This window comes from Acidimicrobiia bacterium (genome assembly GCA_035948415.1).
Classification (GTDB): Bacteria; Actinomycetota; Acidimicrobiia; order IMCC26256; family PALSA-555; genus PALSA-555.
This window is the reverse complement of record DASZJD010000063.1, coordinates 1-46,914: the sequence shown is the minus strand read 5'-3', so window position 1 is coordinate 46,914 and position 46,914 is coordinate 1. Positions and strand designations below refer to the sequence as shown.

Here is a 46,914-nt window from a genome sequence, read left to right as displayed (position 1 = left end):
ACTGCCGGTCGGGGGCCATCCGCCTCGGGTAAGGCGAGACGCCCGATCATCGTGGACCCCCCGACCTGGCAGTCGATGTCTGCGGTTCTCACCATCGTCCCAGTCCGTCTGTGTTCCGTGAGCCCTGATCTTCTCGCCGGGACCTACCTGGCCCGGCGAGCTGACCTACCAGGGAGGTGACCTGGGAGGTACCAGGTTCACACTGCCCAGGACCGCTGACAGGCTCCAGAGAGGCCAGGGAGGAACGAAATGACGACCGTGCCAGTCGTCTCGATCGCGACCCGATACCAGATCCGTGGCTCCTTCTGCGCCCGGACCGACTCGACCTGGGCCCAGAGCTGCTCCAACGCGGCGTCGCTCACCTCCCAGATTCTGACAGCACAACGCCAACGCGGTGAATTACGGCGGGATCCAAGAGGCCGAACCGAAGCCGCCCGCCCCGCGGGTGCTCAGGGGCTCCGGGGCATACGAGGGGGGCCGGTCATCTGCTTGATCAGGTCTTGCTGGTCTTTGCGCCGCTGCTCGGAGGTGGCCTGAAACTCCTTCCACGCCACGAGCTCGTCGGCGCGGTGTTCCATGACCAGCTCGAAGGCCTGGGCCGCCTTGAGCACCGACGACACGGTCAACACGAAGGCTTGACGGGTCAGGCCATCATCGAAGACCGGGGCTCGGAACCGGACCATCAGGTCGCCACCGTCGTCGCGGGTGCCGGACTCGACAAGCGGGGACCCGAACGCGACCTGGCGCGCCGCTCGGCCCACGACCGCCGCCGCCGGTTCGCTATCCCACGGCGCCTGCCAGTCCGAACTCAGCACCGACGCCGTGACCCGCCGTTCATGCACGACGTCCCAGGTCTGCGGGTCCTGGCGCCGCACCACCAGCACCGGCTCGTCGGCGTGGGGGGGCCTGACCGACAGGTCTGTCTCCGAAGCGCCCGGCGCCACCCTCAATGCCAGGGCCTCGATCCAGGTCCGCAGCGTCGCTCCGCTCGTCATCACTCACACTCACAGTCCGGGAAGAAACCTTCGGGTTTCGAGGCGCGCAAGTTGATGAGCTTCCACCTCAACTGCTGCCTGGCTGCGGAAGCCTGCGTCCCCCAATTCACGGCGCCGAAGAACTCGGCTTGCAGCTGAGCGAACTTGGCTTGGTAGATGCCACGGATCAGGGGATACGCCGAGCTCTTTTCCGCCGCGATCTCCGCGTTCCACGCCCCGTAGTCAAGCGTGTAGAACGAAGGTTGGCCCTGGAAGGGAAAAAGATTCCCGATCGCAAAGCTCCAGGCAATGGGACCTCCGATGGCGGTAGCGGCCCTGGTGGCATAAACCCGGTTCCGCATGCGGCTGAGGTAGTCATCCCTGAGCTGGGTGGCCAGGTAGTCGTTCGCCCGCTGATAGGCCTGACCGAGCTCGACCGCCTGCGCGTGGGCGGCGTCAGCGTCCTTCTGCGCCTGCTCCTCGTCTTGCTTGAACCCGCACGCTTCGGCGCACGTCTGGTTGTACTGCGCCAGCAGATCCGTCTTGCTGGTCAGCGACGAGCCCATCAGCCCGCCGCCGGCGACCGTGAGACCTACGCCAGCGCCGACCTCCACCCAGTCGGGGCCGCCCGAGGAACCCGACGACGAGCTCGATGACGAGCTCGACCCTGGGGACGGTGCGACCGTGGTCGGCGGCGGCGCGGGCGTCGTGGTCGGCACCGATCCGGCGCCGGCACCCGGCGGGATGAACGGCTGGCCCCCGCCCCCCGAGCTGGGCTGGCCCTGGTTCGGGGATGTGGCGCCTCCCCGGGGGGCTGGATTCCGACCCGAACTGACCGGAGGCGACTGCGTGGTCGGGGTCGTGTCGCAACCCACACCCGTGACCGGGTCGCAAGCGCTCGCGACGTCGCCGGCCGACCACAAGGCAACACCAAAGCCAAGAGCCACCACGGCACCGAGGGCGTACAAAACGACCCTCCGTGCTCCCATGCGCCCACCCCCATCCCCCGCGGCGGCGCGCCCGCACCCCGAGTCTCACAGCCGCCGGATGCCGTAACAAGACCTGGCCTCCGACCGCCGCTCTGGCCGCTCCTGCAGCAACACCTGGGGTCAGACTCCCGAGTGATACTGCGTCCATGAACGCCAGCAAACTGCGCGCTCGGGCGCGAGAAGAGGCCGACGAGCTCGGCCCCGAACCCGCCGACCCGCGCGAACGGTGGCAGTGGGACGAGGAATGGCAAGGCGCCGTCCAACTCCTCGCCGGCCTGGCCGACTACGACCCCGCAGCCCTGCGACAAGCCGCCCTCGAGATCGCCGAAGACCTGGACAACCGGATCGCCCACCCTGAGGTTGTACGCGCAGGGCAATCAAGGCCTCGGCAGCCGCGAGCTCCTCGTTGAGCGCGGCGCCCCATTGGGCATGGGCGTCTTCCCGGGTCATGCCCATCGCAACCTCGTTTCAGTTGCAGGGTGAGCCACCGCCGCAGAGTTTGGCTCACCTTTGGCTCACCCCAGCCCGATCACGGTGCCGGAGCTGGTGGGCGGTAGAGGATTTGAACCTCTGACCCCTTCCGCGTCAAGGAAGTGCTCTTCCCCTGAGCTAACCGCCCTCGAAGATTTCCCGTTTCACCTGTTCTGCGCTCGGAACCTCCAGGTCCGGCGACGCCCGACCGGTCACATCCCGTTCCCCTCGACACGCTGGGCCCAGACAGGCGTCGCCGTGCGGGAGCTCGTGGCAACCGCCATGCCTCGGGTCTTGAATTGTACGGTGCCCGCGGCGATCCACTTCCAAGCACGTCGGCCGAACCCGGGTCGTCAGAACGCGCCCAGGTTCGGCCCGATGCCGTTGAAGACGATGTGCGCGAGGGCCACCGGTCGCCTCGTGGGTTCTCTACCTTCGACAGCCAGAGGGCCATACACGATCCAGAGCCCGTTGCCGTCGGTGAACAGGGAAGACTCGCCGGGCCCCCGCCCCTGGGCGTTCGATCCGATGAAGGGCCGCGAGCGGGGCGGCTTGGTGCACGGGCCCGCGGGACCCTGGCATCGGGCCACGCCGATGGCGTACTTCGGCTGGTTGTACCAGTTCCCGGAGTAGAACATCCAGTAGTGGCCGTTGGCCAGCACCATCTGAGGAGCCTCGACGATCCGCCCTTCCCAGGCCTGGTCGGCCCTGAGAATGACCCTCCGGGAGCCGGTCAGCCTGAGTCCGTCGCTCGTCAAGCGCTGGGCGTAGATCGCGGTGTGGCTGTCCCCATGGGCGTTGGCGTTGTCGTCGGACTTGAAGTGCAGCCAGAGCGTGCCGTCGGTATCCACGAAGGTGCGTGGGTCGATCGTTCCCCGATGCAGCACCTGGCAGACGAGCATGCGCTGGACGGGCTTGAACGGCCCGGTCGGACTGGACGCAGTTGCGTTCCCAATGCATCGGGTCGCCGGTGACCGACCCTTCACGAGGGCTGTGAAGTACATGACGTACCGGCCGTTCACCCGTCGGACGTCGGGAGCCCAGGTCGAGCCCCAGGTCGCCCAGTTCGGCAGCTTCGGCAGCGTCTCCTTGACCGAGGTCCAGTGCGTGAAGTCGGTCGAGACCCAGACCGGAACGTTGGGTGACTTGAACGTTCCCGACTGGCTCGAGTACAGGTAGTACTTCCCGCCGGTCACCAGCACGAACGGGTTGGGCCTGTCCTGGCTCGGGTCGACGATCCGGGCCGGGGCCTTCGGGTTCGCCTTCGGCGACCGCCCCCCGGGCAGCTTCACGATCCGGGTTGGGAACTTCGTGCGCGCTGCCGGTGGCGCCGCGGCCGTCGACCCCGAGCTGACCACGATCGCGGTGCCGATGGCGATGGCGGTGCCGACCGCGACGACGAGGAGGAACACGCGACCGGACCGGCTCCGGAGCCGCTTCCACTGCGGCGAGCTCGTCAGCGTCGACCAGGCCCGCGACCTCGAGACGTCGCCAGTGAGTCGGCCCCAGAACGCCGACGCCGATTCCCGCCACGCCCCGGCCGTGCGCCCGACCGTCGCTTTGAGCGTCGCCGTCGGTCGCTTCGCCCCGTTCCCGTCGCCCGTACCCATGGTTCGCCCGACGGCGGCGCCCGGGGTCGCGCTCGGCGCGTCTGGTACGAGGGGCAGCTGCTCCTCGGCGATCCGGGCACGCGCCTTGGGAACGCGCGCGCGGAGCTCACGCCACGTCGCCTGGAGCGTCGTCCGCGGGGGCCGGTCCGCTCCGTACCCGCTGCTCGTCGCCGTGGTGGTTGGTCCAACGGCGGCGCCTGCGGTCGGGCTCGGCGCGTCCGGTACGAGGGGCAGCTGCTCCTCGACGACCCTGGCCCCCGCCACCCGCAGGCGCGCGCGGAGATCGAGCCAGGCGAACTCGAGCGCCACCGCCGCCAGCAGGACCAGCGAGATCTCGGCTGGCGCCCGGAGACGGGTCTCACCGACCGTGATCGCGACCGCGATGGTGACGGTCAGCGCTGGCGCGAGGAGCGGCAGCACCGGCACCCGCCGCCGGCGCAGCAAGACGACACCGCCGATCGACGCGACGAGCAGCAGGTAGTAGATGCCCAGCCCAGTCTGGGCGGCCCAGAGTTCGCGCCACTCGAGGAAGGCGTCGAGCCGGACCTGCTGGGTTGGTCGGAAGAGGGCCCAGGTGCGACCGAGCCGAGCGAGGACGACGGCGGGCACGGAGCTCACGTGCGAGTTGATGTAATCGACGGCGGCGTGCCGGTAGACGATCTCCTGGGAGGAGAGATCGCCGTGCCCAGGGTTCGTCTGGTGCAGGCACTGGAACGCCCAGTAGCCGATTTTGGGGCCGCTGTAGGTCTGGTCGCAGTTCCCCACCCGCAGCGTCATGCCGAGGTTCGTGGACACCGTGACTGGGTGGTCGAAGCGGGTGAGGTTGTAACCGACCCAGGGGGCGAGCACGACCGCGGTGGCCGCAATGCTGATCCCTGCGAGCTGCAGGCGTCGGCGCCACCCGAAGCGGCGGAGCAGGCAGGCCAGCGGGATCGCGAGGAGCGGGACGAGCAGGATCGACTCGGCACGGGTCAGCGCGGCGGCGCCAATCGCCGCGCCGAGGCCAGCCGCGATGGCGGGACGGGGGCGCTGCCAGAGCTTGTAGGCCGCCAGCACGACGACGGCGGTGGTGAGCAGGATCAGCGTCTCGGACATCACCAGCGAGTCGTTGAGCCACAGGTTGGGGTAGATCGCGGCGAGCAACGCCGCGATCAGGCCCACCCGCCGATTGGCGATCGTCTTGCCGACGAGCCCGACCACGCCGACCGTGGCGGTGCCCAGCACGCAGGACCAGAGCTGATGCTCGAGCACGGTCCGAAGGCCGAAGGCCGACGGCACGGCGAGCGCGAGCAGGTAGCCGGGCGGGTGCTGGGCGGCGGCGAGGGTGTGCTGGTGCTTGATGAACGGGTCGGGCGCGATGAACCCGTGTCCGTCGACGAGCAGGTTCGCCCCGTGGTGGTAGTAGAACGCGTCACCGGAGACGACGAAGTGACGCTTGAAGATCAGGATGTAGGCGACTCGGATGGCGAGGCCGAGCAGCATCGTGAGGCCGAGCAGGACGTACCACCGGCGCTGAGCCGCGAGCGAGGGTGGCTTCGGCCCCGTCGTCGACGGGGGTCGGGTGTCGGTCGGCCGCGCCGCGGTGACGGGCGCGAGGCGCCACCCGTCGTTGAACAACCGAGAGTCGCGCATTCGGAGGAGCGCGTCGCGCACCAGCTCTCACCCCCAGCCTGATTGCCCGGGACAGTATCGCGCCGACCTGCCGGATCGTGCGTCGGGCAGTGGCGACAAGCGGCGCCGGCCGCCGCGGAGCGGGGGTGCCGCTCGTCGACTGGCTCACGGGCTCGATGGCCGGTGCCGTGCGTCGCGACGTCGGTGATCGCCGCCGGCAACTCGTGCACGCCCGGTCGATCCGCGACGGTTCGCCCGACGGGGCGCGTCACTCGGCGGCGATGGCCTCGAGGGTGTCGAGGTGCGCGGCCCGCCACGCCGGGGTCAGCGCGGCGACCACGCCCGCGAGCATCGAGATCGCGACGAACACGACGAGCTGGACGACGGGGAAGCTGATCACGGTGACGCCTTGGGGTCGGAGGGCGAACGCGAAGATCCAGCCCCAGAACAGCCCGAGGCCGGTGCCGACGAGCCCGCCGATCGTCGCCACGATCACCGATTCGTCGCGAATCATGCGACGCAGCTGGCGTCGCGACATGCCGACGACGCGGAGCAGGCCGAGCTCGTGCGTTCGCTCGAAGACCGAGAGCGCCAGCGTGTTCACGATGCCCAGCACGGCGATGATCTCGGAGAGCATGAGCAGGGCGACCGTCACCGCGAGGAAGCGGTTGATCGCCCGCTCCTGGTCGGCCTGGTACTGGTGGCGGGTGAACACGTTGATGTTCGGGAAGCTGGAGGCGAGGGTCCGGCGCACCGTGGTCGCGGCGACGCCGGCCTCGCCCGGCTTCGCTCGCACGTACACGAGCGTGTCGAGGACCTTCGTGCCGAATCCCTGCTCGAACGCGCGTTGCGTGACGATGAACCCGACGGGGAACCCGCCGGTGAAGTCCCGCTGGTCGTAGACGCCGGCGACGCGAAGTGACGCCGTCCCCTGCTGAAACTGCATGTCAACGCGGTCACCGACGGCGAGCCCGTACTGACGGCTCGAATCGGCGGCGACGAGGACCCCGTCGTCGCCCATGGCGCCGATCCCGCCGTGGCGCAGGCGCAGGTTGACGACCTGCGCCAGGTGCGCGGGATCGGCGCCGGCGACGGCCTCCGCGTTGCCACCGACCGGCACGCGCCCGTAGCCGAACCGGAACGCGGTGACGGCCGCCACCGCGGAGAGTCGGGCCACCCGCTGACCCACCTCGGGCGAGAACGTCGCGAACTGCTGCGCCTTGAGCACGACGTCGGCGCGGATCCCTTGGGCGACGGCCCGACGGACCGAGGTCTTGGCCGAATCGCCGAAGGTCGCGACGAGCCCGACGAGGGCCAGGCCGATCACGAGCGCCGAGGCCGTCGCGGCGGTGCGTCGAGGGTTGCGCGCCGCGTTGGCGCGTGCCAGCACGCCGGGGATCCGTGGCGCTCGCAGCGGCCGCGCCAGCGTCGCGACCAGCGGCCTCACCACCGCGGCCAGGACGAGGAGCACGCCGACCATGACGAGCAGGGCGCCGAGCGCGACCCACCCGATCTCGCGCAGCACGTCCGACTGGTACTGGGTGCGGTCCAGCCCGATCAGCAGCAGCGGGACGCTGGCCGCGAGCGCAGCGGCGCCGAGCAGCACGCGCCGGCGCAGCGGGCGAGCGCGGGTCGGCCCGACGTCGGTCGTCGCCGCGATCGGCGGCGTGCGCGCGGCCCGGAGCGCCGGCCAGAGCGAGGACACCACCGTGGCGCCGACGCCGACGAGGAGCGCGGCGGCGACGGTCCGTCCTTCCAGCGTCACCGGCTGGCTCGGGACCTCGAGACCGAACCGGCTCGCCAGCGACAACAGGAGGGCGGCGAGGCCGTAGCCGGCCCCGAGCCCTGCGGCCGCGCCCGCGAGGCCGATGGCGGCCGCCTCGGCCAGGACTGAGATCACGACCTGGGTCCCGCTCGCGCCCATGGCGCGCAGGAGCCCGAGCTCTCGCGTGCGCTGTGTGACGAGGATCGTGAAGGTGTTGAAGATGATGAACGCCGCCACGACCATCCCGATGGCCGCGAACCCCAAGAGGAGCCGGGTGAGCAGGTCGAGGAAGTTCAGGACCACCTGGCCGCGGTCTCGGGCGACCTGGGCCGCCGGGGACACCTCGAACCCGGGCCCGAGCGCCACCTGGAGACGAGTCCGGAGCGCGTCGAGGCCGGCGTTCGGCGCCGCCGTCACGTTGATGGCGTCGAGCTGGCCGGGCGCGGCGAAGACCTGCTGGGCGGTTCCGAGGTCGAACGCCGCGAACGTCACCGCGCCGAGGTCGCGCCGGTCGCCGACGCCGAAGAGGCCCACGATCACGAACCGCTGCTTCGGGCCTTGGAGCAGGACGTCGACGTGGTCGCCGACCCGGAAGCCGTGGCGGCGGGCGGTCCCGACGTCCATCGCCACCTCGCCCGCTCGGCTGGGGGCGCGGCTCCGCCGAGGCCCGTCGCTGACGAGCCGCAGCGGCCCGTGGGACCCCGTCTGGGCCCAGGCGATTCCGATCGTGGGGGCACCGGTGTTCTGGATCGCGTGGCCGGCCCGGTCGACAAACTGGGCGTACCCGTCCACGAACCCGTCGGCGGCGCCGACGCCCGGGACGGCGCGCGCCGGCGCGACCTCGGTGGCGGGGAACCGCTGCCGGTCCGGGGTTCCGCCGCCGCCGAAGGGCACCGTTCGGCGGACCACGAGGTCGACGCCGGCGAGCGTCTGGCTGAAGACCCCCCGGAACGAGTGGTTGAGCGTGTCGGTCAACGTGAACGTCCCGCTCACGAAGGCGACCCCGAGCACCACCGCCAGCGTGGTGAGGGCCAGGCGCACGCGGCGCCCGACGATGCCCTTCACGGTGGCGTTCCACATGGCGCCGGTCAGCTCCCGACCTCAGCCGAACGACCATGATGGTCGGCGCCGGGGACGAGGGAACGGCACCGATTCGGGGCGGTGCGGCGACGCCGCCGTCTTCTGGGTGCCGGGAGCGGGAGTCCGAGGTCGCGGCGCCCGGTCAGATGACGCCGGTCAGGACCAGGGCACCCACGACGACGAGGACCGCCGCCGTGCCCGCGTTGCCCCACCGGTCGAGCCACCCCGCCTGGATCTGGCGTCCGCCGAGGCTCGCCGAGATCGTCAGGGCCACGATCGTCACGACCGTCACGAGCGCGAAGACCAGCAGCGTGCCGATGGAGGCCGCGACGCCGGCGGTCGTCGCGGCCAGGAAGACGGGCAGGATCGTCAGGTCGGGTGACGCGGCGGCGCCGAACGGGACCATCACCGCGGCGGCCCCGCGCAGGCGGCGCTCGGGTCGGCCCGGCGTCCGCTCGCGCCGGGGTGGTTGGACAGCGTGCCCGCCCGGGGTGCCCGGGTCATCGCGGGGCTCGTGCGCCGCCGGCGCGCGGGGAACGTCGTGCCCTATCCCGTGGCCGTGGCCGTGGTGGCGCGAGGCCACGACCTCGACCGCGCCGAGCGCCAGGCCGGTGATGACGAGCGCGGCGCCAACCACGAGATTCTGCGCGCCCTCGACGACGGACCGGAACTGCAGCCCGACCGCGATGACCAGCGCGCCGACGACGAGCGACGTGAGGACGTGGGCGACGCCGGCGAGGCTGGCGAGGCGTGTCACCCGGCCGAGCGAGTACCGCTGCGTGCGGCCGACGACGGCGAGCGGGACCCAGTGGTCGGGAAGCACCGCGTGACCGACGGCCACGCCGGCGGCGGCGAGCAGCGCCGGGGTGGCGCTCACGCCGACTCGGCGACTTCCGGCCGCGCCAGCTCGGGGCGGAGGTGCTGGGCGTGCGAGACCGCTTGGGCCAGCAGGACGCCGACGTGGTCGTCGTGGAGCTCGTACACGACGTGACGGCCCCGCCGTTCCCCGACCACGAGGTTGAGGTGCCGCAGCAGCCGGAGCTGCTGCGAGACCGCCGACTGCTCCATGCCGAGGGCGTCGGCGAGGTCGCCGACCGAGCACGCGCCGGCGGCCAGACGGCTGAGGATTCGGACCCGGCTCGGGGTCGCGAGCGCCTGCATCGTCGACGCCACCGCGTGCGCGGTCGCGGGCGCCATCAGTGCGAGATCGACGTCGTGCCCTTCACCCATGTTGATATGTTAGCATGAAGAACTGAGTAGATATTTGGGCCGGGCCGTCGTGGCCGGCGACGGGGCGAGCGCGCGACGAGGGACGTCGGTGGTGGCGCCGGTCCGCGGTCGGGGTCGCGCGCCCGGCGCGGCACCTCGACCGACGCGACCCGATCCCTCGACGCGCGGTGCGGAGCCAGCGGACCGTGCCGGGCGCGCGGAGACCGATTCTCTATCCTGGGCCCGATGCGTCGACGCAGCGCGGTGCGCGCGTTCGGCGGCAGGCTCCTCATCGCACTCGTTGTCGCGTCGCTGGCGATGGTCGGGGCCGTCGTCGCCGTCAACTACGTGATCGACGTGAAGCTGGCAGCCGCCAAGCGCGTGCGCGTCCACACCGCAGTCGCGTCGAGCGGGCCCTTGAACTTCCTCGTCTTGGGCGCCGACAGTCAAGCCCTCGACAACCTCTCGGACACCATGTGGGTGGTCCGAGTCGATCCCGGCCAGCGCCACGCGCTCATCGTCTCGTTCCCGCGGGACCTCTGGGTCCGCATACCGGGCCAAGGGATGGCCAAGATCAACGCGGCCAACAACGGCGGGCCCCAGAAGGTCATCGACACCATGAAGGCCGACTTTGGGATCGACATCAACCACTACGTGCAGGTCGACTACAAGGGCTTCAAGGGCGTGGTCGACGCGATCGGGACCGTGCCCGTCTATGTCCCGTACCCGGCCCGAGACGACAAGGCCGGCTTCTACTCACCGCTCGCCGGCTGCAAGAGCTTCACCGGCTACGACGCCCTGCAGTACGTGCGCTCCCGGACGCTCACCTACTACAGCCAGCGCCGGCAGGCCTGGCTCACCGCCGACGCCGTCCCCGACATCGACCGCATCGCCCGCCAGCAGGACTTCACCCGCCGGCTCGGGAGCCTGGCCGCCTCCAAGGCCCGCGACAACCCGTTCACCGCCAACGCCATCGTCAACCGGGTGCTCGAGAACCTGACCATCGACGCCAGCCTCTCCCGCAACGACGTGCTGACGCTGGTGGACACGTTCCTCGGCGTGAACCCCAACGATTCCAAGCACGTCGAGTTCCGGACCGTGCCCTCGGCCGAGGGCCCGGACCAGCAGGGCCAGAGCGTGCTCTACCTCCAGGAGCCGGACGCCGACCCGATGATCACCCGGCTCGGCGGCACCGGGATCGGGAACAACCCCTCGGTGTCCGGCGGCAAGGTCGTGATCCCCGGCCAGTCCACCCGGTCCTCCGGGTCCGGCGGCGTCCCGGTCACCGGCGTCGGCCAGGCCACGATCGCGAACCAGAGCGCCCTCGGGCCGCCCGCGCTCCGCACCGCCCCCTGCTGAGCCCGCCGTCCCGCCGCGACGCCCGACCGCGCCGCGCCCGCGACCGCCGTCGGGTCGAGCGGCCATGATGGTCAGCGGCGGCTGACACCGGAGCGGAGCATGGGACTGCTGGACGGCCACCGGGCCGTCGTCACCGGCGGGGCGTCGGGAATCGGGCGGGCCACCTGCCGGGCGATGGCCGCCGAGGGCGCCGCGGTCGCGGTGCTGGACGTGGACGGTGACGGCGCCGCCGAGACCGCTCGCGAGCTCGACGGGCCGGCCTTCGCGGTGGACGTCACCGACCCCGCCGCGCTGGCGGGCGCGATCCGCGACGCGGCCGACGGACTCGGCGGCCTGACGCTGCTCTTCAACAACGCGGGGGGCTCGAACCTGGCGCCGATCCACGAGTGGGACGTCGACGAGTGGGATCGGGTCGTGCGGCTCAACCTCGGCGGGGTCTTCTACGGGATGCGGGTCGGCGCGCCGCTCATCGTCGAGAGCGGTGGCGGCGCGATCGTGAGCACGGCGTCGATCAGCGGCACCCGGCCGGCCGCCGGGGAGGCGCCGTACGCGGCGGCGAAGGCCGGGGTGGCCGCCCTCACCGCGACCGCGGCGCTCGAGTACGCGCCCACGGTCCGCGTGAACGCGGTCTCGCCCGGGATGATCCACACCGGCCTCACCGACGTGCTGCTCCGAGGCTTCGACTGGACCGTGCCGCACATGGAGGCCAAGACGCCGCTGGCCCGGATCGGGCGGCCCGAGGACATCGCCGACGTCGTGGTCTTCCTCTGCTCGGACCGGGCCCGCTTCGTGACCGGCCAGAACCTGGTCGTGGACGGCGGGATGACCCTGCACGGCGCCGGGGTCGACGGGCTCCTCGACCGGTTCCGCGACCTCCTCGGCCCGGGCTAGCCCCGCCCGTCCCGCGGTCCGGCGCCGGACCGCCACCCGCGCTCAAGGTGGGCCGTCGCGGCTCCGATCCTCTCGCCACAGCACGGGAGGACGTCCAGGATGGGTCAGGCGCGCAGGTGGTGCGGGGCCCTGGCCGGCGCCGCGGTCCTGGCCGTCGTCGGCGCCGCCTGCGCCCCCGCCGGGCCGCCCCCGCCGGCGGGCCAGAGCTGCGGCATGGACGCCACCAGCGGGGCGATCCTCGCCGACGTCAACCGCTCGCGGGCCCAGGCCGGGCTGCCCGGCCTGGCCGCCAACGGCCAGCTCACGTGCCTGGCCCAGGGCTGGAGCGGCTACCTCGCCGCGACCGGCGGGTTCTTCCACCGTGACCTCGCCTCGGTGCTCCAGTCCCCCGGCTACGGCGGCTACCGGACCCTCGGCGAGAACATCCTGCGGGGCCCGGCCACGATGAGCGCCGACGCCATGCACACGGCCTGGATGAACTCCCCCGACCACCGGGCGAACATCCTCTCGCCCGCGTTCAGCTCGGTCGGGGTCGGCCTCGCCTCCGCCAACGGCCAGGTCTGGGCCACCGAGGACTTCGGGGGCTGACCCGGCGCCCTAGGCCGGGGGCCGGGTCGCGTCGCGGTCGACCTCGTCGAGCAGGTGGGCCTTGGCGAGGAAGGCGGCCCACCCACCGAAGAACACGCCCGCCACGATCCCGATCCCGCCGGCCATCGGCAGCACCACGACGAAGTTGCCGCTCCCGGCGATGGCGAGCGCCAGCGCCACCAGCCCGAGCCAGATCACCACGCAGATCGGCACCGCGACGAGCGAGGCCTTCACCGTCGCGACGAGGAGCTCGTGCTCGGCCGCCTGCGCCGGCGTGACCGGGACCGGCGCGGCGGCCGGCGCGGCGACCTCGACCTCGGTGCTCACCCGTGCGCTCCTCCTCGTCCTCCGGTCCGGATCATGCCACGACGCCTCGCGCCCGCAGCGCCGCCACGATGAGGCCGGCCGCGGCCAGGGGTGACACGTCCGCGGTGGCCACGACGAGGTCGGGCTCGGTCGGCGCCTCGTACGGGTCGTCGACACCGGTGAGGCCGCGCAGCTCGCCGGCCCGGGCCCGCCGGTAGAGGCCCTTCGGGTCGCGGGCCTCGCAGACGGCGAGCGGGGCGTCGACGAACACCTCGACGAACACGAGGTCGCTCGCCTCGTGGATCGACCGGGCGTGGTCCCGCCCGGCCCGGTAGGGGCTGATGACCGGCACGCACGCCACGACGCCGGCGTCGGCGCACAGGCGCGCCACCTCGGCCACCCGACGCACGTTCTCGGCCCGGTCCTCGGCCGAGAAGCCCAGGTCCCCGTTCAGGCCGTGCCGCAGGTTGTCGCCGTCGAGCGAGTACGAGAGGACGCCCCGGGTCGTGAGCGCGGCGGTGAGCGCCGAGGCGACCGTCGACTTGCCGGATCCCGGGAGGCCGGTGAGCCACACCGTGGCGCCGTGCACGCCGGCGGCTCCCCACCGGTCGGCGCGCGGGACGCCACCCTCGTGCCAGACGACGTCGGGGCTGACGGGACGGCCGCTCACGCCGCCGACGCGCCCAGCACCATCCCGGCGCCGACGGTCTCGAACGTCGCCTCGTCGATGAGGATGAACGACCCGGTGACGCGGTTGCGCCGGTACTCGTCGACGAAGAGCGGGACCGTGCAGCGCAGGCTGACGCGACCGACGTCGTTCATGGCGAGGGCCTGGTGGTGCTCGTCCCGGTGCAGGGTGTTGACGTCGAGGCGATACTGGAGGTGCTGGACCCGGGCGCGGGCGGCTCGGGTCGTGTGCTTGATGCCGAAGACGGCGCCTTCACGCAGCGGGCGCTCGGTGAACCAGCACACCATGGCGTCGATGTCCTGGCTGACGGTCGGGGCGTTGTGGGGCCGGCACAGCAGGTCCCCGCGGCTGACGTCGAGGTCGTCGGCGAGCCGGATGCTGACCGACTGAGGCGGGATCGCCTCTTCGATCGGGCCGCCGAACTCGTCGATGCTCGCCACCGTGGTCGTGAACCCGCTCGGCAGCACCAGGACCTCGTCGCCGGGCCGGAACATGCCGCTCGCCACCTGCCCGGCGTAGCCCCGGTAGTCGTGGTGGTCGTGGCTGATGGGCCGGATCACGTACTGGACGGGGAACCGGGCGTCGATCAGGTTGCGGTCCGATCCGATGTAGACGTGCTCGAGGTGGTGGAGCAACGTCGGACCCTCGTACCAGGGGGTGTTCGGCGAGTGGGCGACGACGTTGTCGCCGTGTAGCGCCGACACGGGGACGAACGTGAGGTCGTCGATGTCGAGCTTGGCCGCGAACTCGGTGAACTCGGCGCAGATGTCGTCGAACCGGCGCTCGTCGAAGTCGACGAGGTCCAGCTTGTTGACGCAGAGCACGAGGTGCTTCACCTGGAGGAGCGAGGCGATCACCGCGTGGCGGCGCGACTGCTCGAGCACGCCCTTGCGCGCGTCGACGAGCACGAGCGCGAGGTCCGCGGTCGACGCGCCGGTCACCATGTTGCGCGTGTACTGGATGTGGCCCGGCGTGTCCGCGATGATGAACTTGCGGCGCGGCGTCGCGAAGTACCGATAGGCGACGTCGATCGTGATCCCCTGCTCCCGCTCGGCGCGCAGCCCGTCGGTGAGCAGGGCCAGGTTCGTGTAGTCGAAGCCCCGGTCGCGGCTGGTCCGCTCGACCGCCTCGAGCTGGTCCTCGAAGATCTGCTTCGTCTCGAGCAGCAGCCGCCCGATGAGGGTGCTCTTGCCGTCGTCGACGGACCCGGCGGTGGCGAAGCGCAGCAGCTCCATCGCTAGAAGTACCCCTCGCGCTTGCGGTCCTCCATGCCGGCCTCGGAGATGCGGTCGTCGGCCCGGGTGGCGCCGCGCTCGGTGATCCGGGACGCCGCCACCTCGGCGATGACCTCCTCGACGGTGGCGGCCGGGGACTCGACGGCGCCGGTGCAGGTGGCGTCGCCGACGGTGCGGAACCGCACCATCAGCTCCTCGGGGATCTCGCCGTCGAGGGCCCCCAGGTAGGGGGTCACCGCCAGGAGCATGCCGTCGCGGCGGATCACCGGCCGCCGGTGGGCGTAGTAGATGGACGGGAGCTCGACCTCGTCGGCGGCGATGTACTGCCAGACGTCGAGCTCGGTCCAGTTCGACAGCGGGAACACCCGGATGTGCTCCCCCTTGCGGTGCCGGCCGTTGTAGAGGCTCCACAGCTCCGGCCGCTGGCTCTTCGGGTCCCACTGGCCGAACTCGTCCCGGAACGAGTACACCCGCTCCTTCGCCCGGGCCTTCTCCTCGTCGCGGCGACCCCCGCCGAACACGGCGTCGAACCCGTGCTCGGTGATCGCGTCGAGCAACGTGACGGTCTGGAGCCGGTTGCGGGAGGCGCGGGGGCCGGCCTCCTCGACGACCCGGCCGGCGTCGATCGAGGCCTGGACCGACGCCACGACGAGCTGGGCGCCGAGCTCGGCGACCCGGCGGTCCCGGAACTCGAGCACCTCGTCGAAGTTGTGGCCGGTGTCGACGTGCATGACCGGGAACGGCAGCCGGGCGGGCCAGAACGCCTTCTCGGCCAGGCGGAGCATGACGGCCGAGTCCTTGCCGCCCGAGAAGAGCAGCACCGGCCGCTCGAACTCGGCCGCGACCTCCCGCAGGATGTGGATGGCCTCGGCCTCGAGCGCCTCGAGGTGGGACAGGTGGGTCCGCATCGACCGCCCAGTCTGGCCGATCGGACGCCGGGGCCGTCCCGTCCTTCCCGTCCGCTGCCCGCGCCGGCGCGCGGCCGCGGCTCAGGCGGGGTGGGTGACGACGCGGGGGCGGCGGTAGAGGGTGGCCCCCTCGCCCATCACGAGAGTGCGCCGCAGTCCACGACAGCCGCGAGTCGCGGTGCCCGATCGGGCGCAGGGCGTGGGCGAACCCGCAGCACGGGCAGGCCACGATGTGCCCCGCCAGCGGGACGGTGGCGACGCTCAGGAGCTGGACCACGGCGACCTCCCTCGGAGTCCTCGTCGGTTCCAACGTCGGCAGCCCGCCGAAAGTTCTGGAGCCCGGTCTCGACGCGGTCAGGGACGGGAGCGCGGGCCGCCGGTGGGCCCGGCGCGGTCCGCCGCGCTCAGTAGGGCCAGTCGCCGGAGCGATGCCCGAGGAGCCGGGTGAGGGGCCGGAGCCGGAGCACGAGCAGCACCTTCACGAGGACGCTCCGCGCGAAGTACGGGAGCTGGGCCAGCTGGCGAGCCGCGCTGCGCCACCGGTCGCCCGGTCGGGGCGTCGCCCGTCGGTACTCGGCGAGCGACCCGACCCGGTCCACGTACCGCAGGTCGCCGCGGGCCAGCAGCTCGGTGAGGATCGCCGCCGTCACCCCGACCGAGCAGAACGAGTCGTGGATGAGCATCGTGCCGCCGTCGGCGACCCGCGCCCCCCAGAGGCGGATGTCGTCGCGAGCGGGCCGGTAGCGGTGGGCGCCGTCGATGTAGAGGAGGTCGATCGGCCCGTCCACCGCCGCCGACGCCCGCTGGGACGCGGCGCGCACGTGCCGCACCCGGCCCCGCACGCCGCCCCGCTCGAGGTTGGCGAGGAAGGCCTGGTGGTCCCGCTCCCCCTCGTCGGCGCTGCCGTGGATCTCCTGGGGGCCGCGGTCGTTGCCGGCGTGGGGGTCGATCGCGACCACCTCGACGGTCGGGGCCGCGGCCCGGCCGAGCACGATCGCCGACCGGCCGTGGTAGCTGCCGATCTCGACGATCCGGCCCCCCGCCGGCACCGCGGCGGCTCGGTCCCAGAGCCGCCGGGCCTGCGCGTCCGTCATCCATCCCGCCACGTCGGCGACGACGCGCAGCGCGTCGTCGAAGCCGCCTGCGGCGGGCGCGGTCACGGGCTCGGACGGTCCTTCGATCCGGTCATTCTGGGGCCTGCGACGGCGCCGGGCCAAAGGCCGGGGGGCCCGACACCGGTCGCGCCGGCGTCGCCCGACCGGTCGGCGGACGACCCGGTCGCGTAGGCTGCGCCCGCCGTCCTGGGGCTGGGCTCGAACGGTCGGAGGGGCCCGGACCCGACTGCGTCGCCACCTGTGATGACCGATCACGACGCCACCATCGCCAAGATCGGCAGCGTCGCGGCCGAGGCCGGGCTCCGCCGCGTGAGCATGCTGGCCTGGCGGGACCTCGACGACCCCGAGGCGGGCGGGTCGGAGATCTCGGCGTCGAACCTCGCCAAGTACTGGGCCGAGGCCGGCCTCGAGGTGACGATGCGGGCCTCGTTCGCGGCCGGGCGGCCCCCCGTGGCCTGGCGGGACGGGTACCGGGTGATCCGCAAGGCCGGCCGCTACCTCGTGTTCCCCCGCGCCGCCGTCAGCGAGATGCTCGGCTGGCACGGCGGCCGGGACGGGCTCGTCGAGGTCTGGAACGGGATGCCGTTCTTCTCGCCGGTGTGGGCCCGCACCCCCCACATCACCTGCATCCACCATCTCCACGCCGAGATGTGGCAGATGACGCTGCCGCCGCGCCTCGCCGCGCTCGGGAGCTTCATCGAATCGCAGCTGGCGCCGCCCTTCTACCGGCACGTCCCGATCGTCACGCCGTCGGAGTCGAGCAAGCAGGAGCTGGTCCAGGCGATGGGGTTCCGGCCGAGCCGGGTGACCGTCGTCCACCCCGGCGTGCACCCGCGGTACACGCCAGGCGGCGCGAAGTCACCGACCCCGCTCGTCATCGCCGTCGGCCGCCTCGTCCCGGTCAAGCGCTTCGAGCTGCTCATCGACGCGCTCGTGGCGCTGAAGCGCCGGCACCCGGACCTCGAGGCGGTGATCGCCGGGGACGGCTACATGCGGGACGACCTCGAGGCCCAGCTCCACGCCAGCCGGGCCGAGGACTGGATCCGGCTGCCCGGCCGCATCGCCGACGAGGCCGTCGTCGACCTCTACCGGCGGGCGTGGGTGCTGGCCAGCACGTCGGCGCGTGAGGGCTGGGGCATGAGCATCACCGAGGCGGCCGCGTGCGGCACACCCGCGGTGGCGACGCGCATCGCCGGGCACCTCGACGCGGTCGAGGACGGTCGCAGCGGGATCCTGGTCCAGGGCCGCGACGAGCTCGTCGGCGCGCTCGACCAGCTGATCGGCGACCCGGACCTGCGGGCTCGCCTCGGGGCCGGCGCCGTCGCCCGCGCCTCGAACATGCAGTGGGAGGCGTCGGCACTCGGCGTGCTGGAGGTACTGGCAGCCGAGGCGATCCGCTTCCGCGCCCGGTCCGCTCGTCGATGAGCGCGCCGGCGGTCGCCGTCGCGGAACGGGCCGCGGCACCGCCGACGCCGACCAGCAGCCGCGGGCTGCGGGCGGTCGGCTACTCGCTGCTGGCGGTGCTGGCCTACGTGCCGCTGCTGCGGACGTCGCCCGGCCGCGTCGTCGCCGACACGAAGCAGTACTTCTACCTCGACCCGGGCCGGCTGCTGGCCCGCGCGCCCTACCTGTGGCAGGGCAACACCGCCTTCGGCACCGTCACCCACGAGAACATCGGCTACCTGTTCCCGGCCGGCCCGTTCTACTGGGTCCTCGAGACCGCCGGCGTGCCCGCGTGGGTGGCGCAGCGGCTGTGGCTGGGCTCGATCATCTTCGCCGCCGGGCTCGGCGTGCTGTTCCTGCTCCGCACCCTGCACGTCCGCGGCCCGGGGGTCGTCGTCGCCGCGCTCGCGTTCATGCTGAGCCCGTACCTCCTGCAGTACGCGTCGCGGCTGTCGATCCAGCTCGTGGCGTGGGCGTCGCTGCCGTGGCTGGTCGGCATCGTGATCCGGGCGCTCCGCGAGGGCGGCTGGCGCTACCCCGCCATCTTCGCCATCGTGGTCCAGCTGGCCGGCAGCGTCGTGGCCACCGTCCTGCTGTTCGTGCTGCTGGCGCCGATGCTGTGGTTCGGGTACGCGGTGTGGGTCTCCCGCGAGGTCTCGCTGTCGCGGGCGCTGCGCACCGCCGGGAAGATCACGCTGCTGACGCTGCTGGCGTCCCTCTGGTGGGTCACGGGCTTGACGCTCCAGGCCGGGTACGGGCTCAACGTCCTGAAGTACACGGAGACGATCAAGACGGTGTCGACCGCGGGCCAGGCCGGCGAGATCCAGCGCGGCCTCGGCTACTGGTTCTTCTACGGCGGCGACAAGCTGGGGCCCTGGATCGAGTCCACGATCGACTACACGCTGCGGCGCTGGCTGATCGTGGTCGGCTACGGGGTCCCGGTGCTGGCCATGGCGGCGGCGGCGTTCGTCCGCTGGCGGCACCGCATCTACTTCATCGGGCTGGTCGTCGTCGGCGTGGTCGTCGCCGTCGGCGCGCACCCGTACGACGACCCGTCGCCGGTCGGCGCGGTGCTGAAGGCGTTCGGGGAGGGCTCGACGGTCGGGCTGGCGCTGCGCAGCGTCGGGCGCGCCGGGCCCGTCGTCGTGCTCGGCTTCGCGGTGCTGCTCGGGGTCGGTGCGAACGTCGTGGCGCGGCGGCTGGCCGACCGCGGCCTCGGCGCGGTGGGGCTCCTGACCTGCGCGCTGCTCGGCGTGCTCGTGATCGTGAACCTGCCCGCGCTGTGGAACGGCACCTACTACGGCAAGAACCTCCAGCGGAACGAGACGCTGCCGGCGTACTGGACCCGCGCCATCGCGAAGCTCGACAAGGGATCGCACAACACCCGGATCCTCGAGCTGCCGGGCGCCGACTTCTCCGCCTACCGCTGGGGCGACACCATCGAGCCGATCACGCCGGGCCTGACCGACCGGCCCTACGCGGCCCGGGAGCTGATCCCGTTCGGGTCGGCGCCCTCGGCGAACCTGCTCGACGCCTTCGACGGGCGCCTGCAGGTCGGGCTGCTGGAGCCGGCGTCGGTGGCGCCGATCGCGCGGCTGCTCGGCGTCGGGGACCTGGTGCTCCGCAACGACCTCCAGGTCGACCGCTTCGACCTCGCCCGCCCGAAGGACACGTCGGTCCTCTTCACCCCGACGCCGACCGGGCTCCAGCCCCCCACCGGCTTCGGCCACGGCCTCAGCCCGCCGCTGACGCTGCCCCTCCTCGACGCGCGCGAGCTCGCGCTGCCGGCGGGGACCCCGGACCCGGCCCCGGTCGTGGACTACCCGGTCCAGTCGCCCCGCCCGATCGCGCGCGCCGACGCCGCGGGCCCGTCGGTGCTCGTCTCGGGTGACGGCGAGGGCCTCATCGACCTGGCCCAGTCCCGCCTCCTCACCGGGCAGGAGCTCGTGCAGTACTCGGCGTCGTTCGCCGGGGACCCGGCCGGCCTGCGCCGGGCCGTCGACGGCAACAGCGTCCTCGTCGTCACCGACACGAACCGCAAGCGGGCCCAGCGCTGGGACAACGTCAACTACAAGCTCGGGTACACCGAGCGCCCCGGCGAGCAGCCGCTCGTGACCGACACGAACGACAATCAGCTCAACGTGTTCCCGGGCGCGGGTGAGAACGCCGCCACCGTCATGGAGCAGCGCGGCGTCACGGTCTCGGCGACCGGGTACGGCTCGTCGGCCCGGTACCTGCCCGCGGACCGCCCGGCGCGCGCGTTCGACGGCGACCTGAGCACGGCCTGGACCGTCGGCGCCTTCGACGCCGTCGACGGGCAGCGCCTCCGGGCCGACCTCGACCGGCCGATCACGACCGGCACCGTGAACCTGGTCCAGCCGCTCACCGGCCCCCGCGACCGGTACATCACCCGCGCCACCCTGCGGTTCTCGGACCGGGGCCAGGCCGCGGGCGCGCCGGTGACCGTCGGCCTCGGCCCCGCCTCCCGGACCGCCGCCGGCCAGACGGTGACGTTCCCCCGCCGCCACTTCTCGCGGCTCGAGATCACGGTCGACGCCGACAACCTCGGCCCCCAGCCGACCTACCCGCACGCCAGCGGCGTCGGCTTCGCCGAGATCCGGCTCCACGACGACGCCGCGCCGACCCGCGACGTGCACGTCGACGAGGTCGTCCGCATGCCGACCGACCTGGTGTCGTCCCCGGCGGCGCGCTCGACCTCGCACCCCCTCGTCTACGAGATGACCCGCCTCCGCACGGTGTTGGCGCCGCCGAACACCGCCGAGGAGGAGACGTCGCTCGTGCGGTCGTTCACGGTGCCGTCGGCGCGCGACTTCGGCCTCGTCGGCACGGCCCGGCTCGACCTCGGCGCCCCCGACCCGGCCCTCGACGCCGCCCTCGGGATCCCCGGCGCGAGCGCCGGCGGGGTGACCGCGACCGCGTCGGAGCACCTGACCACGACCGCCCTGGCCCGGGCCTCCTCGGCGCTCGACGGCAACCCGGCCACGGCGTGGACGACCCAGGTGGGCGACCCGACCGGGCAGTGGATCGACGTCCGGCTCGCCCACCCGACCACCGTCGACCACCTCGACCTGCAGGTCGTCGCCGACGGCCGGCACTCGGTCCCGACCCAGCTGCAGATCGACGCCGGCGGCCAGACCCGGACCGTGAGCGTGCCCCCGGTCCCCGACCAGCCGGCCGAGAACGCGACCGTCAGCGCGCCGGTGCGGTTCCCGGCGCTGACCGGCGCCGACGTGCGCGTCACCATCACCGCGGTGCGGCCCGTCGACACGACCGAGTACTACACGAACCTCCCGACGCCGCTGCCGGTCGGCATCGCCGAGCTCGGGATCCCGGGCGTGCAGCGGCCGCCGCTGCCGGCGACGCTGCCCGGCGACTGCCGCGCCGACCTGCTGACCGTCGACGGCCGGCCGTACCCGGTCCGGGTGGTCGGTTCCGCCGCCACCGCCGCCTCCGGGGGCACCGCCACCGTCGAGTCGTGCAACCCGTCGGGCGGCGCCGCGGCGCCGCTCCGCCTCGGCGCCGGCGCTCACGAGCTGCGGGCGACGCCCGGGGCGAGCACCGGGATCAACCTCGACGGGCTCGTCCTGGCCTCCGGCATCGGCGGGGCCGGGGTGGCGCTCGACGCGCCGGCCGGCAGCACCGCGGCGCCGGCCGCCGCGGCCCCGCGCGTGCACGTCACGGGCAACGGCGAGACCACGATCCACGCTCGGGTCCAGCACCCCACCGGCCCGTTCTGGCTCGTGCTCGGCGAGAGCTTCAACAGCGGCTGGCGCGCCACCGTGAACGGACACGACCTCGGCGCCCCGAAGCTCGTCGACGGCATCTCGAACGGGTGGCGGGTCAACCCGAAGGACGGACGTCCGCTGTCGGTCACGTTCACGTGGACGCCGCAGCGGCGCATCTGGATCGCGCTCGCGATCTCGGCGGTGACGATGGTCCTCTGCACGGCCCTGGCGCTGCGGCCGCGACGGCCCCGCATCCCGGTCGACGCCGCCCACGTCGACCGTCCGCTCGCGTTCCGGTCGCCGTTCGGCTCGTCGGGCTCGCCGCCGTCCCGTCGGGCCGTGGTCTCGACGACGCTGGCGGTCGCGATCGCCTCCTCGCTGCTCGTCACCTGGTGGATGGGCCTCGTCGTGGGCGCGGTGACGCTGGCGGTGCTGCTGCGCCCGCCGCTGCGGTGGCTGCTCACGGTCGGCGCCCCCGCGGCGCTGGCGGCGGCCGGCGCCTACGTCGTGGTGCAGCAGACGCGGCACCTGTACCCGGCGGTCTTCGAGTGGCCGACGTTCTTCGACGCCGTCCACGTCGTGGCGCTGCTCGCGGTGCTGCTGCTGGCGGCCGACGCGGTGGTGGAGCTCGTCCGCTCGCGGCGACGGGGGGACTGGGGCCCCGACGCCGACGGCTGAGCGGCCGGGGGAGGCTCAGGCGGGTTCGGTGACGACGCGGGGGCGGCGGTACAGGGTGCCGCCGTTGCCCATCACGAGGGTGCGCTCGCCGCAGTCCACGACCAGCCTCGAGTCGCGATGCCCGATCGGGCGCAGGGCGTGGGCGAACCCGCAGCACGGGCAGGCCACGATGTGCCCGGCCAGCGGGACGGTGGCGGGGCTCAGGAGCTGGACCATGGCGACCTCCCAGTCGGGGTCCTCGTGGTTCCAACGTCGGCAGCCCGCCGCGAGTTCTGAAGCCCGATCCGGCGTCGGCTACCGCCCGTCGAGGCCGGCGCGGATCTGCGGGTAGTCGGGCTTGCCGGCGGCCGAGCGGGCGACCCGCTCCACGAGGTGCAGGACGCGGGGGACCTTGTAGCCGGCCAGCCGGGACCGGCAGTGGGCCTGGAGGTCCTCGAGCGACGGGGACGGCTCGCCCGCGGGCGCCACGACGGCCACGACCCGCTCCCCCCACCGCGGGTCGGGGACGCCGACGACCACGGCGTCGGCGACGGCGGGGTGGGCCCGGAGGACGGCCTCGACCTCCTCGGGGTAGACCTTCTCGCCGCCGGTGTTGATCGACATCGAGCCCCGGCCGAGGAGCCGGATGCCGCCGTCGGCGTCGACGGTCGCCATGTCGCCGGGCAGGGTCCAGCGTCGGCCGTCGATCTCCACGAACGTGGCCGCGCTCTTGGCGGGGTCCTTGTAGTAGCCGAGCGGGGTCCGGCCGGTCGTGGCCAGGCGCCCCACCTGCCCCGAGCCGGGGCTGACGGGCCGCAGGTCCTCGTCGACGACCATCGTGGTGTCACGGTGCGCGAAGCGCAGCGACTCCGACCCCGGCTGGTCCGGGCCGACGAGGGCGAGCGCCTGGACCGGCGCCTCCGACGAGCCGACGGCCTCGAGGACCGTGAGGACCGACGGCAGCGCGGCCAGGAGCCCCGCCTTCACGTCGGCCGACAGCAGGCTGCCCCCCGAGCCGAGGACCCGCAGCGACGACGTGTCGTGCCGGCCCGGGGCGGCGCGCAGCTCGTCGAGGAGCGGCCGGCCGCTGGCGTCCCCGACCAGGTTCAGCATGCCCACGCGCTCCCGCTCGACGAGCTCGAGCACCTCCCGGAGGTCCAAGTGGCGGCCGGGGTACAGGACCACCCGGCCGCCGCCGAGCAGGGTGCCGAGCGCCGACCACTGGCCGCTGGCGTGGGCGAGCGGGCCGAGCGCGAGGGCGACGAACTGCTCCGGGCCGGGGTCGCCGGGCGGGAGGAACGGGCCCAAGCGCTGGGCCCGGTTCGTGACCGCGGCCGGGCCGATCGCCTCGGGGCGCGTGATCGGCGGGCCGCCGGCGTTCCCGCCGCCGAGGGCGGCGAAGAAGATGTCCTCGTGGCGCCACACGACGCCCTTCGGGCGCCCGGTCGTCCCGCCGGTATAGAGGATGTAGCGGTCGTCGGCGGATCGGGGCCCGAAGTTGCGCCCGGGGTCGCGCCCGGCGACGAGGGCCCCGTACTCGCCGTCGCCGACCGCGACCGTCCGGCGCAGCGTCTCGACCCGCGCCGCGAGGCCCTCGACCTGGGGGCGGAGGTCGTCGTCGTGGACGAGGACGACGGCGTCGGCGTCGCGGCATACGTAGGCGAGCTCGTCGGCGACGTAGCGGTCGTTCACGTTCACCGGGACGGCCCGGATCTTGTAGCAGGCCAGCAGCGTCTCGAGGTACTCGACGCTGGTGTGGAGGTAGCAGGCGACGTGCTCCCCGGCCTCGACCCCGAGCGCGGCGAGGCCGTGGGCGAGCCGGTTGGCCCGGGCGTCAAGCGCCGCGTAGGTGAGGTGCCGCTCCCCGCAGGTCACGGCGACGCGGTCGCCCACGTGGTCGACGACGCACTCGAAGAGGTCGGCGAGGTTGAACTCCATCGGGCGGCCCGACGCTACCGTCGGCGCATGCGCGGCGGGTCGGACGGGCTGATCCCGAAGGAGCGGTACGTGTCGCCCGCCTTCCTCCAGCTCGAGCTCGAGCGGCTCTGGTCCCGGGTCTGGCAGGTCGCCTGCCGGGAGGAGCAGGTCGGCTCCGTCGGCGACTACTGCGAGTACACGATCGGCGAGGAGTCGCTGCTCGTGGCGCGCGCCGGGCCCGATTCGATCCGGGCCTTCTACAACGCCTGCCTCCATCGCGGCACCCGGCTCGCCGACGGCTGCGGCCACGCCGACGACGGCACCCTGACCTGCCCCTTCCACGGCTGGCGCTACGGCGTCGACGGCCGCCTGCTCGAGATCGTCGACGCCCACGAGTTCGGATCCGTCCCCGCCGGGCTCGGGCTCACCGAGGTCCGCTGCGAGCGGTGGGGCGGGTTCGTGTTCGTGAACCTCGACCCGGACGCGGAGCCGCTCCTCGAGTTCCTGGACCCGCTCCCGGGCCTGCTCGGCCCGTACCACCTCGAGGCGCTGCGGCTGCGGTCCCACCTGACCACGGTGCTGCCCGCGAACTGGAAGGTGGTGGTGGACGCCTTCAACGAGGCCTACCACGTGCAGGGCACCCATCCCCAGCTGCTGCCGTGGACCGACGACGTGAGCATCGAGTACGAGCAGCTCGGGAAGCACGCCCACTACGGGCGGCTCCCCAGCGCGCGACGTCGCCTCCGCCCGAGCCCCCGGCTCGGGCTCGCCGACGACGAGGTCGACGAGGGGGAGATCCTGGCCGGGCTCGTCGGCGGGCTCGGCGGCGCCTTCCTCCACGAGGAGCGGGCCCTCGTCGACGAGCTGCGGGCGGCGCCGCCCGCGGACCAGGGCCTGCTCGAGGCCTACCAGCAGCGTCGCCGCGAGCTGCTGCGCCGCCGGGGCGTCGACGTGGACGGCCTCGACCCCGAGCAGATGACGAGCGCCGACGACGTGTACGTGTTCCCGAACCTGGTCGGCCCGATCTACCCGGGCAGCGCCATCCTGTTCCGGGTCCGCCCGAACGGCGTCGACGTCGATTCCGCCATCAAGGACACGTGGGTGCTCGAGTGGCCCCGGCCGGACCGGCCCTGGCGGCCGCCCGAGCACCGGTCGTACCCGGACTGGCGGGACCGGGACTGGGGCACGATCACGAACCAGGACTACGCCAACATGGAGCGGGTCCAGGCCGGGATGAAGTCGCGGGGCTTCGTCGGGCTGCGGCTGAACCCGCGGCAGGAGTCGAACCTCCTGCACATGCACCGGACGATCGACGCCTACCTCGACGCCTGAGGCCCCCCGAGCCGAGGCGGCCGGCCCGGGTGGCGTCCACCCGCTCCCGATCGGTCTCGCGGCGCGCCGGGCGGGTCGGCCCGATCGGGCCTGGTAAGACGTGCCCCGTGCAGGCGGAGCCCTCGACCTCGCGGCCCGACGTGGCGCCGTCGTCGGTCGCGGTCGTCACCGGCGCCGCCGGATGGCTGGGCCAGAACCTGGTGCGGGCGCTGGCGCCGACGCGGGAGCACGTCCGCTGCCTCGTCCGCGACCGGGACGACGCGCCCCTCCTCGAGAACGTCGCCCCCGGGATCGAGGCGCTGGTCGGAGACATCCGGGATCCGGTCACCCTGGACCGGCTCTTCGACGGCGTCCGGGCCCCGACGGTGTTCCACGCCGCCGGCGTGATCCACCCCGAGCGAGAGGTTCGGGAGCTCTTCGACGTGAACGTCGGCGGCACCCAGCTCGTCCTCGACCGCTCCCGCCGGGCGGGCGCGACGCGCTTCCTCCACGTCTCGTCGAACTCCCCGTTCGGCGCCAACGCCACCCCGACCGACCGGTTCACCGAGGACTCCCCGTACGACCCGTACCTGGGCTACGGGAAGTCGAAGCTCGAGGCCGAGCAGCTGGTCCAGCTGAGCCACGACCGCGGCGACCTCGCCACCGTGATCGTGCGGCCGCCGTGGTTCTACGGCCCGTTCCAGCCCGCCCGGCAGACCCGCTTCTTCGCCGCGGTCCGACGCGGCCGGTTCCCGCTCCCCGGGACGGGCACGAACCGACGCTCGCTCGTGTACACCGGCAACCTCGTCCACGGGCTGCTCCGCGCCGAGGTGGCGGCGGCGGCGCCGGGACGCGCGTACTGGATCGCCGACGCCGAGCCCCACCAGCTCCAAGAGGTCCTCGACACCGTCCGCAGCGCGCTCGAGGCCGAGGGGCTGCGGGTGTCGCACCGCCAGCCGCGACTCCCGACCGCGGCCGGCGTGCTGGCGGCCCGGCTCGACCGCCTCCTCCAGAGCCAGGGGCGCTACGTGCAGGCCGTGCACGTCCTCGGTGAGCTGAAGGACACCATCGTCTGCGACATCTCCCGGGCCCGGGTCGAGCTCGACTACCAGCCCGAGGTCGCGCTCCTCGAGGGGATGCGCGCCAGCGTGCGGTGGTGCCTCGAGCACGGGGCGCCGCTGTGAGCGGACGAGCGGTGCTCGTGACCGGGGGCAGCGGCTACTTCGGGGGCGGGCTCGTGGAGCGGCTGCTGGCGCGCGGCGACACGGTGCGGGTCTTCGACCGCCACGAGCCCGCGCGCCGGGACGAGCTCGAGTGGGTGGCGGGCGACGTGCGGGACCGAGACGCGCTCCGGACCGCGTGCGAGGACGTCGACGTCGTGCTCCACAACGTGGCCCAGGTCCCGCTGGCTCGGGATCGCCGGCTGTTCCGGTCGGTGAACGTGGTCGGCACGGCCAACCTGCTCGTGGCGGCGCGCGACGCCGGCGTGGCCAAGGTCGTGCACACGTCCTCGAGCGCCGTGTTCGGCATCCCCGACGCCAACCCCGTCACCGAGGATTCCCGGCGCCGGCCGCTCGAGGACTACGGGCGGGCCAAGCTCGAGGCCGAGCTGCTGTGCCAGGAGGCGGCCCGAGCCGGGCTCGACGTCACCGTCATCCGGCCCCGGACGATCCTCGGCCACGGCCGCCTCGGGATCATGGCGGTGCTGTTCGACTTCGTGGCCGACGGCGCGCCGGTCTACGTGCTCAGCCGGGGCGCCAACCGGTACCAGCTCGTCCACGCCTCCGACCTCGCCGACGCCTGCCTGCGCGCCGCGGACCGTGAGGGCCCGGCCGTCTACAACGTGGGCGCGGGCGAGTTCGGGACGATGCGCGAGACGCTGCAAGCCCTCGTCGATCACGCCGGCACCGGGTCGACGGTGCGGTCCCTACCGATCGGGCCCAGCCGGGCCGCGATGCAGGGCCTGGCCCGGCTCGGCCTGGCCCCGTTCGCCCCCTACCACTGGCTCCTCTACGGCGAGTCGCTCTGGTTCGACATCACGAAGGCCCGCACCGAGCTCGGGTGGGAGCCTCGCCACTCGAACGCGTCGATGCTCGTCGAGTCCTACGAGTGGTTCCTCGCCCACCGCCACGAGCTCGACGGGGCGAGCGGCTCGCACCATCAGTCCCCCGCTCGGCTCGGGCTGCTGCGGGCGCTGAAGCGCCTGCCGTAGGGAGCGCGGGCAGCGCCCGGCCGATTCGCGGCCGGGCCGGGACGGTCACGGCTCCCGAGGCCCGCCGGCGCCCACGGGAGCGGCGGCGCCCACGGGCTCCGGCTCCGCCGGCACCGCTCCCCCACCGGCCCGCGCGCTCGCGAACCGGGAAACGAGGGCGTCGATCGCCACCGCGGCGAGGACGGCCAGCATGACCTCGGCGGGGGCTCGGAAGCGCGTGTTCCCGTACGACAGCGCCACCGTGATCAGCACCACCGCGATCGGGGCCAGGAGCGGGTAGCCGGTGACGCGACGTCGCCGCAGGACGACCGCACCGGCGACCGAGAGGAGCGCGAGGGCGTAGTAGGTGACGAGGGCGGCGTTCGCCACCGGGCTCTCGATGCCGTCGAGGAACTCGCGGAGGCGGATGTTCTGGCCCGGTCGGAAGGCCTCGACGATGCGCCCGAGGCGCGCCGCGACGACGACCGGCAGGCGGCCCTCGTGGTGCCGGACGTACGTGACGGCGGCGTGCTGGAAGCCGATCGCCTGCTGCGACTGGTCCCCGGCGACGTGCTCACGGGTCGCGTCGGCGGCGGCACACGCCACCGAGAAGTACCCGAGGAGCTGGCCGTAGTAGGTGGTGTCGCAGTTCGCCGACGCGAGCAGCGCCGGGTACTGCACGCTGAGATACACCGGGTGGCGGAAGCGATTCAGGTTGTAGCCGATCCACGGGCCGATCACGATCAGCGTCGCCAGCCCGGCCGCCGCCAGCCACTCGAGCTGCTGGCGGAAGCTCCGCGTGCGGGTCAAGAGCGCCAGCGGCGCGACGACGAAGGGCACGAGCAGGATGAGCTCGGAGCGCGCCAGCGAGGCCGCCCCCGCGGCCGCACCGGCGGCGGCGAGCCACGGCCAGCTCGGGCGCCGCAGGTAGCGGTAGGCGAAGAGCACCGTGAGGGCGGTCATGAACATGGCCGCCGTCTCCGCCTGCAGCGACCCGTCCGCGACCCATACGTTCGGGTACAGCGCCGCGATGGCCGCGGCGATGATCCCGACCCGCGGACCCAGCACCTCGCGACCGATGAGTCCCACGACGACCACCGTGGCCGTCCCGAGCACGCACGACCACAGCAGGTGCGTGAGCGTGCTCGTCATGCCGAGCGCCGACGGGATCGAGAGGTACACGAGGTAGAGGGGCGGGTGCTCGGCGGCCTGCGCGACCTGGCCGTTGTGGTACAGGAACGGCTCGATGAACCCGTGGCCGCTCGCCAGCAGGTTGGCACCGGCGTGGTAGAAGTACGAGTCGCCGCCGAACGTGCGGTTGGCGCGCGAGATCAGGACGTAGCCGACGCGCGTCCCGAGCGCGGCGACGCCGACGGTCGTCAGCGCCCACCAAAACCAGCGCGGACCGCGTCGCGACGCGCTGTCGTCACTCCGCTCGCCGGCGCCCCCAGCCATCTCGGCCTTGTTAGCACAGCCCTCTCCGGCCGGACCCGCCGGAGCGCTCGAGCCCTCGGGTCGCGCGCCGCTCACCGCGCACCGACGAGGGTCAGCCCGATTCGGTTCGGGGCGCGATGAAGACCGCGGCCGGCAGCCCGAGGTCGGCGAGGCGGGCGAGCTGCATTCGCGGCTTCCTCGGCAGGCGGGGATCGAGCGTCGTCGCGAACAGGTCACCGTCGACGCCGGGCACCAGGTTCGACAAGCCGGCGGCCTGCAGCTCGCCGATGATCTGCGACCGCAGTCGCGCGTACTGCGCGCGCTCCCGGGTGCTGCGCGGGTCGAAGTACGCGACCTGCTTCGCCTCGGGCTTGGCCTGCCAGTACTGGATGTCGGGTCCGATCGACAGGTGGACGACGGCGGCGGCGTCGGCCGGGCGGAGCACGCGGTGCGGTGTGACCGGCCCCGAGTACGGGGCGACCGCGCCGACCCGGACGCCCCGCCGCTCGAGCTCGTTGATGAGCCCGAACCCCTGGGCCCCGAGCGACGCCGGGTCGCCGAACGTGACGAGGTACGGGCCGTTCCGGCCCGGGCCCGGCCGGTGCTCGAGGGCCTTGACCGTCGGGTCGACGACCGCCCCCAGCGTGGCCGAGAGGCGAGGGGTCGGGAACTCGACGCCCGCGGCGTCGATGGCGAACACGATGGTGAACGCCAGCGCCAGGCCGGCCAGGGCGACGCCGCCGGCGGCGTCGGCCCGGCGCCGCGTCGGCGCCGCCATCCGGTGTCGCGCCAGCACGACGAGCGTCCAGCCGACCGCAACGACCATCAGGACGTTGACGCCCCAGGCCCAGAGCACGAGGTAGTACCAGAGGATCCCGAAGATGCGGCTGATCGACAGCGCGCCGAGCACGAGCGTGCCCGCGAGCACGGCGTGGAGCCGGAGCAGCGAGCGCAGACGGAGTCGCCACGCGATCACCACCGTCGACGCCCAGAGGGCGAGGAAGAACGAGCCTGGGATCACCGAGCCCGTGGTCACGTCCACGTGCGAGGTCGTGGGCACGAGCGCCCTCGTGAACGGCGTCGCCGGGTTGAGGTGGGCGAGGAGGACCTTGAGCCCCTCCCCCAGGCCCACCGGGCTCTGGGGCGGGTTCCGGAAGTAGTTGAGCAGCACGCCGAGGTTCCCGTGCGCGGTCGTGAGCTGCTCGACCACCGGCGGGATCCAGACGAGGACCGCGACGACGACCGCGACGCTCGTCCACCGCACGAAGCGCAGCACCGCCTCCCGTTCGCTCCGGTGGCGGTAGGCCTCGAAGCCGGCGACCGCGACGGCGGCGACGCCGAGGCCGACCGCCAGCCCCAGGTACGCGACCTCGGTCTGGGCGCACAGCGATCCCGCGACGACGGCCACGGGCAGGAGCAGCAGGTCACCGCACAGGATCGACCACACCGCGAGGAGGAACACGAGCCACCAGATGACCGGCAGGTACGGGTTCCAGGCCTGGGTGAGGAGGACGGCGCCGAAGGCGCGGAGCAGCACCGCGAGCGCGGCCGCCACGCCGAGGACCAGGCCCAGCCCACCCCGCCGGTTCGCGATCCAGAGCAGGACCCCGATGCCCAGGACGTGCGTGGCGACGGAGGCCGCCTCCATCGCCCACGCCCGGGCGCCGAACAGCTCGTAGAAGGGCCAGAGCACGTAGAAGCTCAGCGGCCCCGGGTGGCTGCCCTGGTGCCCGAACGGGCCGATGCGTCCCGCGAGTCCCAGCAGCGGCGGGTGGCTGCTCCAGACGTCGCGCAGGCGCATCTCGGTCCAGGCCATGTCGAGCAGCGGGTACCAGCGTGGATGTCGGAGGACGACGAGCGCCACGATCATCGGGACCGCGAGCAGCACGACGAGCGCGCCGATCACCACCAGCCGGCGGTGGCGGAAGCCCCGGAACCCGGGCCGCGACGCCGTGGGTCCCGCGTCCGGCGCGGCGCCCGACCCGCGATCCGCGAGCGGCTCGGCGACCTCTTGCACCGACGCGCGCGACGACCGGGCCGGCTGCACGACCGAGGAATGTATCCGACGCCGTCGTTGCTCCGAACTCAGGCCCCCGCGCCCCGGCGAAAGCGTGGCGTCCGGAGGCGTTACAAAGCGAGCCCGCAGCGCCGCGGCGCGACGCGGATCAGGTCGTGGCGAGGAACTGATCGCTGTTGCGGCTCGCGATCGCCATGATCGCGGCCTGCGGATTCACACCCGGGGCGTCGGGCAGCAGCGACGCGTCGTTGACGCGCAGGTTCGCGAAGCCCCACACGCGGCCGAAGCTGTCGGCGCCGGTCCGCATCCGGTCCTCGCCCATCCGCACCGTCGACGTCAGGTGCACGGTCATCAGGTTGGCGCGGCTCCGCGTGACGGCGTCCCACCACGTGCCGAGCTCGTCGGGGTGTCGGACCACCGTGGCCTGCGCGACCGACGGGTACAGCTCCTGGGCCCCGGCGGCCAGGAGGATCTCGCCGAGGTGCACGAGCCCTCGGGCGAGGCGGCTCATGTCGCCGTCGGTGAGGTGGTAGGTGACGACGGGGGCCCGCAGCCCCGGCACGGCGATCACTCGACCGCCGCCGTCGCTGCGGATGGCGGCGTAGTAGACGGTGACGCGCTCCCAGTCGGCGAGGGCGTCGCGGTAGTCGGCGGTCGAGTCGGCGAGCGCGAGCGCGACGTGGCCCCGGCTGCTCGCCGAGCCTCCGATCGTCAGGTTCGGCGCGAACTCGGTGATCCGGTGCATCGGAACGTCGCCGTGGTCGAGGCGCTGCGGGAAGCGGGCCGCGATCTTGATCGTCGGGTGCAGCTTCAGGCCGCCGCCGATGCGGGCGCGGATGCCGCTGCGCTGCAGCAGGGCGGGGGTCTGGACCGCGCCGCCGCACACGAAGACGTGCTCGGCTCGGATCGTGAGCGGCTCGTCGGGCTCGCCCGGCCGGCGGCGTCGGCACAAGACGCTCGACACCCGGTCGCCGTCCTTCAGGAGGCGGACGACGGCGCAGTCGGGAATCACGCGGGCGTGGTTCTGGATGGCCCGCGGCAGCATCGTCCGGGCCATCGTCTGCTTCACGCCTCGACCCCCGCCGACGTCGTGGCGGAAGACCCGCGGGAACTCGACCGCGCGCCACCCGAGCTTCGTGGCGCCTCGCTCGAGGACCGCCGACGACGGGGGCGGCGCGCCGGGGAGCCGCGACACCGACAGCTCCTGCTCGATCGAGGTCGCGTACCGGTCGAGGATCTCGGGGCTGAACTCCTCGATCTGGTAGTCGCGACCCCATTCGCGGGCGAGGTCGGCGGGGAGGCGGTGGTAGAGGCCGCTGTTGATCTCGGTGCTCCCGCCCACGCACCGACCTTCGGCGTAGACGATGCCGGGCGTGCCGAGCGCCGCCGACAGCCCCCGATGCCGGTACTTCGCCACCTGCTCCTCGAGCGAGAAGGGCTCGTGGGCGTCGGGGTCGATCCAGGGCCCTTCCTCGACGACCGTCACCGACCGCCCGGCGGCCGCCAGGGTGGCCGCGGTCACCGCGCCGCCGGCGCCGGAGCCGACCACCAGCACCTCGGTCTCGAGGCTGCGCATCAGGCCGCGTCCGTCGTCAGCTCGTTCTCGGCGAAGAGGACCAGCGACTGGAGCATGCGCACGTACTGGCGCACCAGGTCGAAGCGGCTGGCCTTCCAACGCTCGACGCGCGCCCGCAGCGCCGTGTCGTCGTGTCGGCCGAGCAGGGCCTCGAGGCGGGGCCAGGCTCCGAAGATCAGCGACTCGCTGGCGACGCCGGCTCGCAGGTACTCGGGCATCGAGCGGAGGGCGCCGTCCACGTAGTCCTCGATCTGGGACCGTCGCGCGGCGCTGGCGTCCGGGCTGACAAGCGTCGTGACGACTTGCTGCTCGAACCACAGCATCCCTGCAGCCTACCCGGGGGCTTCGAAGACTCGCATGGTCGTACCGGCCTCGGGCTGTGGTAACACTCTCGCCCTCAGTGGGTAACACCCTCGGCATGGCGTCGCGCGAGTCACCGGTCCGGCGGTCGCCGACCAGCGGCGCCCGCCCTCACCTTCCGGCGCTCGACGGCGTGCGAGGTGCGGCGGTCGCGGCGGTGCTGCTGTTCCACGCCGGCCACCTGACCGGCGGGTGGCTCGGGGTCGACCTGTTCTTCGTCCTCTCCGGGTTCCTCATCACGACGCTCCTCCTCGAGGAGCACTCGGGCCACGGGGCGATCTCCCTGCCTGGGTTCTGGGCTCGCCGCGCCCGCCGGCTGCTCCCCGCGCTGCTGCTCGTCTTGCTGGGTGTGGGCCTCTACGCGCTCATCTGGGCCGCGCCGCGCGAGCTCAGCCAGATTCGCGCCGATGGCCTCGCGACGCTCGGCTACGTCGCCAACTGGCACCAGATCGCGGGGGGCCACTCGTACTGGGACCTGTTCCGCGCGCCGTCCCCGCTGCAACACACGTGGAGTCTGGCCATCGAGGAGCAGTTCTATCTGGTGTGGCCGCTCGTCGTCGTTGGCCTCCTGGCCTGGCGGCGGTCGATCCGGGCCGTGCTCGCCGCGTCCGTGGTCGGCGTCGCGGCGTCGTTCTTCACCACGCTCCTGCTCTATCGGCCCGGGGCCGACCCGCAGCGCGTCTACCTCGGCACGGACACTCGCGCGTCCTCGATCCTGATCGGCGCGGCGCTCGCAGCCGTCGTCGCCGGCCGCGGCTGGTCGCCGCGGCGCGGGCCGCGCGTGTTCCTCGAGGGGCTCGGGCTCCTCGGGATCGGCGTCCTCGCGTGGGCTTGGCTCTCCCTGCCCGGGACCACGCCCGCCCTCTACGAGGGCGTGCTGCTCGGATGCTCGGCCGCGGGCGCCCTGCTGATCGCGGCGGCCGCCCACCCCCGTCAGGGCGTTGTCGCGCGGGCGCTCTCGTTCCGTCCGCTGGTCGCGCTGGGGGTCATCTCGTACGGCGTCTACCTCTGGCACTGGCCCGTGTACCTCGTGGTCGACGAGGCCCGGACCGGGCTCCGCGGATGGGCGCTCACCGGCGTGCGGGTCGCGATCACGCTCGCAATCGCGGCCGGGAGCTACCGGCTGGTCGAGTCACCGATCCGGCGGGGTGCGCTCGCGGGTCGGCGGATCCGCGTGCTCACCCCGGTCGCCGCCGTCGGCGCCGCCGCCGCCATCGTCGTGACGACGATCCCACCGGCCGTCTCCCACGCGAGTCCCGAAGCGGCCCTCGGCCGGCTCGCGGTCGGAACGCCGCCGGGCTCCTCCTCGGTCGCCGGCGCCGTCGACGCCCCGGGCACGACGCCGCGGTTCCACCTGATGGTCACGGGCGACTCGATCGCGGTCCGGCTGGTGCCGGCGTTCAGGGCGTTCCAGGGCCCCGGCGGCTACACCGTCACCGACCGGACCAACCTCGCCTGTGCGCTGCAGCGCGGTGCAACCGGCCGACGGCTCGGGGACGCCTCGGCCCCGCTCGACAGCCCGGATTGCAGCGCCGGCTGGGCCGAAGACGTGCGCCGCGATCACCCCGACGTCGTGTTCGTGTCACTGGCGGGACAAGTGCTGGGGAGATGGCGGATCGGGGGGCGGTGGCTGGGGCCGTGCGACGCCGGCTACGGCCGCTGGTTCGAGGATCAGCTGCTCAGGTCCCTGCCGCTGCTCACCGCTCGAGGCGCCCGCGTCGCCCTGGCCTTGCCCGCTCCGGGCCTCACGCCAGAGTTCGCCCGTGGCACCGCGTGCATCCACGCCACCGAAGCCAAGCTGGCGAGCCGGGTGCCCGGCGTGTCTCCGGCGGACTTCGAGAGGCTCGTCTGCCCGCAGGGTCGATGCCTCAACGAGGTCGACGGCATCGTGCTCCGCGAAGACGGCTTCCACTACACCGGCGCCGGTGCCGACCTCGTCGTGCGGTGGCTGGCGCCGCGTCTCCGGGCCCTCGCCACGTCACCGGCGCCCCCGTAGCGGGTTCCGGCGTCCCGCGGCGACGCGTCAGCGCGACGTGGCCGTACCGACGGAGCGGGTCCGCGCCGGGGGAGCCGTCGTCTTGACCAGGCGAGGCAGCAGGCGCTGGGCGACCCATCGAGCGCTGGCGTCGTCGAAGTGGTATCCGTCCGGTCGCAACTGCAGGTGGTCGACGACCGCCGGGCACGGCGGACCCTTCGGGCAGACGATGGGGCTGAGGTCCACGAGCTCGATCCGGTGCGTCGCCGCGTACCGCCGGAGCACCGCGTCGAGACGGGTGGTGCGGCGATTGCGGACCGGGTCCGTCGTGAGGTCAGGCGCTCCTCGGGGCTCGGGCGCGGTGGTCACGAACACGATTCGCGCCCCGCCGGACGTGAGCCGGTGCACCGCCGCGTCGACGAGCCCGGAGTAGATCCGGTCGCCTCGGGGCGACCCGAGCCGGACCAGCTTGCCGTCCACGAACCGGTCCCGCTCGTCCCAGGCTCCGCTGAGCCAGATCACCAGGTCGGGTCGGCTGAGGAAGATGGCGCGGTGCTCGATGAACGGGAGGGCGTTGCTGCAGGCGTCGCTCCACGGATAGAGCTGGCCCTTCGGGTCGAGCGGCGAGCCGGTCATGAGCCCGCACCCGTCGAAGGCGCCCGAGGCGATCTCGAGGCCGCGGCTGCTGGCGGCGTGCTCGAGGCCCGGGAGCAGGCTCACCGCCAGCGAGTCCCCCATGAGCAGGATCCGGTGGGGCGCCGTCGGGGTCAGCGTGCGAGCGGCGCCTCGTGACGGCAGCAACGACTGCTGGCCGCTGGCGGCCGCCAGCACGTTGTTGTTGGTGGGACCTCGCAGGTACGGCGGCAGGGGCGTGGCGCTCGAAGTGGCCAGCACCACCGCCACCCCGGCGCCGACGAACGCGGTCGGGAGCGCGAACCCGAGGCGGCGCCCCGCCAGCAGCCGGCCGCGCCGGATCGGCAGCTCGACGAGATAGAACGAAACCGTCGCGATCGCCACCGTGAGCCCGACGCGCAGGAGGGCCAGCCGCCACCCGGCGAGCCCGGTTCGTTCCGGCGTCACGTACACGATCACGGGCCAGTGCCAGAGGTACAGCCCGTAGGAGACGCGTCCGACCCAGACCACGGGTGCGAGCGACAACGCGCGGCGGAGCAGGAACCGCGGCCGGTCGGGCTGGACCACCGAGGTGATGACGGCGGCGACCGCGATCCCGAACACGAAGTAGCCGCCGCGATACATCCACGACGCGGTGTCGGAGATCTCGGCCCAGGCCCAGAAGCAGTACGCGATGCCGGCGACGCCGACGCAGCTGACCGCGGCACGGGTCGTGGCGGCGCGCGGCGACCAGCGGGCCAGGGCCACCGCCAGCAGCCCGCCGATCAGCAGCAGCTGGGCCCGACTGTCGGTGCCGTAGTAGGCGCGAGAAGGGTTGGCCGGCGAGTAGACCCACGCCATGACGAGGCTCGACGCGACCGCTCCCACCCCGCAGACCGCCGCGAGCAGCCAGCGGCGGCCGCGGACGAGCCGGAGGCACACGAACGCCACGAGGGGCCAGACCAGGTAGAACTGCTCCTCGATCGCGAGCGACCACATGTGGCGGAGCGGCGACGCGGTCGTGAAGAGGGTGAAGTACGACTGCCCGGTCGCGATGAACCGCCAGTTCGCGCCGTAGAAAAGGGTCGCCAGGCCGTCACCGCGCAGCTGGCCGAGCTGATCGGACGGGACGCTCGTCGCCGCGTAGATGGCGACGGCGACGAGGACGAGCAGGAGCGCGGGCAGGAGTCGCCGGGCGCGGCGGATCCAGAACGATCGGAAGGCGATCGTCCCCGACCGTCTCCACTCCGCGAGGAGCAGCGACGTGATGAGGAACCCCGACAGGACGAAGAACGCGTCGACGCCGAGAAACCCGCCGGACGCCCAGCCGTAGCTCAGGTGGTAGGCGAAGACGGCGCCGACCGCGAGTGCTCGCAGGCCGTCGAGCGCGGGCTCGTACCGCAGTTGCGGGTTCTCCCCCACGTCCCTCCCGTGCCCAGTCAGGGACCGCTCGAAGGCTATGACGATACCGGCCGGAGAATTACGCCAGCACTCGCCCGGTCGTGCGCACTCGCGGGGGCACACGAGGCGCGGCGTCGCCGTCCCCGGCCGCGCGCTCGGCTGGTGTCAGTCGGTCCAGCCCGTCCCGGGTGTTGCCCGACCGGTGTCAACCGGCGCCGACGTGCACGACGTCGACCGGTCGGGCCAAGGGCCCCAGGGGGGCGAGGTAGAGGGCCACGGTGTTGGCGTCCCACCGACCCTCGAGGCTGGCGAACCGCTCGAAGCGGCGAGCCCAGAGATGGTCGACGTTCAGCAGGTGTCCCTGGACCAGGTTGACCAGCTCGCCGGTGGAGAACAGCGCCCGCGGGTCGGCCGGCAGGCCGCCCTGTCGCTGCACGGCCTTCAGACCAGTCTCGGTGAGACGGAGCCGACCCTCGGCGATATAGCCGGCAATCTCGGTCTTGAGGTCGGAGAGCTCGCGTTGTTCGCGCGAGCTGAGCGCTTGGTGCTCGGCGACCTTCGGTGTGCCGGACGGAAGAAGCAGCGGGTCGTCGCCGACCCGCAAGTAGATCTCAGACCGGGCGTTCGTGCCCGTGAATCGTCGGGCCGATCCGAGTTGGCCGACGAGCATGGAGTCCTTGGCCACGATGGGGATGCCGCGCCGTTGCAGCTCGGCGAGGACGGCCAGACCGTACGGGTCGGCAAGTCTCGAATGGAGCAGGGGATCGATGAGGATCGGGCCCTTTCCCTGGAGCCTCCCGAGCTGGCTGTCGATGGCCCGGGCGGTCGGGACGGCCGACTCACGCGTGTTGGGGCTCAGGCCCTGGGCCAGGGTCGGCACCGCGAGACCCGCGAACACCGCGGTGGCCACCGTGAAGGCGATCACCAGCGCCGGGCGAAGCCTTGCCGCGACGAGGCGGGCGAGCGTCGCCGCGACGGCGAGGAAGATGAAGACGCTCAGCGGCCAGAGCCACCAGAAGACGTGCGCCTCGAGGCCGAAGACCGTGATCGGGATCCGCCCGGCGGTGGCGAACCCCGCCGCCAGGCCGACGACCACCGCTCCGATGGCGTGGGACGCGACGCGGTCTCGGCGCCGAACGGCGACCCACGCGCATCCGGCGAGGACCGCGGCCAGACCGAGGAGCGACGCCGCCGCGACCAGCCGGGACGGCACGGTAAAGCCCATCGAGGGCATGAGCGTCTCGTTCATCGAGGGCCGGAACCACCACGGCGGCAGGGCGACGACCGACGCCATCACGCGGGCGCCGTACCCGTAGCCGAACGTGCGCTTTGGCGGTCCGGCGTTGCTGAGGAGCTGGCCGAGGTTGCCCTGCCCGATGATCTGGTCGAGGACGGGCTGGACCCAGCACAGGGCGAACACCGAGCTGGCGACCACGACCGACCGCGCCACCTGGCGGCGCTGTCGTGGCCACGCGACCGGCTCCTCGTTGCGGTCGCGACGAAGCTTGAGCACCAGCATGACCACGGCCCAGATCGCCAGCACGGGGACGAGCAGGACGTAGCTCAGGTGGGTCTGGAGCACGAGGCTCCCGACCACCGCCGCCGCGGGCAGCGCGAGCAGATCACCGCAGCTCACGGACCAGGCGAGCACCAGGAAGCAGAGGAACGGCAGCAGGAGGCTGAACGGCTGCCAAGGCTCGAACAAGGCCTCGCTGCCCATCGTCCAGGCCAGCCCGGCCGCGGCGGTCATGGCGATCGCGCCCAGCAGCGGTCCGCCCCGGCGGTGCGCGAAGACCGCGATCAGCACGATGGCGGCGACGTTGATCAGTCCGATGCCGAGCGCCACGCCCGCACCGGCGCCGAACACCGTGACCGGGAGCGCGAGGACGTCGAAGAGCAAGGGCCCGGGATGGTGGAGCGTCGTCGAGGTCGCGAGCGACGCCGACGAGTCCAACCCGACGAGCGGAAAATGGTGGTAGCTGAAGACGTCGCGCGCCCGGATCGCGAAGAGGGCGTCGTCGCTGAGGGGCACCCACCCCCGGGCGATGGCACGGACGACCGCCACGATCACCGGCAGGACGGCCAGCCCCACCGAAACCAGGAACACCCGCGAGGCGAGCGGGGTGCCGCTCGGCCCGACTCGCCGACCCGCAGGCGTCGGCGTCGGCGGGGTCGCGTCCAGCCGCGCCTCGGTCGCGCTGGAGCGGTGCTGCAGGTCCCTCGTCGTCACTTGACGAATCGATACTTGACGAGCGTCGCGACCGCGCCCAGCCCGTCGCGCCACGTGATCTTCTTCCCCTCCTCGAACTCACGGCCCGAGTACGAGATCGGGACCTCGTAGATTCGCACGCCGAGTCGGAGCAGCTTGGCCGTCACCTCGGGCTCGAAGTCGAAGCGGTTGGCGCGCAGATCGATCTGACCCAGCAGCTCCCGGTCGAAGAGCTTGTAGCAGGTCTCCATGTCCGACAGCGTCGTGTTGTAGAGGACGTTGGTGATCAACGACAGCAGCCGGTTCCCGACCCAGTGGAGAAACAGCATGTTGCGGCGTTCGCCCGTGAAGCGTGAGCCGTAGACGACGCGGGCGCGCCCCCGCAGCACCGGCGCCAGGAGCTTCGGCCAGTCCTCGGGGTCGTACTCGAGATCCGCGTCTTGGATGAGCACGAGCTCGCCGCTGACCTGCGCCAGGCCGGTCCGGATCGCGGCCCCCTTGCCCCGGTTGGTCGGGTGCAGGATGACGCGAACCGTCGAGTCGGCGAGCTGCTCGAGGATGTCGCGGGTCCCGTCGATGCTGCCATCGTCGACGATCACGATCTCGCGCTCGAGCGGGAGGTCGACGGCACGCATCTGACGCACGATCTCGGCCACCGTGTTCCGCTCGTTGTAGACGGGCACGATGACCGAGAGCTTGCGGTACCGGGAGGCAGACCCGGGCACTTCAGCGGTCGACACCGACCCTCCGGTACGAGTCAAGCAAACGGGCAGTCTCGCGCACCGTCAGCGAGCGTCGCTAGCCGTAGCCGAGGACGCGCTCGCGCTCGGTCGTCACGCCGCGTGCTTGCCTGCGCGCACCCCGTCCCGCCGGTCGTGGCGCCGCGTGGTCGACACGACGCGCCGCGAATCGCATGACCCCTTCGACGGATCGCCGCGCTGCCGACGCCAGCGCGCTCCTCGCTCGGGGAGTTCTCGGAGTGCCCGGCTACAGTCTGCGGCCGGTGCGCTCCGAGACTGAACCCGCGGCTCCGGCCGCCGCGCCTCCCGGCGACCGGGTCACGGCGCCGGCACCGCCAGCCCCGACACGACGCGACCAACTGCGGATGGTCCTGCTGTCGTTCCTCCTGCTGTTCCTGGAGCTCGCCCTCATCCGATGGACGGGCGAGAACATCGTCCACCTCTCGTACTTCACGAACTTCGTGCTGCTCGGCAGCTTCCTCGGGATCGGTCTGGGCTTCCTCCGCGCCAACCGGCGGGTGAACCTCTTTCCGTACGCGCCGATCCTGCTAGCCGGGCTGGTCGCGTTCGTCCGCTTCTTCCCGGTCGAGCTGAGCGCGTCGGGCGGGAACTTCATCTACTTCGGCAACATCCAGGCCAGCGGGCCGCCGCGGGCACTGGTCCTCATCATCGTCTTCGTCGCCGTCGCCGCCGTGATGATGGCGATCGCCGAGGGCGTGGCCCGAACCTTCAAGCGGTTCGAGCCGCTCGACGCCTACCGGCTCGACCTCGTGGGCAGCGTGCTCGGCATCCTCGCCGTGTCGCTGCTCTCGCTCCTCAGCGCGCCGTCGATCGCGTGGGGCGCGGTCGTCGCCGTGCTCCTCCTCGGGCTGGAGGGCACCGGGCGTACGACCAGACCGTGGCTCCGGATCGCCCAGGTGATCGCCTTCGGAACCATCCTCGTCCTCCTCGGCTTCGAATCCTTCGCGCCCAATATCAGCTGGTCGCCGTACTACAAGATCAAGACCATTCAGAAGAGCAACTACAACAGCGTGAGCGTCAACGGCGTCCTGCACCAAGCGAACCTCCACTACGCGATCGATCCCAACTACTCGCTCCTCTACAGCCAGCTCGCGCACCAGCGGCTCGACAACGTGCTCGTGATCGGCGCCGGCGGCGGCAACGACGTCTCGGTGGCGCTGGCGCGGGGCGCCCGCCACGTGGACGCCGTCGAGATCGACCCGCGAATCGCGCAGATCGGGCGGGAGATCCATCCCGACCATCCGTACCGGGACCCCCGGGTCTCGGTCCACACGACCGACGGGCGGGCGTTCCTCCAGCAGACCGACCGCCGGTACGACCTGATCCTGCTGGCGCTGACCGACTCGATCACGCTCGTGCCGGGCCAAGGATCGGTCCGACTGGAGAGCTACCTGTTCACGAAGCAGGCGATCGAGACCGCGCGTGACCACCTCAAGCCGCACGGCGTGTACTCGATGTACAACTTCTACCGGTTGCCGTGGCTCCTCGACCGCTTCGCAGGGACGCTCAACCAGGTGTTCGGGCACCCGCCGTGCCGCGGCGACAACGGCACCGGCGAGACTCGCTTCACCGTGCTCGTCGACGCGCCGAACCGTGCCGATGTCCGATGCGCCTCGGTCTGGAGGCCCTCCGGGGCCGTCCCGTCGCCCGCCACCGACGATCACCCGTTCCCGTACCTGCGGAACCCCTCGGTGCCGTCGCTGTACATCGTCACGGACCTGCTGATCCTCGGCTTCTCGATCCTGATGGTGCGCCTCGTGGCCGGCCGCATGCGATCGATGGGCGGCTACCTGGACCTGTTCTTCCTCGGGCTCGCGTTCCTCCTCCTCGAGACGAAGAACATCGTCCAGTTCGCCCTCCTCTTCGGCACGACCTGGTTCGTGAACGCGCTCGTGTTCTTGGGCATCCTCCTCACGGTGCTGCTGGCGGTCGAGCTGTGCCGCCACGTGCGGTTCCGAAGACCGGCCCGCCTCTACCTGCTGCTGTTCGCCTCGCTCGCCGTCGCTTGGGCCGTCCCGCCGAGCGCGCTGCTGTCGCTGGGGGTCGTGCCAAGGTTCTTCGCCGCGAGCGCGCTGGCGTTCGCGCCGGTCTTCTTCGCGAACCTCATCTTCTCGAACCGGTTCCGAGACGTGGGGTCTTCGACGACGGCCTTCGGCGTGAACCTGCTCGGCGCGATGGTCGGCGGCCTCCTGGAATACGCCACCTTGATCGTCGGCTATCGCGCCCTCCTCATCGTTGTTGCTGCTGCGTACGGCCTCGCGTTTGTGTTCGGGCGCTCGCACCTCGTCGGGCGCGAGGCGGCCCTCCAGCGCTGAGCCGGTGACCACCGCCGGCACGGTCGAGCGGCGAGCAGGCGCTGTTGGCGCTCCCGCGGCGTGGCGGCGGGTGGACCGGCGGGACGCCATCGCGGTGGGCATCCTCCTGGCCGCCTTCGCGCTGCCGTTGCGCGGCCTCCTCCGGAGCCCGGGTCCTCCGATGGAGGAGGGCTTCATGCTCGTGTTCCCCGACCGGGTGCTCGCGGGCGCCATCCCGAACAAGGACTTCCTCTACCTGTACGGGCCTGGGAGCCTCTGGGCGCTGGCCGGGGTGTTCCGGGTCTTCGGCACCTCGATCTTCGCCGAGCGCGCCGTCGGGCTCCTCCAGCAGCTGGCCGTCGTCTTCGGTGTGTTCGCGCTCGCGCGTCGGTGGGGTCGAGAGGTGGCGCTGGGCTGCGGTCTCACGTCGCTGCTGTTCCTCGTCCCGTCGATCGGGCTGACCGCCTTGGCGTGGGCAGGCGGCGTCGGCCTCGCCCTGCTCGCGCTGGTGGCGGCAGCAGGGAGCCGCGACGCGGCCGAGGTCCGCCACGCCCAGCGGCTCGCGTTGGTCGCGGGGCTGCTGGCCGGCTTCGCGCTCCTCTACCGGATCGATCTCGTCGTGGCCATCGGGCTGGCGATCCTGGCGCTCGGGTGGGGGGCGAGCCGGAGCGTCGTCCGGCGGTTCGGCATCGGGCTCGCACTCGGTCTGTCCCCGTACGTCGCCCATCTGGCGACGGCGGGACCGGGGACGGTCGTGCGCGGCATGATCACCGAGCCGCTCTTCAAGCTCCGCGGCGGCCGCCGGCTCCCGATCCCCCCGTCCTGGAGTCACCTCGACGGCACCCTCGAGGCCTTGGGCAGCCTCGTCGCGCTGCGGTGGCCCCTCCCGATGCTGCCGTCGGCGGCGCAGCTCACGGTGTGGTTCTTCCTCCTCCCGCTTTCGGTGGTCGTCCTGGCCGCGGCCGGCATCCAGGCCGTCCGCCGCGACCGCGCCTCGGTGCGGGCCCGGGTCCTGCTGGCGATGGCGGGCTTCAGCGCCGGCATCCTCCCGCAGGCGATCCAGCGCGCCGACTCGGCGCACCTCGACTGGGTCTCGTGCGTGACGATCGCGTTCCTGCCCGTCGCCGGCCTCGAGCTCGTGACGGCGCGTTGGCCTCGCTGGCCGCGCCGAACCCTCGGAATCGCGGCCAGCGCCGCGGTGCTCGCCGTGCTCGCCTTCGTCATCAGCACCTTCACGGTGCGCAGCTACGCCGACTACGCAGTGCAGAGCTTCGGGAACCACCGAGCCGCCGGTGTCGTGACGAACCGAGGGCGGAGCTGGTACACCGCGTTCCCGAAGCCCGCGGTCGAGTTGCTGGCCGCGACCGAGCGGGCGTCGAAGCCCGGCCAGCGGCTCCTCGTCGGGCCGACCGACCTGCGCAAGACCCCCTATAGCGAGGCGTTCTTCTACTACTTGCTGCCGCAGCTCACCCCGGCCACGCGCTACGTCGAGATGGATCCGGGAGTGGCCAACGCCAAGCATTCCGGCCTGGCCGACGAGGTCCGCAGGTCGGACGTCCTCATCCTGTCGGACCAGTGGGTCGGGTGGAACGAGCCGAACGATTCTCGGCGCTTCGGCCCGAACGAGCCCAACGTCGTCGTGCAGGACCAGTTCTGCCTCGTCGGGACGTTCGGCCCTCATCCCCACTACTCGCTCTACGTGCGCTGCCGCCGCTAGTGGGGCGGCGCCGGTCGTCCCGCGGATAACGGTTCATGCGACCGATAACCACGTCCGATGCCGACGACGACCAACTCATCGTGACCTCGCGAAACACACAAGTCGTGGACGCCCGGAACCGACGCCGACTTCGGCATCGCCCCCTTAGCGACGCGTGTGGCTCGGTGGTCTCAGGGAGCGCTCGCCCAGTACGTGTCGAGGGCGCGAGACGACACGCTGACGATCTCGGTGATCGCGTCGTCCTCGACGCGCAGGATCGTCGCGACGTCACTCTCGAGCGGACCCGCGCCCGCGCCCGCACGGCGCACGAGGTGCGCAAGCACGAGTTCGGGACCCGCCGCCCAGGCATCGGCGAGCCGCAGCGTCGTCCCGGCGCCTCCCGCCTGCGCGAGCGCCGCCATCGCGCCGAGCGCCGCCTGCTTTCCCTCGAAGGTGCCGGCGAGCGGATGACCACCGTGCAGCCGGTACACGAGCGAGGGCGCGAACGCCGCCCACGCCGTGTCCATGTCGCCCGCTTCCAACGCGGCGAACGCCGCCCGTACCACGTCGATCGCTGCCGTCACACCTCCCTCCCGTCGTAAATCTGCGCGCTCGAACCACTCGACGGGTCGATGCGCCGGCGGAGCGCGCCGGTCGGTTTCGCCAGCGTAACCGGGGCCTCCTTCAGCGCCGCCCCACGAGCGGCGCGCCACGCGGCTCGTCGACGCGGTCACGGCCCGACACCGCCGTCGGCCGCCCGCGCGTGGCCCGATAGCCTGCTCGGATGCGCACGCTGGTCGTCACGCCGACGTATCAGGAGGCCGACAACATCGAGGAGTTCCTCCGTCGGCTCCGCGCCGCCGTCCCGACCGCGGACGTCCTCGTCGTCGACGACGACAGCCCGGATGGGACCGGACGCATCGCCGAGGGACTCGCCGCCGAGCTCGGGCCGCTCGAAGTCCTCCACCGGCCGAGGAAGCAGGGCCTCGGCGAGGCCTACCGCGCCGGGTTCGGCCTGGCCATGACGCGGGGCTACGAGCGGATCGTCCAGATCGACGCCGACCTGTCCCACGATCCGGCGGTCATCCCGGTGCTCCTCCAAGCGCTCGACGACGGCGCCGACGTCGCGATCGGGTCCCGCTACGTGACCGGCGGCGCGATTCCCCACTGGCCCTGGTTCCGGCGCGCGCTCTCGAGGTATGGCAACCGGTACGCCGGCCTGGTGCTGGGGCTGCCCGTTCGTGACGCCACGTCCGGATACCGGGCCTACCGCTCCGACCTGCTGACGCGCATCGACTTCCTGCACTCGCGGGCCAAGGGCTACGGCTTCCAGATGGAGACGGCGTACCGGATCTGGCGCGCGGGCGGCAAGGTCCAAGAGGTCCCGATCGTGTTCACCGACCGAGTGCGTGGTCACTCGAAGATGAGCTGGGGGATCTTCGTCGAGGAGCTGGCTCTCGTCACCTGGATGGGTGTGCGCGATCGCGTCCTGCGAGCGGGCCGACGCCGGCAGCGGGTCGAGCCCGAGGCGGCCTGAGGGCCCGACGCCGCGGCCCCTACCGGCGGCTCGGCGCTCCGGGATCCGAGGCCGGGTCCGGGGCCCCGGCGACGACCGGCTCGAGCGCCGGCCAACGCCGGGCGAGCACCGCCATGGCGCCGACGCACGCGAGCACGACGACGGTCGGCTCGGTGGGCACACGGAACCTCGGCGTGCCGTAGACGGCGGCCGCCGACAGGAGCACGAGCCACACCGGTGCGAGCAGCGGCCAGACCCGGCCGCCGCGGCGGCGCACCCAGACGCCGCCGCCGACCGCCAGCGGGAGCAGGAACAAGAAGCTGGCGATGCCGGCGAGCGTCGCCCACTCGGGCCGGCCCTCCCCCGCGTTGATGTGCGCGAGCTCGCCCGGCGTGTACACGCCGAGCAGCCGGCCGAGGCGAGCGAGCACCACGACGGGAAGGCGTCCGGCGTGGGAGCGGGCGTACGTGATCGCTCGGCCGCGATACTTGACCGACAGGACGGATTCGTCGCCGGGGGGCGCGACCGTCGGCAGGCACCGGAAGTTCCAGAACCCGAGGCCGGGCTGGTTGTACGAGACCGCGCAGTTCGAGCCGAGCAGGGCGATGCCGTCGCCGGTCGACACGAAGGTCGGGTCGTCGAAGCGCGTGAGGTTGAACACGACCCACGGGGCGGCGAGCAGGACGGCCGCGCCAACGAGGGCGGCGATGAGCTGTGGGCGCGGGCCCCGGTGACGGGTGGCGACCCACGCCGCGGGCAGGGCGAGCAGCGGCACGAGGAGCGCCAGCTCCTCGCGCGTGAGCGCCGCCAGTGCGCAGACCCCGCCGAGGCTGGCCGCGACCGCGATCGTCGGCCGTCGGAGGAGTCGGTAGGCGAGCAGCAGCGCGGCGACGCTCGTCAGGGCGGCGAGGGTCTCCGACATCAGGAGGCCGTCGTTCATCCACAGGTTCGGGTAGACGGCGGCGACGCCGCCGGCGACGAGCCCGAGGCGGGCGCCGC

General features: G+C 72.8%; 35 protein-coding genes and 1 tRNA gene. 13 read left to right on the top strand and 23 right to left on the bottom strand.

Going from position 1 to position 46,914, the window contains the following annotated elements:
- Positions 1 to 449: 449 nt before the first annotated feature.
- Both VG869_08975 and VG869_08970 read right to left on the bottom strand, forming a co-directional pair.
- Positions 450 to 995 (bottom strand): hypothetical protein, encoded by a 546-nt coding sequence (locus VG869_08975; protein ID HEV3451324.1) that lies wholly within the window; start codon positions 993 to 995, stop codon positions 450 to 452.
- The gene (locus VG869_08970) at positions 995 to 1,588 is read right to left on the bottom strand and encodes a hypothetical protein (protein HEV3451323.1); all 594 of its coding nucleotides are present in this window, start codon (positions 1,586 to 1,588) and stop codon (positions 995 to 997) included. The genes VG869_08975 and VG869_08970 overlap by 1 nt, the downstream gene beginning before the upstream one ends.
- A 521-nt stretch (positions 1,589 to 2,109) precedes the next feature.
- Here VG869_08970 and VG869_08965 point away from each other — a divergent pair.
- Positions 2,110 to 2,373 carry a hypothetical protein gene (locus VG869_08965; GenBank protein HEV3451322.1) on the top strand — a complete coding sequence of 88 codons (264 nt, stop codon included), beginning with the start codon at positions 2,110 to 2,112 and terminating at the stop codon, positions 2,371 to 2,373.
- Positions 2,374 to 2,507: 134 nt separating this feature from the next.
- Here the strand turns inward: VG869_08965 and VG869_08960 are convergent.
- The 5 genes from VG869_08960 to VG869_08940 form a co-directional block, all read right to left on the bottom strand.
- Positions 2,508 to 2,582: transfer RNA gene (locus VG869_08960), tRNA-Val, on the bottom strand.
- Positions 2,583 to 2,787: 205 nt separating this feature from the next.
- Positions 2,788 to 5,676 carry a family 43 glycosylhydrolase gene (locus VG869_08955; GenBank protein ID HEV3451321.1) on the bottom strand — a complete coding sequence of 963 codons (2,889 nt, stop codon included), beginning with the start codon at positions 5,674 to 5,676 and terminating at the stop codon, positions 2,788 to 2,790.
- A gap of 247 nt (positions 5,677 to 5,923) precedes the next feature.
- Positions 5,924 to 8,500 (bottom strand): ABC transporter permease, encoded by a 2,577-nt coding sequence (locus VG869_08950; GenBank protein HEV3451320.1) that lies wholly within the window; start codon positions 8,498 to 8,500, stop codon positions 5,924 to 5,926.
- Positions 8,501 to 8,642: 142 nt separating this feature from the next.
- On the bottom strand, positions 8,643 to 9,377 hold the full coding sequence (locus VG869_08945) for a hypothetical protein (protein ID HEV3451319.1): 735 nt from the start codon (positions 9,375 to 9,377) through the stop codon (positions 8,643 to 8,645).
- Positions 9,374 to 9,730 carry a metalloregulator ArsR/SmtB family transcription factor gene (locus VG869_08940; protein ID HEV3451318.1) on the bottom strand — a complete coding sequence of 119 codons (357 nt, stop codon included), beginning with the start codon at positions 9,728 to 9,730 and terminating at the stop codon, positions 9,374 to 9,376. The genes VG869_08945 and VG869_08940 overlap by 4 nt, the downstream gene beginning before the upstream one ends.
- Positions 9,731 to 9,955: 225 nt before the next feature.
- On the opposite strand from VG869_08940, the gene VG869_08935 reads away from it, so the two are divergent.
- The 3 genes from VG869_08935 to VG869_08925 all read left to right on the top strand — a co-directional run bounded on the left by VG869_08935 (position 9,956) and on the right by VG869_08925 (position 12,547).
- Complete coding sequence (locus tag VG869_08935) at positions 9,956 to 11,068, top strand: LCP family protein (GenBank protein ID HEV3451317.1); 1,113 nt, start codon at positions 9,956 to 9,958, stop codon at positions 11,066 to 11,068.
- 99 nt (positions 11,069 to 11,167) lie between these two features.
- A complete protein-coding gene (locus tag VG869_08930) occupies positions 11,168 to 11,959 on the top strand; it encodes an SDR family oxidoreductase (protein ID HEV3451316.1) in 792 nt (263 codons plus the stop codon).
- Positions 11,960 to 12,058: 99 nt separating this feature from the next.
- Complete coding sequence (locus VG869_08925; GenBank protein HEV3451315.1) at positions 12,059 to 12,547, top strand: CAP domain-containing protein; 489 nt, start codon at positions 12,059 to 12,061, stop codon at positions 12,545 to 12,547.
- Positions 12,548 to 12,556: 9 nt separating this feature from the next.
- Here VG869_08925 and VG869_08920 read toward each other — a convergent pair whose 3' ends face one another.
- The 5 genes from VG869_08920 to VG869_08900 form a co-directional block, all read right to left on the bottom strand.
- Positions 12,557 to 12,874, bottom strand: a complete 318-nt coding sequence (locus VG869_08920; protein HEV3451314.1) for a hypothetical protein — start codon at positions 12,872 to 12,874, stop codon at positions 12,557 to 12,559.
- Positions 12,875 to 12,905: 31 nt separating this feature from the next.
- Complete coding sequence (gene cysC / locus VG869_08915; GenBank protein ID HEV3451313.1) at positions 12,906 to 13,523, bottom strand: adenylyl-sulfate kinase; 618 nt, start codon at positions 13,521 to 13,523, stop codon at positions 12,906 to 12,908.
- Positions 13,520 to 14,776 (bottom strand): GTP-binding protein, encoded by a 1,257-nt coding sequence (locus tag VG869_08910; protein ID HEV3451312.1) that lies wholly within the window; start codon positions 14,774 to 14,776, stop codon positions 13,520 to 13,522. The genes cysC and VG869_08910 overlap by 4 nt, the downstream gene beginning before the upstream one ends.
- A gap of 2 nt (positions 14,777 to 14,778) precedes the next feature.
- Positions 14,779 to 15,684: a sulfate adenylyltransferase subunit CysD gene (cysD, locus tag VG869_08905; GenBank protein HEV3451311.1), complete on the bottom strand. Its 906-nt coding sequence runs from the start codon at positions 15,682 to 15,684 to the stop codon at positions 14,779 to 14,781.
- Positions 15,685 to 16,088: 404 nt separating this feature from the next.
- Complete coding sequence (locus tag VG869_08900; protein ID HEV3451310.1) at positions 16,089 to 16,844, bottom strand: class I SAM-dependent methyltransferase; 756 nt, start codon at positions 16,842 to 16,844, stop codon at positions 16,089 to 16,091.
- 198 nt (positions 16,845 to 17,042) lie between these two features.
- Between VG869_08900 and VG869_08895 the strand changes: the two genes are divergently transcribed.
- A complete protein-coding gene (locus tag VG869_08895; GenBank protein ID HEV3451309.1) occupies positions 17,043 to 18,224 on the top strand; it encodes a glycosyltransferase family 4 protein in 1,182 nt (393 codons plus the stop codon).
- Positions 18,221 to 22,666: an alpha-(1->3)-arabinofuranosyltransferase family protein gene (locus VG869_08890; protein ID HEV3451308.1), complete on the top strand. Its 4,446-nt coding sequence runs from the start codon at positions 18,221 to 18,223 to the stop codon at positions 22,664 to 22,666. The genes VG869_08895 and VG869_08890 overlap by 4 nt, the downstream gene beginning before the upstream one ends.
- Before the next feature lie 15 nt (positions 22,667 to 22,681).
- Here VG869_08890 and VG869_08885 read toward each other — a convergent pair whose 3' ends face one another.
- Together VG869_08885 and VG869_08880 are read right to left on the bottom strand one after the other, a co-directional pair.
- A complete protein-coding gene (locus tag VG869_08885) occupies positions 22,682 to 22,882 on the bottom strand; it encodes a hypothetical protein (GenBank protein HEV3451307.1) in 201 nt (66 codons plus the stop codon).
- A 78-nt stretch (positions 22,883 to 22,960) separates the two neighbouring features.
- Positions 22,961 to 24,583 (bottom strand): AMP-binding protein, encoded by a 1,623-nt coding sequence (locus tag VG869_08880; GenBank protein ID HEV3451306.1) that lies wholly within the window; start codon positions 24,581 to 24,583, stop codon positions 22,961 to 22,963.
- Between the two features lie 27 nt (positions 24,584 to 24,610).
- On the opposite strand from VG869_08880, the gene VG869_08875 reads away from it, so the two are divergent.
- From VG869_08875 to VG869_08865, 3 genes are all read left to right on the top strand, one after another.
- Positions 24,611 to 25,894: an aromatic ring-hydroxylating dioxygenase subunit alpha gene (locus tag VG869_08875; GenBank protein HEV3451305.1), complete on the top strand. Its 1,284-nt coding sequence runs from the start codon at positions 24,611 to 24,613 to the stop codon at positions 25,892 to 25,894.
- Positions 25,895 to 26,001: 107 nt separating this feature from the next.
- Positions 26,002 to 27,057, top strand: a complete 1,056-nt coding sequence (locus VG869_08870; GenBank protein HEV3451304.1) for an NAD(P)-dependent oxidoreductase — start codon at positions 26,002 to 26,004, stop codon at positions 27,055 to 27,057.
- 17 nt (positions 27,058 to 27,074) lie between these two features.
- Positions 27,075 to 28,085, top strand: a complete 1,011-nt coding sequence (locus tag VG869_08865) for an NAD-dependent epimerase/dehydratase family protein (protein HEV3451303.1) — start codon at positions 27,075 to 27,077, stop codon at positions 28,083 to 28,085.
- A gap of 45 nt (positions 28,086 to 28,130) precedes the next feature.
- On the opposite strand, the gene VG869_08860 is transcribed toward VG869_08865, so the two are convergent.
- From VG869_08860 to VG869_08845, 4 genes are all read right to left on the bottom strand, one after another.
- On the bottom strand, positions 28,131 to 29,519 hold the full coding sequence (locus VG869_08860; protein ID HEV3451302.1) for a glycosyltransferase family 39 protein: 1,389 nt from the start codon (positions 29,517 to 29,519) through the stop codon (positions 28,131 to 28,133).
- Between the two features lie 91 nt (positions 29,520 to 29,610).
- A complete protein-coding gene (locus VG869_08855; GenBank protein ID HEV3451301.1) occupies positions 29,611 to 31,545 on the bottom strand; it encodes a hypothetical protein in 1,935 nt (644 codons plus the stop codon).
- 118 nt (positions 31,546 to 31,663) lie between these two features.
- Positions 31,664 to 33,091 (bottom strand): GMC family oxidoreductase, encoded by a 1,428-nt coding sequence (locus VG869_08850; GenBank protein HEV3451300.1) that lies wholly within the window; start codon positions 33,089 to 33,091, stop codon positions 31,664 to 31,666.
- Positions 33,091 to 33,414: a hypothetical protein gene (locus VG869_08845; protein HEV3451299.1), complete on the bottom strand. Its 324-nt coding sequence runs from the start codon at positions 33,412 to 33,414 to the stop codon at positions 33,091 to 33,093. The genes VG869_08850 and VG869_08845 overlap by 1 nt, the downstream gene beginning before the upstream one ends.
- Before the next feature lie 95 nt (positions 33,415 to 33,509).
- Between VG869_08845 and VG869_08840 the strand changes: the two genes are divergently transcribed.
- Complete coding sequence (locus tag VG869_08840; GenBank protein ID HEV3451298.1) at positions 33,510 to 35,447, top strand: acyltransferase family protein; 1,938 nt, start codon at positions 33,510 to 33,512, stop codon at positions 35,445 to 35,447.
- Between the two features lie 27 nt (positions 35,448 to 35,474).
- Here VG869_08840 and VG869_08835 read toward each other — a convergent pair whose 3' ends face one another.
- The 3 genes from VG869_08835 to VG869_08825 all read right to left on the bottom strand — a co-directional run bounded on the left by VG869_08835 (position 35,475) and on the right by VG869_08825 (position 40,388).
- Positions 35,475 to 37,460 carry an acyltransferase family protein gene (locus tag VG869_08835; protein HEV3451297.1) on the bottom strand — a complete coding sequence of 662 codons (1,986 nt, stop codon included), beginning with the start codon at positions 37,458 to 37,460 and terminating at the stop codon, positions 35,475 to 35,477.
- A 184-nt stretch (positions 37,461 to 37,644) separates the two neighbouring features.
- The gene (locus VG869_08830; protein HEV3451296.1) at positions 37,645 to 39,669 is read right to left on the bottom strand and encodes a hypothetical protein; all 2,025 of its coding nucleotides are present in this window, start codon (positions 39,667 to 39,669) and stop codon (positions 37,645 to 37,647) included.
- The gene (locus VG869_08825; protein HEV3451295.1) at positions 39,666 to 40,388 is read right to left on the bottom strand and encodes a glycosyltransferase family 2 protein; all 723 of its coding nucleotides are present in this window, start codon (positions 40,386 to 40,388) and stop codon (positions 39,666 to 39,668) included. The genes VG869_08830 and VG869_08825 overlap by 4 nt, the downstream gene beginning before the upstream one ends.
- A 365-nt stretch (positions 40,389 to 40,753) precedes the next feature.
- Between VG869_08825 and VG869_08820 the strand changes: the two genes are divergently transcribed.
- On the top strand, positions 40,754 to 42,724 hold the full coding sequence (locus VG869_08820; GenBank protein HEV3451294.1) for a spermidine synthase: 1,971 nt from the start codon (positions 40,754 to 40,756) through the stop codon (positions 42,722 to 42,724).
- A 70-nt stretch (positions 42,725 to 42,794) separates the two neighbouring features.
- Complete coding sequence (locus VG869_08815; protein HEV3451293.1) at positions 42,795 to 44,420, top strand: hypothetical protein; 1,626 nt, start codon at positions 42,795 to 42,797, stop codon at positions 44,418 to 44,420.
- 170 nt (positions 44,421 to 44,590) lie between these two features.
- On the opposite strand, the gene VG869_08810 is transcribed toward VG869_08815, so the two are convergent.
- Positions 44,591 to 45,133 carry a nuclear transport factor 2 family protein gene (locus tag VG869_08810; GenBank protein ID HEV3451292.1) on the bottom strand — a complete coding sequence of 181 codons (543 nt, stop codon included), beginning with the start codon at positions 45,131 to 45,133 and terminating at the stop codon, positions 44,591 to 44,593.
- A 50-nt stretch (positions 45,134 to 45,183) separates the two neighbouring features.
- Here VG869_08810 and VG869_08805 point away from each other — a divergent pair, with 50 nt between their 5' ends.
- Positions 45,184 to 45,936 (top strand): polyprenol monophosphomannose synthase, encoded by a 753-nt coding sequence (locus VG869_08805; GenBank protein HEV3451291.1) that lies wholly within the window; start codon positions 45,184 to 45,186, stop codon positions 45,934 to 45,936.
- A 19-nt stretch (positions 45,937 to 45,955) separates the two neighbouring features.
- Here VG869_08805 and VG869_08800 read toward each other — a convergent pair.
- On the bottom strand, positions 45,956 to 46,914 hold a 959-nt coding region (locus VG869_08800), incomplete at its 5' end, for a glycosyl transferase (protein HEV3451290.1).

What these genes read in the sequence shown, in the direction of transcription:
- VG869_08955 (HEV3451321.1), bottom strand. Translation starts at nt 5,676, where the DNA reads ATGCGCGACTCTCGGTTGTTCAACGACGGGTGGCGCCTCGCGCCCGTC.
- VG869_08885 (HEV3451307.1), bottom strand. Translation starts at nt 22,882, where the DNA reads ATGGTCCAGCTCCTGAGCCCCGCCACCGTCCCGCTGGCCGGGCACATC.
- VG869_08840 (HEV3451298.1), top strand. Translation starts at nt 33,510, where the DNA reads ATGGCGTCGCGCGAGTCACCGGTCCGGCGGTCGCCGACCAGCGGCGCC.
- VG869_08935 (HEV3451317.1), top strand. Translation starts at nt 9,956, where the DNA reads ATGCGTCGACGCAGCGCGGTGCGCGCGTTCGGCGGCAGGCTCCTCATC.
- cysD (HEV3451311.1), bottom strand. Translation starts at nt 15,684, where the DNA reads ATGCGGACCCACCTGTCCCACCTCGAGGCGCTCGAGGCCGAGGCCATC.
- VG869_08910 (HEV3451312.1), bottom strand. Translation starts at nt 14,776, where the DNA reads ATGGAGCTGCTGCGCTTCGCCACCGCCGGGTCCGTCGACGACGGCAAG.
- VG869_08850 (HEV3451300.1), bottom strand. Translation starts at nt 33,091, where the DNA reads ATGCGCAGCCTCGAGACCGAGGTGCTGGTGGTCGGCTCCGGCGCCGGC.
- VG869_08805 (HEV3451291.1), top strand. Translation starts at nt 45,184, where the DNA reads ATGCGCACGCTGGTCGTCACGCCGACGTATCAGGAGGCCGACAACATC.
- VG869_08925 (HEV3451315.1), top strand. Translation starts at nt 12,059, where the DNA reads ATGGGTCAGGCGCGCAGGTGGTGCGGGGCCCTGGCCGGCGCCGCGGTC.
- VG869_08860 (HEV3451302.1), bottom strand. Translation starts at nt 29,519, where the DNA reads ATGGCTGGGGGCGCCGGCGAGCGGAGTGACGACAGCGCGTCGCGACGC.
- VG869_08895 (HEV3451309.1), top strand. Translation starts at nt 17,043, where the DNA reads ATGACCGATCACGACGCCACCATCGCCAAGATCGGCAGCGTCGCGGCC.
- VG869_08845 (HEV3451299.1), bottom strand. Translation starts at nt 33,414, where the DNA reads ATGCTGTGGTTCGAGCAGCAAGTCGTCACGACGCTTGTCAGCCCGGAC.
- VG869_08930 (HEV3451316.1), top strand. Translation starts at nt 11,168, where the DNA reads ATGGGACTGCTGGACGGCCACCGGGCCGTCGTCACCGGCGGGGCGTCG.
- VG869_08875 (HEV3451305.1), top strand. Translation starts at nt 24,611, where the DNA reads ATGCGCGGCGGGTCGGACGGGCTGATCCCGAAGGAGCGGTACGTGTCG.
- VG869_08820 (HEV3451294.1), top strand. Translation starts at nt 40,754, where the DNA reads ATGGTCCTGCTGTCGTTCCTCCTGCTGTTCCTGGAGCTCGCCCTCATC.
- VG869_08950 (HEV3451320.1), bottom strand. Translation starts at nt 8,500, where the DNA reads ATGTGGAACGCCACCGTGAAGGGCATCGTCGGGCGCCGCGTGCGCCTG.
- VG869_08965 (HEV3451322.1), top strand. Translation starts at nt 2,110, where the DNA reads ATGAACGCCAGCAAACTGCGCGCTCGGGCGCGAGAAGAGGCCGACGAG.
- VG869_08940 (HEV3451318.1), bottom strand. Translation starts at nt 9,730, where the DNA reads ATGGGTGAAGGGCACGACGTCGATCTCGCACTGATGGCGCCCGCGACC.
- VG869_08890 (HEV3451308.1), top strand. Translation starts at nt 18,221, where the DNA reads ATGAGCGCGCCGGCGGTCGCCGTCGCGGAACGGGCCGCGGCACCGCCG.
- VG869_08975 (HEV3451324.1), bottom strand. Translation starts at nt 995, where the DNA reads ATGACGAGCGGAGCGACGCTGCGGACCTGGATCGAGGCCCTGGCATTG.
- VG869_08880 (HEV3451306.1), bottom strand. Translation starts at nt 24,583, where the DNA reads ATGGAGTTCAACCTCGCCGACCTCTTCGAGTGCGTCGTCGACCACGTG.